The organism is Trichodesmium erythraeum IMS101, from assembly GCF_000014265.1.
In the GTDB taxonomy this organism is placed as follows: domain Bacteria; phylum Cyanobacteriota; class Cyanobacteriia; order Cyanobacteriales; family Microcoleaceae; genus Trichodesmium; species Trichodesmium erythraeum.
Genome location: NC_008312.1, coordinates 4152348 through 4210018 on the forward strand (window position 1 = coordinate 4152348; position 57671 = coordinate 4210018).

Sequence of the window (57671 nt, forward strand, 5' to 3'; positions counted from 1 at the left end):
TAGGTTTGTTTTTTCAAATGCTTACCACATTTGAAGAAAATTTTCAAGTAAATAATCTAGTAAATTATTTGATAATAGGTATTATTGGAGCGGTAGTTGGTCTATGGCTTTTTGACTTAATATCTATATTTGGTTCCATAGCTTTTGGGCAAACAGTTATGGGTGGAGGAGATGCCAAACTAGCAGCGATGATAGGAGCTTGGTTGGGCTGGAAATATTTATTATTAACTTGTTTTCTGGCCTGTGCTATGGGAGCACTTGTTGGTGGAGGAGCGATCGCCTTACGTTTACTAGATCGACGACAACCAATACCTTTTGGACCATTTTTAGCAATGGGGGCTGGTTTAACCGTTATCTGGGGTGATAATATACTATCTACTTACCTTAATCTTTTTTTTCCTGGGTTCTAATTTTTCCCTGAGTTCTAATCTTGATTTTTAGAGATTAGGGAGTTTGGCCACAGTTTTTTATATAAAAATACACCAAAATTATCAAACTAAATTTTACAATATTACATAGATTACTTGAATTTATAGTCCATGAACAGAAATTAGGATATAGAATTTTAATGGCATAACAAAGTATGTCATCAATGTACTCATCCAGAATTTTCTTATATTGCTCTAACCTTAACTTGTAGAACTAAAGATTTTTTGCCTGAAAACTTATTTTAATAAAAGTATAATGGTGAGCTTTAGCAAAAGTATAATCACAAAATAATTAACTCAAAAATATTTTAATGTCTCTATTTGATTGGTTTGCAAATCGACGGAAATCATCTCAGGACCCTCAACAGAGACCTGAGCGAGAAATTGCTGATGGACTTTGGATCAAATGTGAAGCTTGTGGTACTCTGACTTACACAAAAGACCTACAAGCAAATCAAATGGTTTGCCCAGAATGCACACACCATATACGAGTATCTAGTGAACAGCGAATTCAGCAATTAATAGATTTTAACACCTGGGTGCCAATTGACCCAGAACTCAGAGCAACAGACCCTTTAAAATTTAGCGATCGCAAACCATACAGTGATCGACTCCTTGAATATCAAAGAAAAACTGGGCTTCCAGATGCTGTACAGACAGGTATCGGCAATATTGAAACTGAACCTGTGGCCTTGGGAGTTATGGACTTTGGATTTATGGGAGGAAGTATGGGTTCAGTTGTGGGAGAAAAACTGACCAGATTAATCGAAAAGGCCACTCAAGAAAGTTTACCTGTAATAATTATTTGTGCTTCTGGTGGAGCCAGAATGCAAGAAGGTCTTTTAAGTCTGATGCAAATGGCCAAGATCTCTGGTGCTCTAGAACAGCATAGAGAAGCTAAACAGCTATATATTCCAATTTTAACTCATCCGACTACAGGTGGTGTAACTGCAAGTTTTGCCATGCTTGGAGATATTATTATCGCTGAACCAAAAGCCACAATAGGTTTTGCTGGACGGCGGGTGATTGAACAAACAGTTCGTGAAAAGCTACCCGAAAACTTTCAGACTTCTGAGTATCTATTGAAACATGGTTTTATAGATGCCATTGTACCTCGTACCCAGTTAAAGAAAACTCTAGTTAAGTTAATTCGCTTGCATAAACCTCATTCTCTTACCTTAATTTCCGATGAATCATTAGAAACTGGACCACACTGTCATTTACCCTTTCAGGCAGAGTCACATAATTTATCAACAACTGATAATAAAATTCAACCCACACCTCAGGGTTAAATTCTCAGTTTTTGATGGCTGAAGTAAAAAGGGGTGAATTGGCCCGAGAACATGAAAAATGTCCTTATGGTACTGACAAATTTTCTGAGAGAAAAAATGCCTGGAGAAGGCAGCAGAACTCAGCAAATCTTAGTCTGGGCCAAATCATTCTGTCTATTATCTAAAACTATCTAAAACCTTTGCTTTTCCAAGGACTTATGCTTTTGGGAGATATGGTCCTTTGTCTGTCTATAATTAAGTTTATTTTTTACTTGTCAGTCCCAATAACCCCCCTGAGAACTGTTGTCAAAAATTTTTTTATTAGCTTTATCTAAATTAAATTAAAATATAAATTAACAAAATATTATGGGTTTTGCAGATATATCAATCCAAGAAATAGCGGAAGACTTTAATGTCCATGTAAATGAGGTACTTCGTCTGTGTGACCAAATGAGGATTTCTTATAAACATTCTCAAACTCGTTTGGCCTTAGAGGATGCCAAAGCAATTATGTCTCATTTACTAGCTCAACAACAAAAGTCTGATTCCTAATAAAAGTTATTAAGTACTTGACTAATTGACACCTGAAGACCGATAAATAAAAATTAGAGAAAAGTTAAACAAACCTAAAGTTTTGTAACTTTTGGTTCCTGCATAAATATTTCTAGTAATCAACATACTTGTATTGGTTGATTAACTAACTTGCCAGTTTTAAGGAGAAGAAACTTGAAAAAATTTTTCATATCTGTGGTTTTTATAGTATTGCTGACATTTACAACGTTCATCAACAGTGCCACTGCTGCCAAATTAGATGATAATGTTCGTACTTTACCTCTGAATGAGGACAAAGAAGTTGTACTTACTATTAAAGAATACACACAAGGCAAAAGGGAATTTACTAATGTTTGTTCTCAGTGTCATGTAGGAGGAATTACCAAAACAAATCCTGATGTTTCTTTAGACCCAGAAACTTTAGCATTGGCCTATCCAGCACGAGATAACATAGAAGGTCTGATAGACTATATGCAAAACCCTACTACTTATGATGGGTTTATTGAGATATCTGAATTTCACCCAAGTATCAAGAGTGCTGATATTTACCCAGAAATGAGAAATCTCACTGAGGATGATCTATATGCGATCGCCGGTTACATTCTTGTACAACCTAAAGTTCTAGGTAAACAGTGGGGAGGCGGTAAAATCTTCCGCTAATATTCTTTTTGTTGAAAATATTGATTAATGATTTTAGATTATTGTTTTTTTGATGGGAGATAAAGTTTTCTGTTAATTAAACCCTAATCTAAAATCAGTTATTGATGTTTAATATTTATAAATAGGTAGGCATAAAATTTACGTTTTTACAAAAAATTTCAAAAAGAAACTAGAAGCAATTTATAAACTGTTTCTCACTGTTTTGAATTCATCAATTTTTAGAACAATTAAAACTACCTACCTAGTTACCAAAGTAATTAAAGTATCATGTTGAATAAATCATTACTGATTCGTTTTGTACTAACAATATTAATTATTGTTCAGGTAATAATTTTTGATACTCAACCAGTTCAAGCTGCTGTAGATTCATATGTCAAAAGGTATTTAGATGCAGAAATACCAGTAGGAATTAAATTAAATAAGCAAGGTGAGCTAAAGAATTTTTCTGCTGAAGATTTATCTGAGGGTAAACAAACTTTTGCTAAAAATTGTCTAAATTGTCATGTAGGGGGGGCAAATTTAGTTAATCCTTCAGTATCTCTATCCTTGGAAAAACTTAAGGGAGCAACACCTCCAAGAGATGATCTGAATAACTTAGTTGCTTTCTTGAGAGACCCGATGATATATGACGGTAGTAGTTATACACTTTTCTGTCGTCAAATTACTGAAAATTGGATGTCTCAACAGGAAGTAGAAAATATAGCGGCATTTATTTTAAGGGCTGCACAGAAAGCTCCTTATTGGGGAGTAGAAAATGTTCGCTGATATACTCCCTGGCCTTTACAGTGGGAGTGTTGTGACTTCACTGAAATTGCATAGCAGAAACATTAACTCCTGTCCCTATATTTTGATCCTTCCTCAACTTTTTTCTGGTCTGGGGTGAAGGTACATCAGAGCAATTTTCCTGCGCGGTATACTCCAGTAGGAATTTTGCATATAACCTCCCTACTGGTTTTGGCTGATGATGATCTGGTTCATCAATTTTAAAAATGCTGTCGTCTTTTTTCTTTAAACCCTTGAGCTGCTGTCAACTGTAGTCACAATTCAAACAAGAAGAAAATCACTTAGATAAATGCTGTGATGTATAATATTAATATCGGCTCTGAACCTGTGTCACTTCTGTTGCTGTAGATGCTCCGATACGGGGTGCAGGTGGGTCAGAAAGCTGGGAATTAGATATATCCAAATCATCCAGTGGTTTAACTTGAAAACTTGCAGAAATATCTGCTCCGTTAACAATAACTCCTAAAAATTTTGGCCCAGATGTACTTTCTTCATCTTCTTCGTCATTTGTTAGCTGTTCTATAATTTCTGTCAGTATACCTGATGTAGTATAATATGGTCGAGTTATAATAATCATTCCATCAGTATATGGCTCCAGAATAAAAGCGTCATTATTCTGGTTCAGACAAGAAGTATCTAGAATGACAAAATCAAAACGATGTCGGGAGTCTGAAAGTAACTTTTGCATTTCACTAGATTCTATTATTCTTCCTGGTTGTTTGACAACAGCAGGGCTAGGTATAATATAAAGGTTTTCTACCTCTAATACTTGTCTAATACAACTATTAATATCCCCATAATAACGGAGTGGTTCAACACAGCTATCTGGATCAGGAAAAATTTTGAGGGACTCAGCTTTTGATGGTGACCTTAAGTCGGTTTCAATGAGAAGTGTTCGTTTACCTGCTCGTGCCGCAGCGATCGCTAAATTATAAGCACAAAATGTTTTCCCTTCTCCTTTAACTCCACTACTCAAAAGCACAACTTTTGGAGCTTGACTTCCCTGAAGAGACAAGTTTGTCCGCAACTTTTCATAGAATTCTAGTTCTGGTGAATTACGCTCTATTAACAAAGGCATTTTCTCTAACTTCATATCTGGGTCAAAATTTATCACATCAGGCAATACTCCCAATAAGGGCACCTCTTTTTCTTTTAAAACTATTTTAATTTCTTCCCAATAATAGAACTTACCAGAAAGCATTCCCAAGATAAAAATTAAACCTCCACCAAGAACTATACCTGCAATTCCTCCTCCTACCATCATTAAAGGCATTGCTATTTCTCCTGTCTTACCTAGCTTACTAACATAAGCTTCCTCAGAAACCGTTAAACTGCTAGTTATCTCTGCCTCTGCTACCTCAGCATCTTCTAAGGTAGATCGCATCTGATCAAGACGAGACTTTTTCAGAGCAACTTTTTCTTGCAACTGAGTCAGTTCTAATTGCTTATTAGGAATATTTCTATACTCTAATTGTAATTTTTGCTCAGTTTCAATTGTTGTCTGTAATTGTCGTTGTAACTGCTCTTTTTGAGCTTTTAAAGCAATTAGAGTTTCTGCTAACTGTTGTCTTGTAGGGTCTAAAGAAGCATCAACTCTAATTTGCTCTACTTGTCTCAATGGTGCTGCAATACCATTACCTCCTAAAACTTCTGCGGCACGTTGTTGTAGTTGTTGTTCTGCAACTTGTTTTCGCCTACGCAACTCAACTACGGGTGGATACTTTTCTGTAAAATCTAATAATAATTTATCTAACTCATTTTCTACTTGATACAACTCTACTCGGAGATTTGCTATAATTGGATCTGCTGCTAGTGCCCGGGCTACATAAGCTTGATCTGCAGTTAACCCTAACTGTTCTTCTAAACTATTAATTTGAGCTTCCACCCCTTCTAACTGTAATTTCATCTGAGTTTGTTGTTGTCGGTTACCTGCTATCTCTCCTGGTAAAGCACCTGCTCTTGATGTTATCAACAAAGCTTCTTCTTCTCTCTCAAATTTCTGTAGTTCTTGTTGAGTGTTTCTCAATTCTTCAATGGCTGCAGGCAAGCGCTTATTGACTTCTTCAATAATAGCTCTTTGATAAGTAGTATTAATTTTTCGGCTTTGCTTGACTATTTCTGCCATCAGCATATTTACTATTTCTAGGGCTTTTGCCTTGTCTGTATCTTGATAAGATATTGTGTATATACCTTTTTTCTGTCGTAATTTCAGTATTTTTGGGTCTACCAAAAATTTTTCTGCTACTACTTTTCTAACTTCATCATTTAGCAACCTCTCTGTAGTAACTGCGGCAGCTTGTTCTTGAATTTTAGTACCAGTCTCAGAAAATAATACTGCAGGACGAATATTTATCAGTTTACCTGCAATTGTATGTTTTGCTTTAGGAACTGGCCGCATAGCAACTATTCCTGAAACACCTAATGCTAGTGCAAAAGTTGCGACTCCGACCCACTTGTATAGTTCTAAAACAATTAAATAACGTTTAACAATAGGTATAGCCATAATCCAATTTTTATTGATAAATAGAATATATTACAACTGAGTTTTTGGAGACTGTTTGTTATGCTAAAGGTGAAAAAAAGAATGTGTTTACATAATAAACGGAATAAAAGGACTTTACTTGAGGGCTGCTTTATCAAACTTAGACAAAACGCTACATAGCCTGACTAGTTGATGTTGACTTCTTGCTGCTGCTGATGCCGTCGGTGGTTACTCATCCACAGCTATTCACGGGTTTTTCCTGACTCCATTTCTTAAGTTGATACTTACATTCAGATGGCGGTTTATAGATATCCTACTATTAGGTTTGATATCATGGCGACTTTGTTCTGATGGTGTTTTAATGGGGTTTATTTCTCCACTTTTTTCCCATCTAACTAAAGTGCGGACGTTGACTCCTAATATTTCACCAGCTTCTCTAGGTTTGACGAATTTTACTACATTATTATTAAAGACAACTAGTTTATTATATCACTTGATAACGTAAGTTGTCAACTAACTCAATTCTCTATTTTTCATTGTTTAGCTATGGCGATCGCCTAATTTTTATATCATCTCCTGTTGAATAATTCCACTTTGGAGGAGGTAAGGCAGGAGGCTCTGTGGCTATCAGCAAGAGGATAAAATTGGCATTTACACAGAATTTACCGACTGGCACGTCCTGACGGTGAGGATGAATACCAGAAAGCCTATAAATATTCTGTTTTCAAGGTTATTTGTCTAGGTCCTTATTATACTGCAATTTGATTGATATTCTGCCTAGCATTCTTGAGTAATGTATTAAATATGCTACATCAGTTTTAAAAAAAAATTTCGACCCCCTAAAGCGGGACAATAAAGGAAAAAGAAAAACAGGGCAAAGGGCAAAAGGGGAAAAGAGAAAAGGGTTAAAGAGTTCTCCCGCCATCGCAGACAAGACGAAAACCAAAAGTGAGGCTGTGGTCGTCGCGCCTATTATAGTAGAGGCGAACCGCAGAACGGCAAAAAAGAGGATTGTTGCTCCAAGAACCGCCCCGCAGCGGTGATCGAGCTTTATTTCCATTTAGCCAAACACTGCCATCTGTAGGCGCACCATCATAGTTATCATGCCATTCATCAGCACACCATTCCCAAACATTCCCGTGCATATCGTACAAACCAAAACTATTGGGTGGAAAAATTCCCACATCTGTTGTTTCTTTTCTATATATTCCTTTTGGCGCATTACCGTAAGTGTAGTTGCCATCATAGTTAACTAACTCAGGTGTTATAGTCTCTCCAAAATAAAATGGTGTTGTTGTTCCGGCTCGACAAGCATATTCCCATTGACTCTCACTGGGCAAACTATATTTTCTTCCTGTTATTTGTGAGAGTTTCTGACAAAATTTTATCGCGTCATTCCAACTTACTCTTTCCACAGGACGACTTGCACCTTTAAACTTAGCAGGGTTATTTCCCATAACTGCTTGCCATTGTGCTTGAGTAACTACATACTTTCCCATGAAAAATTCCGGCACATCTACATAATGTTGCGGATCTTCGTTATCACGTCTTCCTGCTTCCGTCTCTGGAGACCCCATCAAAAACCTACCTCCGGGAATTTTTACCATTTCTAGAGAAACTCTATTACCCAGGTTTTCTGTCATTACTTCTGCTTTACCTTTAGTGCGGCTTATTATTTTTCCTGTGTTGTTCAGTTTAACAGTGGTAAACTCCTGGGTAACAGTTTTTTGTTGTGGTGGAGTAGAAATATCTGCTGGTTCTAAAAGTGCTTCTTGGTCAGAAGTAGAAATATTTTCTGTAGATGGTTCCTTGAGAAATCTTTGAGTTAAAACCGTCCCCACAAACCCGCTTCCGGCTAAACCTCCTAATATCAAAAATATGCGGCTTATTATTTCTCCTGTGTTGTTCAGTTTAACAGTGGTAAACTCCTGGGTAACAGTTTTTTGTTGTGGTGGAGTAGAAATATCTGCTGGTTCTAAAAGTGCTTCTTGGTCAGAACTAGAAATATTTTCTGTAGATGGTTCCTTGAAAAATATTTGAGTTAAAACCGTCCCCACAAACCCGCTTCCGGCTAGACCTCCTAATATCAATATTTGCCTTCTGGTTTTTTTGCCTGGGAGTTGGGTTTTAGGTATAGATCTAGTTGGAGTTTTTGCTTTTGGCTTTGGTTCCGACTTTGGTTTCGACCTTCCTTGTGGCTTTCCTTGTGGCTTTCCTTGTGGTTTTGATGGAGTTTGAATATTTAAACTTTCTAATAATTCTGTTGACTTTGGTGGTTGAGTTTCTGAAGTAGGTAAATTCTCAAAATTCTCTGGTTTTGGACTAAATGGAAACTGACTAAAATCTCCCAATTTTTCCTGAATAGCTATCTCATTCAGAGCTTCTATTGCATCTTCATCAGGACCTTGAGCCGCATTAAGTACCATTCTCCAAAGAGACTTAGCCTTTCCAAATTCTCTTTTGCTTTGTGCCCTAAATGCATCAAGTTTTAAAGTTGCAATATCAGCTAAAGTTGCATACTTTGGCATCAAAATTAAATGAGATTTTTCCAGAGGATCAATAGTAATACGAGGAGTTTGTTTTCCCTTATCTTGAGATAATTCTTTCACCCTATATTTTAGGTAATCATTCAGTTTTTCTACAGTTGCTTTTTGACCTTTACTACCTAACCCTTCTAATAATGCATAAGTAAAAGCTCCTTGTTGAAATTCTTCTAATTCCCAAGAATATTCATTAGGACTACAAGAAAAAATAGTAATTACTCCCTTTTCAATAGCTTCCAGTTCTGTTTGTTCTCCTATTCCTTTACCTCCCCTTCTTGCATCACCCTCATCTCTACAAGCATCCAATATCAAAACTACATTATCGGCTCCACATTTTTGAAGTTGTTGAATAATATAATTAACAGAAATTCCACTTTTTTGAACATTTTTATAACCATCAACAGGAATGAGATAATCAATACCATTCTCTCTAAGACCATGACCACTAAAAAAAAACCAAAAATTATCACCAATACCCATAAATGGTTCTTTAAACTGATTTTCTAACAAGAATTCTAAATTAGAACGAGTTGGGCGAGTATAATCACCATTAATCTCTGGAGAATAATCTGAGTAGTAAAGAACCTCATCAAAACCTGCTTCTTCCAGCAAAAAATTCCTCATCTTTTCAGCATCATTAGCTGCATATTTCAGAGGAGAAAAAAACTGATATTTCTGAACACCTATAGTAATTGCTTTATTAGTCATCCTTTCTCTGCTGTCGTTTAAACTTCAGCTTAATAGCACCTTTCCCACCAGCTTGGGCCCCATTTCCTAAAATACTAATTTTTCCTTCTCCATTTACTTCAACTGAAAGCTCAATTTCATCCAAAGCAATTTCATTACGAGTTTGTTTTTCAGCCCTAGTTAATAACCGCTCAACAACGTCAATTAAATGACTCATTTCTGATTCTAGAGTATCTACTTTAACTTCAAATTCTCCAACATTTTGAACTTTACTTTTATCTGATAATTTAGAAGAATTGCTATGAGAAAATTTAGGAGTAGGTGGAATAAAAGTATCAAGGCTTTTAGCTCCATCTTTCTGACTATTTTGATTAGTATCAGGAATATTAGCATCACCATAAGTAATAATTCTAATTGTGTCTGACATAAAAGTTATTTCTCCTTAACTACTTTTTATCTATCCGCCTCAAAAGAAGACCGACATTATAAATAATTTTAGCATAGGTTAAGTTTTCATCAATCCCTAAAAAGTAACTTTTCCTCGGAAGAGAGCTTAACCCACCGCAACTATTTTTGGGAGGGGAGCTTGTTGTCGCCGTGAGGGTACCTGATCAACCTGAAATATGCTGTATGTGTTCTGGTACTTATTATTTAGAAAAATTCCTAAAGCCCCTTTCAAATTGATGAACTGCATCGCCATCACCAAAACCTTTTAGGAACCTTGCATATAGGGAACTTACATCAGGTTGTCTCACTGTGTTCTACCGAGATCAAAACTACTGTAACCACAAGCATTACTCCATGGAACCCCATAATTCTAATTTTCAAACTGCAAACACCACAAATAGGTAGCCGCTTATTTTGAGAACAGTTGAATACCTCGCCGTTTTTTCAAGTTAAGTACAAAGTTCCAAAAAAAAAGAGAGCCTTTAAACCAAATTTTTAGGTAAATAATTTTGTGTAAATACTGAAAACATAATTTATTAATTTCCTTCTTTACTTATTGCTAAAAATTAATTCTTAATTAATTCCTTCTACGATTATTATTTCTACGATTATTTCCACCACCACCTAAAAATAAATTAGAGGCATCCTGTTGTAAAGAACGGAAAAACAGCAACAATTCCAGGGAACTTCTGACAGGAAGTGTATATTTTTCAAATAAATAATTAATTTGATTAATCCAAGTACGGTCAATCACAACTATATCCTCATTCTGAAGTAAAATATTTTGAGAACTATCCCCAAATATCGCTTTTTTACCATTCAGTTCTCGCCTAATTATTTTGCTTTTTTCCTTATCAAATCTAATTAAATTAATTGCCTCCAAATGTGCTGAGTCTACCGCTATACCATTGAGAATATCTATTAATTTGCTACCATTTGGAAGATTAGTAGTAGCCAAAGTATCATTAGGATGACTAAAAATACGAACAGTAATTTGTTGTTGACTCAAAGTTGACTTAGCAACTAACTCCCGGTTATAACCAAAATCTGATCCTGGTTCTAGTGGAGGCACAATGATAGCATCCCCATCCTTTAAAGGAATATTAGGCAAGTCAGTAGAATTTTGCAAAGGAGTATATAAATCAATTATTTCCTCGATCACACTACCATCACCTAAAGTCCGCCGAACTAAAATTCTGCGCAGATCCGCAGTTAGAGAAGCGCCACCAGCAGCGAACAAAGCAGAAGATACCTGACTTGCAGGGTAATAACCAGGTCGAGTCACTTCTCCATTTACAGTAATAATACCAGTAGTTAAAGCCCCTGCCTGACTATAGTTAGTGAGTAGTTCTCTGTCTTTCTCTTCAGGTTTAATAGACTTGAGAGAAGGTATAATGACTACATCCCCATCTTCTAAGCGTAAATTAGGAGGAGGACCACCTTCCTGTAGTGGAGTTAAAATATTTACTATCTGACTAACTATAGAGCCATCAGCTAAAGTCCGACGCACCTCTATATTCCGTAGGTCTGCTGTAAAAGTTGTTCCACCTGCTGCCGAGAGAGCATCTGAAATTTGATAATTTCCTCCTACTGGATAATAACCAGGTCTTGTAATTTCTCCAGCTATAGTGACTCGGACCGGACGTTGTACAACCAAAGATATTGATACTTCTGCATCAATGATAAATTGACTGAGGCCAGAAGTAATTTTTGCGATCGCCTCTGATATAGTTAAATTTTGCAATAGCACAGTTCCGATCAGAGGCATTTGAATTGTACCTTCAGGACCTATAGCTATTGTTACATTTAAATCAGGAAATCTTTGAACTTGAATTGAAAGTTGATCTCCAGGTCCGAGCAAATAACGTCTGAGTCGTAAATTTGGATCCGAGTCGAAATTAGGATCTAAAGGCGGAGAGCCTATAGATGGATATTTTATATTATTATTATTTTGTGAAATATTTGGTTGAGAATTATTAGGTAATTGAAGTTGCCCATAAGCAATTTTGGGAAAAATTAATCCAGCTAAAGTAATGGTTATAGTACTAGAATAAAAGTTTGCTAAAAATAAATAAATTAACTTTCGATAATAGTCATTAATCATAATTTTTAACTAGTTTTGTTTGATGCAATTTTCTTATTACAATAAGTAACTATTCATTGATTTTAACTATGTGATATGTGAAAAGTTAGAGTAACTTAATCTAATTGTAATTTTGATATTTAAGGATTATTTGAATGCGTTTTTTATCAGTGACGCTTGAGTTTTTTGCCCAATAGAAATGAGCTCTGGGAGATAGGGATCTATATCTGTTAGAGGTTCGATAGGAAATATAATACTTACTGCTACCCAAGGCATGCGCTTTTTAGAAGCCATAGCGAATCTATCAGCCCAAAACCAATCCCTAGGTTCTGGACTTCCTCCTCCAGGCCAAGCATACCACTGCATAATTGCATAAGTTTGTTCACTTGTCCAACCTCGAAAGAATCTAGCCTTTATATTAGGATATTGTTTTTTTATCTCTGTAGTTCCATTATCATCTTCTACTGTTTTCAAAGTAAATTTAACAGTCTTTTGGGAATCTATTTTCCAACGATTAAGCCCACTTATATCCATCCATTCTACTTGAGGCTTGTCTTCTGGTCCATTAGGAGTTAACAGTAAAAAAACTATTTCTCTAGTATCATTTTTAACTTTTTGCAGTAACCATTTATGATTAGAAATTATCAATTGTTGACGATATATTATTGGCAAACCAGAAATAGTTAATCCGTCTTTTCTTATTTGTCTTAAACTTTTTAAATAAGGTATAGAGGCTGTATTTTCCCATGACCATTTTCCTGCTATATAACCAGGCAAAGTTCCTACTACTAAAATAATTAGCAGAAATAGTACTAAGATCACTTGTGGAAATTGATGTTTTTGTAATTTATTGAAAGGATAAAGCATAATAAAAACCTCTGATATTTGGTGATAATTTTGATATTAAATCTAGTTAAATTAAATCTCATCAAGAAATAAATAAATAAATAAATACTTCTAATTTAATAAATAACCCTATCTATATATCAGATTTATTGGGAAAATCAAGTGAGCTTATGAGATAATTATCTACCCATTTCATAATTATAATTAATAAAACCAAAATACCAGCAGAATACATATCACCACCCCATCCATCATGTAACCAATGAAAAGCTTCATCCTGACCTGTACCATGAAAAATTGTTAGTACAGTATTTCTGAAAATATTTGCACTGACACTAAGTAATACTGCACTAACCAGTAAAAAAGTAGTCTGAATACGACTCCCTATCGCTCCATTCCAATAAAGTAACATTAAAGAAAAATAGAGACTAGTAAATAACATTTTTAAACCTACACAATGGGGTGCAACCTCAACAATTTTACCACCGACATATAAATATATTTGATCAATAGTAACGTTCATCTGCAACTGAATCAAAATAAACCCAGCAATTCCAGCAATAAACTTTTGTAGAGGTAAAGCATAAGGCTCAATTAAATAGGGAATACTATTAGGACTAGCAAGCAAAATAAATAGTAATGGCATACCCATTAATTTCAATCCAGGCATTCCTTTAAACCAAAGGCAAATTCCTACCAACATTATGATCAAAGATAAGTTGATCAAGTCTGGAATAGCACTGATATACCAAACTCCTGCAATTCCTAATAATACTGCTCCCAAGGGATGAAAAACATTAGCTAAATTTTGCCATTTTTGCCTATTAGTCCAAGCAATATAACCAGCAAAAGGTAAGCCTATTATTCCATGACTAAAATATTCATGTTCTACACTAATACTTTTATTTAGCCATCCATCGTACCAATACATGATCAGAGGAGCATACATCAAAAATATTAAGACAGCGATCGCTACTGTCAGTAAGTTTTGTTCAAGAGCAATAATAAATTTTTGACGAGTTGACATATTTTTTAGTTTTATTGTTTACTATTTCAAAAGTTCAAAATCTGTCTTTAGGATTTAATTAGTAATTATTTTGATAGTTATAGATCAGGACTTTATTCTTCTGATATCGAAAAAAGTGCCAGTTAGTCTAAAAGCTCACAAAATGAGAGTATTAGGATTTTTGGCAAAATAATTATAGAGGACAGCAAAGGACAAAGATATCTGATTACTTCCTCTATAATACCAATTATTAAGCGCTTGGCTCGACTTTAGTTTAACATTAATAAATACTATTTATAAATGGCATTCATTAATTATTATTTATGTGTCATCTATCTAGTAATTTGGAATACATTGGTAGAGCTATGTAACTATTTTTTTTAATGGAAATTAAACCATTTTTTTCTGAATCATAATTTTCTACTTATTACTACCTAAAATATTTTTTTCTAGCTATTTTAAAAGAAAATATTAATTTAAAAATAGTTAAATTATTAGACAATAAAAAGTCATATTATATGTTTCTATTTACCCTAGTTGAAAACTTAAATTACTGATTTTAAATGATATTTTTATAATAGTATCATAAATTTAAAATCAATTAAATAATTAATTAGGGAAAAAGAATTTTTATTATGTATTTCATACAAAGCTGATAGCTTTTTACTTAACACTTACTGACTGATAATTTGAATAATTGTCTCAACAACAAGATTAATTTGTTCTTCACTAATTACAGGATACATAGGTAAAGATAAAATCTGTTGACTCAGAGTTTCACTGTTAGGAAAATCTCCTTTTTTATAGCCTAAGTGTTGATAAGCTGGTTGGAGATGACAGGGTATAGGGTAATGGATACCAACAGAAATTCCTGCTACTCCTAATTTATCTTTCAGAGTATCGCGGTCTATTGGAGACTTGTCAGTAATTCGAATCACATATAAATGATAAATATGCCCAGTACCACTCAAATTCTGTATCGGAATAATACCTTTCTCTTTCATCGGACTGAGGAGGGTATCGTATTTTTGAGCTGCTTGGTTGCGATCGCTATTCCAACCTTTCAAGTAAGGAAGCTTAACATTTAGTACTGCTGCTTGTAAAGTATCTAATCTACTATTAGTACCTAATTCCTCATAGACATATTTACGAGGAGCACCATAATTACGAAGCATTCGCATTTTACTTGCTACCTTTTGGTCACTAGTAACGACCATACCTCCATCCCCAAAACAACCTAAATTTTTACTAGGATAAAAGCTAAATGCAGCAGCAGTTCCAATACTTCCAGCACGATATCCTTCTCTTTGAGCCAAATGAGCCTGAGCTGCATCCTCAAATATAATGAGCTTATTAGCTTGAGCAAAGTCTAGTAATTTACTGGGAGCTACCATTTGACCATAAAGATGTACTGGCAATATTACCTTAGTTTTGTTTGTGACAGCTTTTTGAGCAATTTCTAAATCAATTAATGCTGTTTCCTCATCGCAGTCTACTAGCACTGGGGTCGCACCAGTATGAAGTACACCTATTAAAGTAGCAATAAATGTATTAGCTGGTAAAATTACCTCATCTCCTGCACTAACACCACAAGCTTGAAGTCCAAGTGCTATAGCATCTGTGCCACAAGCAACTCCAATAGCATTTTCAACTCCACAAGTTGTAGCAAATGAGGATTCAAACTTTGCCACTGCTTGACCAAGTATAAAGTCTCCTCTTTCTAATACTTCCTGAATTGATTTTTTGAACTCACTTTCTAGTGGTTGATGTTGTAATTTTAGGTCAATGAAAGGAATATTTTTTAGCATTATGTTCAAATAATATTAATAGTTCAAATCAACTATATTAGACGAGTCAACTAAGTATTTTCACTGAAAACCAAAGTTCATAAGCCTCGTCATCAAAGGAAGGCTTTATCAAATCTATTTGATAGTTCCTCCCTTAACCATTATTACAGTTTCTTGGTTTAATCATTATGGGGATAAATAATTTCCACTCGGCCATTAAAAGCGCCCAAAATTACTTAATCTACTACCTACTTCAGCAAGAGTCTTCAACTTGAAAAAAGACACCAAATAGGTTCTATAATTCTATATTTAAGTTGGTTATGGAAGATTAGCCCTCACTCCTGTGGTAAATCAATTATCAGTAAAAGCTAATATCAAAAGAGCTTTTGATCGGTTTCGGGACTTAAACAGAGGCATTAGTATTTTGATCATGAATTGTGAATGACAAGTTTTTCAAAGCAATGAGGAGATAACTCCCTAGCAGGTTAAATTTTGTTATACATTGTTAAACATTTGGAGCGTACCCATAGTATCGGATCAAGATTTTGCCATTGATAAATAGGTAGCCATGAAAAAACTTAGCTATATTAAGACTTATGTACTAACCCCAAGCTCCTCCAAAAAGTTGACTTGAGATGAATTTATATTTTTTTAGATAGCGAAAAACTTTAACACCGACCTACTTATATGGCTGTATATTCGTCCCTTTGTTTATAACTATCCACTTACAGAGAGAAAATACTGGGTTCACTTCCAAAAATGCCGGGTATATCGCTGCTATACCTCGTTTGAGTACATAATTTATTTCACGAGAAAAAAAAATTCCTAATTATGTGAGTCAGTATCAAGCTCTGACTAAGGCCAACAAAGAGAACTAATATCTGAAAATTCTCCTATCTTAAGTGTTTTTAGCAAACACATATATCACTTGACACCCTATTTGTTTATATGTAGTTCACAGGATGTGAGTTTCCTCATTTCAAGAAGCTGATGCAGCCAATAGATAACTACAGAATAAATTAAGAAAGATTCAAGAGGCTAGCTGAAAGTGAAAAAACAAATTGGGTAGCTGTAGGAAAAGATTTACCTAGCAAGAAAAAATTTATAGTTTTTGACAGCATATCAAAAGTGTAAATAAGTGGGAATAATATTTGCAGAAGATTTAAACCTGAAAGCATTAGGGAAGTTTGCTTGAGAAAATATTTGTTTAGACCCTATTCGTGAGTTTATTTTTGACTATTCTGGGTAAACCGATTATACATTTTACCAAACTAGACGCCAATAGTCAAAGTCAAATATGCCCTAATTGTGGTATTAACCATGGTAAGAAGCAGCTATCTGAGGGAGTTAATTCAAGTTGAGCTGTATCACTGATAGAGATGTGACTAATAGAAAGAGAATTAAGTACCATCACCGCAGATGGGAAAAAAGCTCACGGAGTGTAAAGAGGTAGTGGCAGGGGTTGATACTCATGCTAGGCTCTTTGATATAAAGTGAGAATTCCCTACCGTTAATGGTGGGGAGTATGTCAATATTATCCATAGAAAACAACATTTACTCACCCGGGTATCTATTCTATATTAATAAGTTAGGAAAAAATAAATGGCTTCAGCTACAGATAACAAAGAAAAACAAAAAGCTTTAGATTCAGTCCTCAAAACCATAGAAAAAACTTTTGGTAAAGGGTCAATTGTCCGTTTGGGAGATGCTACCCGCATGAAGGTAGAAACAATCTCGAGTGGCGCACTTACCTTAGATTTGGCATTAGGAGGTGGCTTACCCAAGGGCAGAGTTATTGAAATTTACGGACCAGAAAGTTCTGGAAAAACGACTCTAGCATTACATGCGATCGCCGAAACTCAGAAAAGTGGTGGTATAGCAGCTTTTGTAGATGCAGAACACGCTCTAGACCCTACTTATGCTGCTGCATTAGGAGTAGATATTGAAAATTTATTGGTCTCTCAACCTGATACTGGAGAGATGGCCTTAGAAGTAGTGGATCATCTTGTTCGTTCTGTAGCTGTTGATATTGTGGTTGTTGACTCGGTAGCAGCGTTAGTACCTAGAGCTGAAATTGAGGGAGATATGGGAGATTCTCACATGGGTCTCCAAGCTCGTTTAATGAGTCAAGCACTACGGAAAATTACAGGAAATATTGGTAAATCAGGTTGTACAGTAGTTTTCCTCAACCAACTTCGCCAAAAGATAGGTGTTGTTTATGGTAATCCAGAAACTACTACTGGTGGTAATGCTCTTAAATTTTATGCTTCGGTTAGACTTGATATTCGTCGCACACAAACTCTCAAGAAATCTTCAGAGGAATATGGTATTCATGCTAAGGTCAAAGTTGCTAAGAATAAGGTCGCTCCTCCATTCCGCGTAGCTGAATTTGATATTATTTTTGGTAAAGGAATTTCTAATGTCGGCTGTATTATTGACTTAGCCGAAGAGACAGATGTAATTAAACGTAAAGGTGCTTGGTATAGTTACCAAGGAAGTAATTTTGCTCAAGGTCGAGAAAAAGCTATTGCTTATATGGAATCTAATATTGACTTTGCCAAAAAAATTGAAAAGCAAGTTCGAGATCATTTAAGTCAAGGTGCTTTGGTTTCTGCTAATTCTGTGGCACGGGTTGATGAGATAGAAGAGGATGAAGATGAGGATGAAGCTCTAGAAGAAGAGTAAATTTTAGGGCGTTGGTGAATCAAGTCTATGAAAATTAAATTTGGCCAAAGATAAAATTCTTTTGAATTAATAGTTAGGGGATTATTATTAAACCATAATCACCCGCCAAAATCACCAACGCCAATTTTATCTGTGCCTAAGTGTTTCATCATTGCCTTAATTGAACTTCTAATTATAAACAATTTTGCATAGGGTAGAACAATAGGCACAATTAAATAATTTACCTAAATAATGATTATTTTTTTCTCAAAAAATTCAGCAACTCCCTATTTACTGTGTGGGGAACTTCTTGCTGAATCCAATGACCACAGTCAGGAATAACTTTTAACTGGAAAGGAGCAGCAATTAATTTATCTAAACCTTCTGTAAGTTTTTGGCTTAAAAAATAATCTTCTTTACCCCATAAAATTAAAGTAGGTGATGTAACTAGTTGTGGCTTATTAAAGTTTTTTAGCCAGTTTTGAGGCCAAAGAAATTGACGATAGTGATTAATTGCAGCTACTAAAGCTCCTGGTTTCTCTAAAGCTGCCTGATAAATCTGAGTAATTTCAGCAGTAAAAGCACTTTTACGAATTGCCTGTCCTTGGAAAAGTCCTTTGATAAATTCTCCTAAGTTTTGCTGAATTACCCATTCAGGAATTCCAGGAACTTGAAAAGCTAATATATACCAACTTCTGCGTAATTGATCTAAATTTCCTAGCAGTTCTTGAACGAATTTTTGTGGATGAGCTGCATTTAAAATTGCTAGACGGTTTAAATGTTGAGGAAATTTTTGAGCTAGGTGCCATGCGATCGCTCCTCCCCAATCATGGCCAACAATATGCGCCTTAACATAACCGCAACGCTCAATTAGTCCCCGAATATCAGCAGCTAAAGTATCTAAGTCATAACCATTATCTGGTTTATCTGAATCATTGTAGCCACGTAAATCTGGAACTACAACCTTAAAATGACGTGCTAATGCAGGCATTTGATAACGCCAAGAATACCAGAATTCTGGGAAGCCATGAAGGAGTATAACTAATTCTCCCTCACCTTGAGTCACACAATGCAGGCGAATATCATTAGTGTCTATAAAGAAATGTTTCCATTGAGATTCTAGAATATTCATAGTTTGTTATCAACTCTCCTATCTTGCCAAACTTCTTCAAAATCAATTAGTAGTAATTTGTTGTCAGCTAATGCTAAAAATTTAACTTGTTTTTTTGTACCTATAGATTAACATCTGGCTCACGTAAAATTTGTTCCTTAGTAACGAGCCTAACATTTATTGTCTAAGTTAAGGGAATAGAGAATCCGAAATATATACCACCATTAAGTAGTCTCTAACTATCCTCAAAAATGCCATAATATTAGTTACTTTTTAATTTTTATTCCAGACAATATTAATATATAGAGTTTTTGATCCTTTGTCAGATATACTTATTATATCTTTGCTTTTTCTTATTCCCAGTTAGGGTTTTCCCTAAAAACTAGAACTAAGTCTACCTACTTAATTATTATAGAGTGAGTATTTACAGCTAAAACTTAACCTTTAAAAACTATATTCGGATACCGGAGTTATACGCCATCTTATTTATTTGTGTGCAGTCCACTAGAACGAAGCGATTTTAGAGTTATCTAGTCTCTAATTGCATACATTAATATATTTATTGAGCCCTTCAAAAGCTTTGAAACAAAGGGAAGTCAAATAAAAAATAATACTATTAACTTTTGTAACTAAACACTAGGTTTTTAGATGTTAATAAATAAATATAAGTACCTACAAAAAATTATTTGCAAAGCGTGATGTTTATACAATGATTGAATTTCGGCTTTTAAAGTGTGTAGTTCCTAATTATTTACCCACTTATTCATAAGAAATATAAGAAATACAAAAAATTATGCTACTTATGAATCTCCCTATCTATAAATCACCCAATCTTTTGATCAGTCTTTAGTCGCAAAGATTAATGTATTTCATCTTTCAAGTACATTATCTGCGTTATAACCATAAGGTTTAACGCAGGGTAACTTGATGCTAAATGCCCTTATTCAGGCTTAGATATGCTTGCTGGAGTTTATTGGGTTTTTGACAAGGCTGAATCTGATTTTTCAGCAAATTAGCTAGTTCTTGTAGCTGACTAATAGCTTCAGTTCCTTCTAATTTCATTAATTCACGGTCATCTCGCATCTCTGTCCATGTAATACCATAATCTGAGACGAGAAAGCGAATCTGATGGTTTTCTCCCAAGCTGACCATAAATGATGCACTATTCATTTGACCTCCACAAGTGTAACAGGATGCCAAATATCCTCTCCTCTCTAGCACAGTTGCTAGAGCTTGTAAATTCATTACTAGGTCTTGTATAAATTGACGATGTTGTTCTGTAAGTCTCAGAAACACAGTTATCCTCCTATCATCACATCCTTAGATTCTCAGAGCCAACGAATTTTGTCAATAAACCCTGGTCAATTCTCAATAATCTCTAGTTTATTGTGCTTTTTTATACTTTCCCTATAATGTTTTTAAAATTAAATAAACACTATATATAGGAACCAGTCAATTAGATAGTTTTTTTTTCTTAGATTATAGAGTTTGTCAAATAAATTATTATAAAATTTTAATATTTAACCTATAAAATAGTCTAAACTCAATGATCCTTTCTCGGACATCTTTCAACTAGTCTTACACAATATATACTTTATCTTAACTAAGATTATAGTTGATACTAGTATCAACTATAATCTTCAGCTAAACCATTGTATTTTCAGGCATAAAACCATTAACTTTAAATTCAGTGAAATTACTGATTTAAAAACTCAAAAATGTAATTTTGGATACTAGTCTTAAATACAATAATTTAGCTGAATATTGTATTTTTAGGCATAAAACTATTAAATTTAACTTCAGTAAAATCACTGATTTAAAAACTTAAAATCTGAATCATACAAATAATTAATCATTACTATAAGTAAAAAGATATAAAAACTCATTTAATATTTTAATTTTACAAATTTGTCTGAGTTTATCTTAATTTTTTATTTGAAAAACATCAAAGTATGTGTTTATTTTGACTGATTTATGAGTTAATATTCTCTGCATTTAATACAATCAATATCCTTGAGAATGACTAATACGACTAACAAAGAATAAGTCAAGATTTTTTGATTGCGTAATAATTAGTAATAATTAAATTTATTCAATTTGCCACCATCCAAAAGCAGGGCCAATAAATCTAATTATTAACCAGGCAACAACAAGGAGTCCAATACCTATCCATGCACCAGTTGTAGTCAACTGCATAAATTTTTGACTTTGACTTTTAGTAATTGGTAGCCAAGAAATAAACCTTGCTTCTTGAGCATAATTTTCTCCAAGTGCTTCTTTACGACGCTTTGCTTCACCCATAAATGATTTCAACCTTTATTTAGTAATTTATATCCAATCATAACAGTAGTAAGGGTTTACTGAAAACGTCTTTTTCGGGGGTAGGGAGTCAGAAGAAATGGGAATTAATGAGGAGGTAGTCGGATATATTTGTCCCTTGTCTCCCTATGCTATTATTAGCCTAAAATGCTTTTGGGACTACGCAACCCAGGACTTTTTTTTGCCATAAAATACTACAGCCTAACGTAGGTAGCAAAAATTACTAGCTTTTTGGTAGTTCAAGCCCATATATGGAAATAATTTTGGGTATATCTAGGCAAACAAATTAGGGGACAATTCTTACTACACCAAACCTAGTAACCGGGCTATTTATATGCTCTGACCTGCTCACCTGCTGACCTACAGAAACTATCATCCCATTAGATAATAGATATGCTAACCCCAAATATACTTAAAATTGAATTAAAAATCCTAGTTTTTGGGTTATACAGCAATTTGCTTTAATTTAAATCCACATAATCATTAATCCTACTTCCTAATCCCTATTCCCTAGTTCAAATTAACCATGTAGTATCCAAATAATCAATTTTGGCAAAAGGACTAAGAGCTGTTAAAATTTGTTGACCATAACTACGACGAATCACACGACTATCTAACAGCGCAACGATGCCCTGAGATTCTCGCACGGGTGTAATAGCACGTTGCATATCTTGCAGTGCTTTTGGTAAAAGGTATAATCTAAACCAATCTAAACCTTGTTGCTTGTAAAAATTGACTCGCCCAGAGACTAAAGGATGTTCCAAAGATGGAAGGGGCAAAGTAGCAATTATCAATAATTTAGGTGGTTTGAATTCTTTTTGATGTTGTTGCCAAAACTCCCAACCAGTAATTAAAATTCCATTTTCTTCACTAAAAACAGTTTCCACTTGGACTCGGGAGCCAAATTCAGAGGCCAAAGTAGTTCCCACTTGACTTTTAAGTGGTACATCTCCAATGAGAAGCACTATTAATCTATTAATAACACTGGAGCTAATATGCAATAGAGTCCGAATTTCTGAAATTAATGCTGGTTGAAATTGAGGTGTATTCGGCATTGGTAAGCTATTGGGCAAATATAGTTGAATCATCTCATTGTGACGATCAGGAGAAAATTTAACACAAGTTATATTCCCTAGTCCCATGTTCTGTCTATAGGTATCAGCTTTTGCTTCTAGGTCTAATGCTCCTCCAATAATTACTACAGGTTGTTTAGTCCAAATATTCTTTAGAGCTTCAGATAAATCATAAGGAGTAGAGTATAAAGAAAACGATCCTCTCTGGCGATGAATTTCTGCCCACCTGAGTTGTCCATTGCTTTGCCACTGATACCAAAAATTATGATTTAAATTATGACTCTGTAATTCTTGATTTCTTAGAGTTAATGACAAACCTTCGATGAGATTTTGTAAAATCTGTTGCTCATGTTGTTCAATTAAGTAGCAACTGTAGGGATTAGCTGGATGTTGAAAAAGTGATTTTGTTAAGTTTACCCTTGTTTCACGAATCAAGTCAGCTTGATCGGGATAAAATTGCATCAATTGATTCCAATTAGTGGGTAAAAAGCTTGTGGTTAAAAAGCTTTGTACCCAGTTTTCTAAATAGTCTGCCCAATCAATAATTGTCGGAATACCTTTAGAAAAGTGGTCATCTTGGCATTGGCTCACTAACCAAGCTTTGGGCTTCATCAGTAGTAGTCCATTAAAATCAGGCTCTTGTAGCGGATAGATTTGAATTCCTTTTTTACTAATTGATGAACTAATCTGAGAGTTACTTGCCATTAATTTGGGAATTTCGACAGTTATTAAATGTTCTTGGACTGGCTGAGGAGCAACTAATATTGTTTTTCTTGGCCACATTAATACTGGTAACAGATAACTTAATTGATATTGTTGATTACGGCTACCTGGAGGTGAAGCTGTTTGAATTAGAGCACTACGCCCCAGTCGCAAAGCTCTTGCCACTAGCCGTGCCATTGTTAAATTATGAGGCCAGTGAGGTTGATTTTGCGATCGCAGAAAATTTAACAAGGATTGATGGACTTCTACTTCGATCACAGACTTTAAGTAAAGTAATAAAAGCCGTTAATAAAATCAGCTACTTTATTGTCAGAAGGTAAAGAGAGTTTCATTTTTACAGATTTTTTTCCCAAAATTTAGGATTGCTACTTACTACTCAACTCTTGCAAGTTAAATTATTTAACTGAACTTTATATTGATTATTTACTTATAAAAATTCAACCTCATTAGGGTTAATAATTAGAGCTAGAGTAAGCTTCTTTACCTTTTTAGCCATATAGGTGCAAAACATTGATTTAGCGATTTCTATACAATCTCTAAAATAAGAGAGATAATTGAAGCAAATAGCTCAAAATATACTCCACCTAAGGGGGAATTATCATTTATAACCAATATAAGCAATTATAAAAACTACAATTAGTTTAACCTGGTAAAGCTTTTATTATTTTGATAGGGGTGGGGAAGTTTAAATTTAAAATTAACTGATCAGAGATTGAAAAAAAAGTAATTTTCCTTGGAGAATACTTAATAATTTTTTTAACAAATTTTTCCATAGCAATTTCTAATATCAGCTCCAAATTTTATGGACTCAAATCCAGTTCTTGAAGTTATTCAGCAATTTTTTTGACAAACTAATTAACTAATTAGCAAAAATTATCTAAGATGCGAGAAAAAATAATCGCTGAGAAGTTAGTTATTATATTTTTTTTCTCAAAATCAAAATTATTCTATAGAGATTCAATTTATGGTTTATGAAAGCCATCAATAAAATCAATAATTGTATTGATAGAATATGGTACTGTTTGAGGTACTTGAATTCTGACTTCTCCTTCTGTACTTTTACTAACTTTATTTACTATTCGTTTACCAAATCTAGGGTGATGATAGACATGAAAATTTTTACCGCTAGAATTAATTACAGTTATTTTTGTTGGAGTCTGAAAAAACTGAACTCCCCTACAAAATTTCAACAAAACTTTGTCTTTATTAATTTTATTTACTTGTTGAATTGATTTATTTAAAACTGTACTTAACTGCCGAATTATTTTAGCTACTATAGGAGTTAAAGAATTGAAATCATGAGAGTTAAGTATCTTCATGATTTTGATAATATTTTCTTGAGTTTTATAACCATCAAGAAAAGGTAGAACAGTGATATAAGCAACAGCAAATATTTTTTCATCGCTGTTCATTGAAAAAGAAATAATTGTTCTACAAGAGTTAACTTCTATACAAGGAGGTTGATTTATATCTGGTAAATACTTGCTAATTTGATAATATGTAGCAGCTAGAGCATAATGGCTAGAAATATCTAAGCGAGTATCAACAATTATCTTCACTTTAGGAAGAGTCTCGTGAAAGAAACTTTTAATTTTCAGAGTATTGAGAGTATAAACTTGAGGTTGATCTCCATTAGGGCTCAAATCAAGCCAATCACAGGTGACAGCTTCTGTTTTAATCCCTAGACGAGAGGTACCAAAAATTTTTGCCCCGGTTAAATTTGCTCCTGTTAAATCTGCTCCAATCCAATCTACTTCAATTAAACAGGCACTAGATAAATTAACATGAACTAGGCTAGCATTTAAAAGATTAGCTTGGAACAAGTTGGCTCTACTTAAGTCAGCACCACTCAGTTTTGCATCACTAAGATTAACACAGTTCATTTGAGCGCCAGTCAAAACAGCCCAACGTAGATTAGCCCCGCTTAAATTAGCACCATTCAAATTAGCACCAGTCAAATTACTTTTTCTCAATTCAGCCCCACTAAGGTCTGAACCGCTGAGGTCTGCACCACTCAGGTCTGCTCCTTCCAAATTGGCCTCTATTAAATTAGATTCTGTAATAAAAGCAAAACGTAAGTTAGCTCCCTTTAAGTTGGCACCACTAAGATTAGTTTTTCGGAGTGTGGCTTCAACAAGACTTGCCCCACTTAAATCAGCTAAGGAAAAATTTGCCCCACTCAGTTGCGCTCTAATCAATTCTGCCCTAATCAATTTAGCACCAATTAATTGAGCTCTTTTCAAATTAACTAGAACTAAGTTGGCTACATTCAAATCAGCACCATTTAAATTTGTACCACTCAGATGAGCTCCATTAAGTTTAGTAATATTAAGTTTAGCTTTACTCAGATTAGAATTAGTTAAATTTGTACCACTTAGGTTGGCAATACTAAGGTTAACTCCACTAAGATTTACACCACTAAGATTCATTCCAGCGAGATTGGCCTCAAAAAGATTGAGATTAGTAAAGTTTCTTTCACCGGCTGCATATTTTTCTTGAAGTTCTTCGATTATCATTAGGGCGCACCCTGGTATCAAGCCCATTGTATTATGATTAATATAGGTATTGTTGGATTAGGTTTAATTGGTGGCTCAGTTGGACTCGATTTAAGAACCTTAGGTTATCCTGTTTTTGGGGTATCTCGTCGAGAACAAACTTGTCAAAAGGCGATTGCTCTTGGAGCTGTTGATGAAGCTAGCTTAGAACTATCTTTGCTATCTATTGCTGATTTAATATTTATTTGTACTCCCATATCCTATATTATCCCTACTTTAGAAGAGCTTATTCCTTTTCTGTCTCCCTCAGCAATTCTAACTGATGTGGGTTCTGTTAAGGTACCTATTGTTGAAGGTGTTTCTAAAATTTGGCCTAATTTTGTTGGTGGACATCCTATGGCTGGCAAAGCAGAAAGTGGAATTGAGTTTGCTCAATTGGGTTTATTTGAAGATAGACCTTATGTACTGACTCCTAATGAAAATACACCTCTAGAGTCTGTAAAGAAAGTTGAGGCAATAGCTAAGTTGCTCAAAAGTAAAGTTTATTTTTGTGACCCTTATGAACATGATCGAGCTGTTGCTTGGATCTCTCATTTGCCTGTAATGGCCAGTTCCTGTTTGATATCTGCCTGCATGAGTGAGAGTAATCCTACTATTGTTAAGTTAGCACGAGAGTTTGCTAGTTCTGGTTTCCACGATACTAGCCGGGTGGGAGGGGGTAATCCTGAGTTAGGACGAATGATGGCTGAACATAATTGTCTAGAGGTTTTGCGATCGCTAATTTCTTTTCGTGATGAAATTGATGAATTGATTCAGTATATTGAACGAAAAGATTGGCAGATTATTGAAGAAAAGTTAAGGTATACGGAGCAAAACAGAAGACTCTTTTTCGGTAATAAAAATTGAGATTGAAGAACAGGTTAATTGCAGTTATCACCTTATTAGTACTTCGGTTAAGCAGCCTAAAATATATAGGGGGGAACATTTTTTTACCTCCTGTAAAACTTATTCTCAGAACATAATTTATCAAAATCTTGTTGTGGTTACCCAAGGATTAAAGTAGCAATAAACTGCCCCTAATTTCTCTTTGTAAGGATAAAAGGGAGAAAGAGTATATTATTTAACACCATTTAAATCTTGCAAACATTCCCCACAAAAAAAATGTCTTAAAAATATATCTTGATTTTTTTTAGCCAGAAAAAATATTCTTCAATATCTAAATATAACTTTTCTATTTTGTCAAGTTTTATCTAAAAAAAAGATATTTATAAAGCATAGTTTTAAAGGAGAAGTTTAAAACATTATTTTTTTTTCAAGTAAGGCAGGAGTAGGTTTGGCAAGGTATAGGAGACAGGGAGCAGCAGCAACTGGTGTGGAATTCAAATTTGCCTGCTTGACTCCTAAATCCTTAAGTCTGAGGTCTAAAGTCTGAGGCTTAAGGCTTAAAGTCTGAGGCTTAAGGCTTAAAGTCTGAGTTCTGAGGTCTGAGGTCTCTTAACTAAACTAAATAATTAATTAAGGCTTGTTGATTAAACATCAAAGCATTTAGTAATATTGGCTTTTAGCTTTCTTAAGACCTTTAAAAAGTGTCTGGTATCATGTCCAAAAACTAAGTTAGCATTTTGGGCTAACTATAGTAGAAAAGTCAAGAGACAAATATATCAGAGTACCTCTTCTACAAACTCCTATTCTGTAGGCACAGAGCAGGTCATAATTTTTTTATTTGGTTCATTGAGATGAATGGACGTTATAGCACATTTATAAACCCTCAAACTCAGTCAAGGATTATTTCTGACTTCGCTTCTTGTCCATAGGACTTACTGAAGAGATAATTAACAGTATTTTTGACAAATCCTGCCACAGGTACAGCAATTAATAAACCTAACACCCCCCATACTTGCATCCCCACTAATAAACTCAGTACAATCCAGACAGGATTGAGGCCTGTAAAACTTCCTAATATTCTAGGGGCAACAAAATTTTCAATTGCTTGTTCGATTAAAACTATCACAATTAAAACTTTTATTCCCAGCCAAAAATTTTCTAAAGTTATTAATAAACTGACGATAGTTACACCCAAAGCAGTACCAAAAGGAACTAAAGTCATCAAGCCAATTCCTATGCCAAATAATAAGCCAAAAGGAGTTCCTGTAAATAATAAACCTAAGGTCATAGAAACACCCATCAAACATGCTAGCATTGCTTGGCCAAGAAAATAATTTTGAAAGTTTTGTTTTAATGATGTCCGTACATGAATATCCAGGTGATTAGGTAACCAATTAAATATTCCATTCCACAGGCGATCGCCATGTAGCATTAGATAAAAAGTAATAACTATGGTGATTAAAATATCAAAAATTCTACCTACCATATTAAGGACAAAACTAATAATTTCTCCTGTAATATCTTGCAATTGAGAAGATAAACGTTCTGTAAGTTTATTGGTGATAACTGTTAAATTAATTGGCAGTTGATACTTAGATGCCCATTGGTCAAATGATTCTAATTGTTTATTTCCTGATTCAAGCCAACTAGGAAGTTTTTCAATAAATCCGGTCAGTTGTTCTAATAGCAGGGGAATCAGAATAACTCCCAAGACTAACATAATTACTAATGCTACTAAAAATACTAAAATAACTGCTCGGTGTCTTTTACCTCCATGTTTCTGCAAAAAAAGTACTGGGTAATCTAACAAAAATGATAGTAATGTTGCGGAAACAGCTATTGTAATTATCCGACCAAAATACTGAAATATTTGTAGTAAAGCCCAACCATTTATTACAATTATTGGTAATGCTAAGTACCAAAATAATCTTTGATTTAGTAATTTCAGCATTTTTTATATTTATGATATCTGCAAGTTTTAAATTTTAAGGAATAAAGAATATTAAGTAGCGTATAGGAAAGAAAAAATACTATAGATGGTTAATACTATAACTACTGTTAGCTAAATATTTTTTTTCATGAATTTACAATAAGATAGAGATGTTGAATTAAACATCTCTATTGTAATGATGATTTGACAGAAACTGATATTAATTATATCTGCTGTAAATTATCCAAACTTGATAAAACTTCTTGACTATGAATAGTGGGTTTTACTCCTAGAAATATCTCCTGTAAAATCCCACCTAGGTTAATAGTAAAAGTATGTCTCATAGAAAAAAAGTTTAGCCACGAACCGTAAGCTTTACTTATAGTTCCATCCGTATCAGCTAACAGATGATTTGACAGAAACTGATATTAATTAGGTCTGCTGTAAATTATCCAAACTTGATAAAACTTCTTGACTATGAATAGTGGGTTTTACTCCTAGAAATATCTCCTGCAAAATCCCACCTGGGTTAATAATAAAAGTATGTCTCATAGAAAAAAAGTTTAGCCACGAACCGTAAGCTTTACTTACAGTTCCATCCGTATCAGCTAACAACGGAAATTTTAAACCTTCAGAATCACAAAATTCTTGGTGAGAGTTTATATCATCTGCACTAACACCTAAAATTTGAGTGTTTCGCTCTCTGTATTTTGGTAAGTCTTGCTGGAACCTACGGGCTTCAATTGTACAACCAGAAGTGAAATCTTTAGGATAAAAATAAAGTACTACCCACTGACCACGATAATCTGATAAAGAAATTTCTCTATCTCCTATGTTAGTGGGCAGGGTAAATTCTGGTGCTGGTTGATCTAACTCAGGTAGTTTGCCTCCAAGGGCCCAAGCATTGGGAATAAAATTCAACCAAGTTATTAGAGCTAGACAAATAACTAAAAATATGGTCTGAAAATGCCGACGAGATCTCATAATTGCTAATCAAAATTATACTTTATATAAGTTTACATAAATTGTGGAACAAATTTTATGTAGAAAATTATCTATATATTGTCCCATCTAAACGAGCATCTAATTAAATTACATAAAAATGACAGAAAATTTACCACAAATATCGGGTCTAGCAACAGTATTAATGGTCATTGATAATCAAATAGCTACCATCGAAATTAATGGATTCAATGCACCAATAACTGGAGGTAATTTTGTTGATTTAGTAGAAAGAAATTTTTATGATGGTGTGAGATTTCATCGCATCGAAAATGGGCAACAATTTTCATTAGTTCAAGGAGGGGATCCTTTTAGCAGAAATCCAGATATTCCTTTGGAACTTTTAGGAAGTGGTGATTTTGTCGATCCAATAACAAATGAATTTAGATTTATTCCTTTAGAAATTAAGCCTCTAGGTCTAGGACAACCAATTATTTATAATCAAATAGTTTCTACTCCTGTAGAATTGCCAAACGTAGCAGGTGCTATTGGAATGGCTCGTACAGAGATTTTAAATTCGGCATCTTCTCAATTTTATGTTCCCTTGAATGATATACCAGTATTAGATGGTGGTTATGCAGTATTTGGTAATGTAATAGATGGGTTAGAGGTTATTAGAGCACTAGATTTAGGAGATACTATTACTGCTGCTAGAGTTACTCAAGGAATAATTCCTAGTCGAATTTCAAAAATTATTACTGATACATCCCTGCTGAATAATTTTATTAATATTGTTAATCGCGCTAATATTCCATTACCGATTGATTTTTTTGAAGTCTTAACAGAAGGAGATGATATTTTTGAAATTTCTACAGAGTTATCTCAACAGGTATTTGGTGTATTGGGGCTGGAAGGAAATGATGAAATTATAGGTTCAATAATTAATGATGTTATTAATGGTAATCAGGGAGATGATATTTTAAATGGTAGGGATAGTTCCGATTACCTTCGAGGGGGAAAAGGATTAGATTTATTATTTGGTGGTCTTGATAATGATATTTTAAATGGTAATTTAGATAATGATACTTTATTAGGTGAGCAAGGAGATGATTTTTTACGGGGTGGTAAAAATAATGATATATTAACTGGTGGTGAAGGAAATGATATTTTAATTGGTGATGCTGGTACAGATAATTTGCTAGGAGAAGCTGGTGCAGATACTTTTGTTTTGGCAGTAATTAACAATGAAGAAGATAATGCAGATACGATAGAAGATTTTAATTTTTTGGAAGGGGATAAAATTGGTGTTTCGGAGCAAATATCTGCTCTTTCTTTTACTCAAGAAGGTAATAATACAGTAATTGAAATAGCAACTGAGGAAGGGGAAAATAACATTATCCTTGGTACTGTGAATAATTCAGTAGCAGAGGAGGTTAGAAGTGCAACTTTCTTGTTTGATTTTACTACTATTTCTTTGCCTGATTCGCTACCTTTTGGAGATGCAGCTTTGAGAGTTGGATAATTTTTTATAGCGTGTCTCAAGTCTCTGAAGTCAAGTTTTTTTCTTATTTTCTATACCCTGTTTTCCTTGTTTACTAGTCTTTAGGGAAAATTCTATATATCTTCCCCACTAAAACAAATAAATTTTGTAACTCCACAGTGTGGGAATTGCTATGTACTCAATTTGCAAAGTTTGAGAGGATATTTTTTCAAGTTATAGCTGTTACTAAATAATACCATGAAAATCAATTTGTACTCTTTAATGAATGATCATAACTATTAAGGAATGGTTAAGTAATCAGGAGTAAGAATAAATAGTTTAAATATCATTTAATTGCTTTTAATTTTCCTTTTTATTCTCAGAAAAATTAATCAAATTTTTCTAAATTTACCCAGATTATTTTGAAAATTGTTTTTTAACTCTTGGTATAAGAGATTGGGTGATGGAATAAACCTACTTTTATACCCTGATTTGGTGTTGGCTATCAATTGAAAGGTTTAGTAGAAGTAGGATATATTAATAGAACAAATCTGGAATTTAATGCCCCAATTTTTTGATGATTTAGATTTGTGATACCAAGGGAAATAAATATTTGTGACAAATGGTAAGGAGATTCTATTAAATTTTTCTATCTATTCTCTTATTTATTAGATGGAGAAAAATGTAGAAATTTTTTTGAGAAATTAGTCTTACTTTTTCCATATTTAGTAACTTATTAACTTTAATTATATTTGACTATCTAAAACTGAAAAATTCAGGGTGGTAAATAATTATAAAATAGGAGATAAAATATTATTTTAAAATAGTTTTGTTTTTAATATAATCATTAATTTAATGATCTTTGATCCCCTCATCACTTTTTATGGACAGTTAGATTAAAAATTGAGTATAATTAATGAAGTGGTAAATTATGGATAATTAAGGAGTTAATAGACTAATGGACAAGACACAAAAGTTTTTAGAACAATTGGACTTACCGGATCTATCAGACCAAGATGTGGTAGTGGAAATGGTAATACAGAAGGCATCACAACAGGAAGAAACTGAAAGCCAACAGGAAGATATTGAAAGCCAAGAAGAAGATACTGAAAGCCAAGAAGAAGATACTGAAAGCCAACAGGAAGAAGCTGAGGGTCAAGAAGAAGATACTGAAAGCCAAGAAGAAGATACTGAAGGTCAACAGGAAGAAGCTGAAGGTCAAGAAGAAGATACTGAAAGTCAAGAAGAAGAAGCTGGCCAAAGAGAAAAAATTACCATTCAACTTAATACCTCAAGTGCTCCAGTAACAGCAGCTAACTTTGCTGACTTGGTAGAGAAAAATGTATATGACTCTCTAGCGTTCCACCGATTTGTAGAAGGGTTTGTGATTCAAGGTGGGGACCCTCAAGGTCGAGACCCCGATTTTCCCATTGAAGATTTAGGCGGGGGGGGTTATATTGATCTAGAAACAGATGAGAAACGAGAAATACCTCTGGAAATCAAAATCGCAGAGACAGGAGAAATTGTCTATAACGAGGAAACTGATGAAGCAGTTGCTTTATCCCATGAAGCAGGGGTAATAGCTATGGCTCGTACTCAAGAATTAGATACAGCCTCTTCACAGTTTTACTTCGCCTTAGAAGATATCAGCGACCAATTAGATGGTGGTTATGCTGTGTTTGGTAAGGTGAGTGATGGTTTTGATTTTCTGCAAGAGATTCAAGAAGGCGATCGTATTCTCATAGCTAGGGTAGTAGAGGGAAATATTTCTAGTAGAGAATCAGACCTTGTTACTGATTCTGATTTATTCAATGAATTAGCAAATAAAGATGGCACCAATAAGGTCAAATATCTGATCTCAATGGATGAAAATTCTGAGAATAATGCTGATAGTGATGATAGCACTCCAGACATTGGGGATCCTATAGAACCTGAGAGATCCCAATCTCAAATTACACAAGATGAAAATCAAGCTACTAATGGTGACGATGTAATTGTAATAAATCAAGTGGATGAATCCTCAGTAGTGATGGGTTTAAAAGGTAATGATGAGATAACAGGTAGTGATGGTAATGACCTCATCAGTGGAAATCAAGGTAATGATTCTCTTCTCGGTTTAGAGGGTAATGACTGGTTGCGAGGTGGAAAAGGAGATGATGAATTAACAGGTGGAATGGGAGATGATTATCTAATTGGCGATCATGGTACTGATATCCTGACAGGTGGTGCGGGTGCAGATAGTTTTATTCTGCGAAGTAATACTGCAATAGAGGAAATAGAGGAAGCTGACATGATTACTGATTTTAATGTTGGAGATAATGATCGGATTATTGTCATTGCTGAATTTACCTCTTCTGAGGGCTTAAGTTATGAATTCATAGATAATGATACAGTAATTAGACTGCTTGACAATAGTTTTATATTAGGAGTAGTAAAACAAACTTCTATTGAAAATGTTGAAAATAACATTCTTGTAGTAAATTCTGATGATTATGCTTTACGTCTTGGTTAATTAATAGCAAGGGTCACAACTTTGATTAGTTCGTTAGACAATTTATTTATACATATTATGATTATGTTTTAAGTTGTACTAGCGGACTTTTCATTTTATCTATTTTGGATAAAGTTTGCTGACTCAATTCAAAAAAATTAGTTTAAGTTCAATTAAAATAACTTTAGCAATGAAATTTTTAGCAACTGTTACTTTTGTCATTTCTTTCATATACTTGAGTTTATCTGCGCCAATTATGGGAGCTAATTATGAAGATGTTAATCATCTTTTAGAATATAATTGGTGTGTATCATTCTTATGGAAACAATGTGACCTAACCAGAGCAAATTTTCATGACATTAATTTAAAGAATGCTAATATGTCGGGAGCTAATTTAACAGGGGTAAATTTCCAAGGTGCAGATTTAAATGGAGCTAACCTTTCCGGAGCTAATTTAACAGGAGCTAATTTAGAAAAAGCTAACTTATATAGAGCAGATATCAACAGAGCAAATTTAACAAATACTAATTTAACTAGCACTCGTTTATTAGAAGCTGATTTAACTCTAGCAAATTTAAATCATGCTAATTTAACTGATGCTAATTTGTTAGAAGCAAGACTCTGGGGAGCAAGTTTGGCAGGAGCTAATTTAAACAATGCTAGTCTTCATGGTACTAACTTAGAATATGCTAATCTTGCTGATTCTAATTTAAGTGGAGCGGACTTTCATAGTTTCTCTTTCAGAAGTTATAAACAAGAAACTAATTTAAGTAATGCTAATTTGGAAGGTGCAATTATTACTAATACAGATTTAAGTGGAGTAATTATGAGGGGAACTATTATGCCTGATGGTTCAATTAATGAGTAATTAAATGGGATTCGTTTCATTTATCAGTTAGGGTTTTTCGATGGAAGGACAAAAAATATCTTCCTTCTTATACTACTTATTGAACAAGAGGAATAACTTGTATCCATCCTGAAGAAAATAGATTTGTATCACCTAGAGGATGTACCTGTATTGAATCTTTTGCTTATCCCTTTATATTTAAAGGTACTACAATGGAAAACTATGCACAAATTTGTCATACTGTACCACCCCTTATTACCAAAGCATTTGGCTTTTACATAACTAAGATTTTAATAGGATAAGAAGTTAATCCTATTCATTATGGATATTTCGAGTAGTAATAATCATCACTAAGATTTTAATAGGATAAGAAGTTAATCCTATTCATTATGGATATTTCGAGTAGTAATAATCATCAAAACTGCATTAGAAAAGTTGATACTAAAAGTCAGGATAATCATTTTCCAATTCAGTTAAAACTACAGTTTTAAATTGATATTTTTGTTCTCTAGCTTTTTAAGTTATAGCTAACTAAGTAAAGTTTACCTCACCCTTTAAGAATGAGGTAATTTCAACAAATTAAATCAAATTAGGACACTTAAAACTTACCATACCCAGTCGCACATGAGAACCATCTTTGAAAATAGCTTCTAAGGAAATTTTCGACTCTGGTGCAATCTCAATTACTTCTATTTCTCCCCAAAAACCAGAATGTTGAGCATAAGGATACTCAGGATGAATTTTACCTACATCTGGACGATGTAAATTAGCAGGAACTTCCCGCAAAACTTTACCTGATTTAGTTAAAGAAATTAGTTTAACTGTGACTGGAGAAGATTTTTTTCCAACTACCCACCCACCTATACAAATAGAACTAATATTTTGCTTTACTCCTGGTGATGGTACATCTATAGAACATCCAACTATTTCTGGATCTTTATCATACATAGAAAGAGCAACTTCTACATTTGTTTGAACTCTTAAACTAAAGTCTTCTTGTTGTCGAGTTAAATGAGGATGATAACAAGGATCTTCGTCTATTAAATCTTTCCACCTTTGCTTCATATTCTGAATTTCTTGTTGGAAACGTAGTTGTTTTTCTCCGGTATTTTCTACTCCCCGACTTTTTGACTCGTGGTGATATAAAACGGCGTGAGGTAAATAAATATTTCGATAACCTTTATATATTATTTTTAAACATAAATCTACATCATTAAATGCTACAGCTAACTCTTCATCAAATCCTCCCACTTGCTCAAATACTTCTCGCCGACACATTAAACACGCTGCAGTTACGGCAGAATAATTATTCACAGAAATAATTTGACCTTTGTATCCAGCGTCGGTGGGAGAAAAACCTCGGTGACTATGGTCTGCAACACTTCGCATTCCTAGTACAACTCCGGCGTGTTGAATTGTATTGTCTGGATATAATAATAAAGCTCCGACAGCTCCTATTGTTTCTCTTTGTGCTTGCTCAACCATTGCTTCTAACCAGTCGGCTGTTTTGACTTCCGTATCATTATTTAAGAATAGTAAATAATCACCTTCTGCTTTCTCTACGGCATAATTATTGAGTTTGGAGAAATTGAAAGGAATATTCTTTTCATAACATTTGAAACGTTCTGGTTGTTGATTTTTCCACTTCTCAATAATAGATAATGTTTCTGGTTCATCACTACCATTATCTATTACTATTACTTCATAATTTGGATAGGTAGTTTGAGTAAATATTGACTCCAAACATCTATCTAAAATATTTCCTAAATTCCTAGTGGGAATAATTATACTGACTAATTTTTGTTCTGATATTTGATATCGGACTCGATAAAAACCAGGATGGTTGGGCACACTATAAACTGTTCCCATTTCTCCTCTTCTGGCTAATGCTTCAGTTAATGTTTTTTTAGTAGTTTCTTTTGATATTTCCCAATCTATTTCTCCTCCATTTTCCGGAATTCTGCTGTGATAAAGTACCTTAGGAATATGAAATATTTTTTGACTTACTTCGCTTAAACGGAGAATTAAATCATATTCATAACTACTTTCATATCCGACTCGAAAACCATTCAATTTTTCCAATAATTCTCGGCGATATATACACAAATGACCTGTATACATTCGGGATAAAAATGAATCTGGAGACCAATTTGGTTTAAAGTATGGTTCAATTAATTTTCCTTCACTGGTCAGTTTATCTTCATCAGAATAAATCATATCTGAATCTGGATATCTATTCAGAAATAACACCATTTCATAAAGTGCATCTGGTGTTAAAATATCCTCAGGATTTAATAGAGTAACAAAATCTCCTGTTGCTAATGCTAATGCCGCATTTAAGTCTGTAGCAATATCCCTATTTTCACTTTTTATGACTAATTTAATTTTGTTGTTTGCTTCTATATTTTGCGGAAGTTTATCAGAAATATAGCAAAGTTCCCAGTTAGGATAAATTTGATTTATTAATGATTCAATCGTCTTTTGAATGTATGGAGATCCTGATTTTTCTTGCAGTATAATACTAATCAATGGTTGGTATCGGAAAATCTTTAAATTTTCTGACATTTTCTTGAGTTGGTCTGAGTTAGGTAAGTTTTCCTTAAGCCATAATTGATAGGTATCTTCTTTTTCAATAACAGGACTAGAAGGTAATGGAGAAATAGGAACTTTTTTCTCTTCATTTTTTTCAATAACAGGACTAGAAGGTAATGGAAAAATAGGAACTTTATTCTTTTTCCTATTATCTTTTTTCTTTTCCCTTAAAGTATTTTTTTTCGGTAATATTTTTTCTAGTTGCCCTTGAATTTCTGAATCATCTGGATTAATTTGTAAACCTAACTGATAAAAGGCGATCGCTCCATGAGTTTTTCCTTTTTTTACTAATGTATTCCCTAGTTGTAAATAAAGTGTGTGGTCTTCTGGCTTAACCTCTAACGCTTTGTGATAAAGCTTCTCATTATCGGGGTCATTTTCTATAGCTTTACGATACCATTTAATTGATTCTTCTAAATCTAACTCAGCACGTTTTTTCAGAGCATGTCCCAATTTTTGATAAGTTTCTGGCAGATCTGCTTTTAATTCTAAAGCGCGACTATAGGGGTTGATCGCCTCTTGCCAATTTCCTATTTCCCAAAGAGTATTTCCTAAATTAATATAAGACCAAGTAAAGTCAGGTTTTAATTTTATTGCTTGACGATAGGCTACAACAGCTTCTTCCCGTTTCCCTAGTTTTACTAGACAGTCTGCTAAGTTATTATGAGACCAAGAAAAGTCAGGATTTAATTGTATAGCTTTGCGGTAAGCCATAACAGCTTCTTCCCATTTTTCTAACTTCTTTAGAGCTTCTCCTAAGCTGTTATAATACCAAGAATTATCTGGTTTTATTTGACTTGCTTTTTCATATACTTTGACAGCTTCTTCCCATTTTTCCTGTTGGGAAAAAACTTCTCCTAATTTTCCATAAGGTATATCATATTGTGGATAATTTTCTATTGCTTGACGATAAGCTTTTACTGCCTCTTCTACTTTTTCTTTTTTTTGGAAATATTCTCCATATCTGTAATAAATTTCTCCAATTTTTTGCTTAATTTCTGTAGAATATGGTTTTAGTTTTTGAGCATTTTTATAATTCTGTAAACTTAGCTCTAACTGCCCCTGCTTTAGTAAACTATCTCCTAGTTTTTCATAAGCTTCAAAACTATTTGGATCAGCAGATATTAATTGTTGATAACAAGCGATCGCCTGTTCTAATTTACCATTTTCACTCAGAGTATTGCCAGTGAATAAAAAATCTTGTGCAGTAGCTTTTCCTGGTTCTAATCTTATTGCCTGATATAGGTATTCTGCTGCTTCTTGTGACTTATTAACCTGAGTATAAATTTTCGCTAAGTTTCGATATGCTCCCGCAAATTCTGGCTTAATTTCAATTGCTCTTAGATAATTTTGTATAGCCTGTCCCCACTGTTTTTGTTGAGCAAATATAGTTCCTATATTTGCATATACTTCTCCAAAATCAGGCTTAATTTTTAATGCTTTATTGTACCAATCTAATGCTTCTTGTAATTTACCCATAGCTTGTAAAGAATTACCAATTATTTTATAAGCTTTGGGTTCTGTTTTAGTTTGAATAACTTGCTTACTTACAGCAATTGCTTGTTCCCATTTTTTCTGGTTAACGTAAGTCTCTGCCTCTACCATATAAGTTTCTATATCTTCAGCATTAACCGTCGGAGAAGTTGTTGGGATAGTTGCTCTCACAAGAGTGTTATGACCATTAACTTTATTACTACTTAAACTACCAACTAAAGTATCTCCAGAATTTAACTCTTGACTAGAAATTAAATTGTATTTACTCGCTGCTCCTAAAGTATCATCTGAATTTTCTATTTTCTTACCATTTACCTTTAATTCTATCGCTTTCCGACAACAGACTGTCGCTTCATCTAAGTTTCCTTGCTCTTTTAAAGCTTCTCCTAAATTTTGATAAGCTTCTGATGAATTACTATTTAATTTAGTTGCCATTCGATAACAAGATATTGCGTCATTTAAGCTACCTTCCTTTTCCAGAGTTTTCCCTACATTCATAAATTCTTCAAAGGTAGCTTTTTCTGGTTCTATAGACAATACTTTATACTGACAATATGTAGCTAATTTTTGATTGCCTAAACTTAACCATACTTTCCTCATATTGCGATAAGCACCAGCAAAATCTGGTTTGATATCTACAGCTTTTTGATAATAGGATATTGCTTCTTCCCATTTTTGCTGCATGGCATATAAACTGCCTAGATTAGCATATATTTCCGGCCAATTTGATTTGATTTCTAACGCTTTTTTGTACCAATTTTCTGCTTCTGCTAATTTTCCTTGAGCTTGCCAAGTATTCCCTAAAGTTTTGTAGGCAGGAAAATAATTATCTTCTATTTTTATTGCTAATTCGCAGGAGGCGATCGCTTCGTCAAATTTCTTTTCTGCTAAATAAGCTTCTGCTTTTTTGTGGAAATTTTCTGCTGCAGTTTCCTGAGGATTTATTGATGCCATATTCTTTTTTTTTAGCTACTATTAATTAAGTTTATTTATGGGTTTGACGGTCTCAAAAAAAACACTTACAAACAAAACCTTAAGCACTTGTAGCTTGAGGTTAGGCTAGTATAGAAATCCAATTTTTTGTAATGCTATACAGACCTTAACTTAACAAGTAACAGTTTTTTTCCTTAAGATTTACTTGATCAGTATTTTCTAACTTAACAAAGAAGATGATAAAAACACAAAGAGTAAACTAAATGTTTGCCAGAAAATTCAGTATCAAATATTCTGCTATTTTTGTTGAGGAAAAAATAAAATTCAGTATTTTAACTCTCCTAACTCAGCCTTAGACACTGTTAACTTATCACTCATAATTAAAAACTGAAATAACTTACTTTCTTATTCTATTTCATTCACCTCCCCCCTTTTTTTTTCAAATAAGGATAATCTTAAAAAATATCTACAACTTTTAGCATCTGATTTAATGAATCTAAATTCACTAAAATATCTTCCACTAAAGAACTTTCATACATTATATTTCTCATTGGATAACAACTAAATGTTTCACCAATTAAGTAGTAATGCTCAAGTCCTAATAATTGGCTAATATGCCAATAATAGTATCTGAGATAGTGGGGTGAGAAAAGTTCGATAACTTTTGTCCCTGGGTTACAGAATACTATATTTGTTAAACCACTTCCATGAGGGGCCACTATGATTTTGGCATGGGCAAAAGTGCTAATCTGATTTTCTAGGGATATTGACTCTGGAGTAACATAAGTAAAACCAAACTGGCGTAATATATCTACTACTTCTGCTTCATTCATTACTCGACGATACTTAGCATTACCTCTACCTATATATATTTTTTCCGGAAAGTATGACTTATTATTAGTTATACCTCTAAGAAATACTTCTCTTAAAAATTTTAATCCCCAGGGTTGTAACCATCCCAGATAACTAGGATATGAAGGGACGACTAATTCTGTTGCTTGAACATGAGGATGGCGATCGCTTGCCAAAATTTTCTCTTGTTTGACACCAAGAGTTTTTAATGTCTCTCGTTGAAAAGGTTGTTGATAGTCATTAACTATAAACCAATCTATTTCTTCTAAATTAATACCCTGACGCAATATCTCTATTCTTGGCAGTAGGTCTACCATCCAATGAAAATAGACATTTCCTGATAACACCGATAATACTGCTACCTTACCATTAATTTTCTCTAGGGGGGGCAGTTCTTCAAAACCAAAAATCCGATGTTGACTTGGGTCATGCTTTGTACATCCTGGCAATGGAGATGGATATTCTCTGGACAAGTCTGACAATAAATAGTTATCTGGAGTCATAATAGCAATGCCGTAACATAGTCTCCAGTAATTTTTCTTGGGCATTATCCAAGCTCTTCCCTCCGGTACTGTAGTCACGAAGGTAGGACTCCGGGAAAGTTTCTGAAAGTAAGAAAGCCCTTCTTTATCATTTTTTGTATCTTTTGTCAAACTAAGTATACTTTCCTCCTTACTTACAGATGTTAGGGAAGAAGGACTCATCCTCTCATTTTTCCCAGGAGTTAGAGATTTTTTCCCCTCTTTTTCAAGGGGGTTTAAAAGTGATATTTCCTGACTCAGCAAATCAATATCTTGACTAAACTCACCCTGATCCCTAAGACTATATATCCCTTGAGCAGGAGACTTTGGGTCAAACCACTGATAAATTTGCTTTAAACATGCACTACAATTTAACCCAAGACATTCTAAATCTTTCTTCTTATTTTCAACACTTACTTTAATAGGAGATTTTATAGATTCTTCTCTATATTCTGTTGCTAATTTTTCTAATCTTACTTCTTTATATCGTTTCTGATAATTATTACCATCTAATTTCTGCAACCAATCTTTTGTAGATAAATATAATCCCTCTAACTTTGGATAAGGCAAAAAATCATTATTAAAATCATTATTTAATATATCTTCTACTTTTCCGGATAATACTTTACTATAATAATCTCTTGCTGCCTGCCATCTTTGCTGTTTTTCCATAATCTTACCCAACTCAAAATAAATCTTTGTCGTCTGATTAATTCTATTTTCATTAAGTAAAATTTGCAGAGCTATTTGGTAACTAATAATTGCTGAATTTAACCGTTTTTGTTTAGCCAAATTATTCCCTAATAACCAATAAATATCTGCCGAATTTGGTTTAATTTTTAACGCCTTATGATAAATATTTTCAGCACTTTTATAAAACTCATTTTCCATCAATACATTGCCAAAATTAATATAATAACTCAGCAAATACCGAGATATTTTTTGAGAAGATTGCTGATAATTTTCTGAATTAATATCTAACTTTTTTAGCTCTTTAATAAAATTCAACACAGCTACTTTTGTTAAATACATTTTATCATATTCTATATGCTCCAAATTACCTAACTTCGACTCTAATACCTGCCAACAACCATCAACAAACTTATTATTAGTAATTACATTTTTTAAGTAAACAAAAGCAGTTTGAAACTTTCCTATAGTCATTAGAGAAAAAGCACAATCACTATAAACCAATAAATTATCTTTTTTTCCCTTCAATCTAATAACTTCTTGAAAAGATTTTACTGCCAATTCATGCTCCCCAATTATTTGTAATGCTTTACCCAAATTATAATGGGCTTTGATCAATAATGGGTCTAATTCTATAGCACGATAATAAGCAGCGATCGCCTCTATAGGATTTTCATTTAATAAAGTAAAACCAAGATTATTATATAAACTTGCTGAATCAGGCTTTAAAACTAAAGCTTGTTGATAAACCTCAATAGCTTCTGACCTTCGATTCCAATTAGCTAAAATACGACCTAAATTATTATATCCTTCTACAAAATCTGGGTTTAATTCTATGACTTTTCTATAAATATCAACTGCCGCTTGATAATTTCTTTCCCTTTCAAAAATAATGCCTAAACCCAAATAAGCATTAATGTAATTCGGTTTGATAACAATTGCATTTTCATAGCATTGAATTGCTGATTCAAAATATCGAACTTGATAGAATATATTACCTAAATTATAATATAATTCTGGCCATTTTAGTCCTAAATTAATCGCTTTTTGATATTGATTAGCTGCTTCACTCAGCCATTTTTTCTGACTGTATAACCAAGCGAGAAAAGCATGAACTTCTGCATATTTTGGTTGAATCTCCACAGCTTTTGTATAAGCATACATAGCTTTTTCAAAATTCTCTTCTGCTTGGTAAATTTCCCCTAATATTCTGTAAGCATGAGCGGAGTTTGGTTGTATTTCTAATATTTGTTCACATATTTCTATTGCCTGACTTAAATTGCCTTTAGTCAAATATGATTTTGCTAATCTGAGATATTTTTCTATTTTCATCGTCAAATATCAATATAGGATATTAAAGCATTCCTAAATTAGGTTGTAGCATTTTATTGTAAGTGTTTGGAGACCAAACCCCTTCTGCTAGAGTTTGTAGACCAAACCTCCACAGTTTTTTTCACAAATCATTTAGGATTACTATAGATTAATTTATCTTTTTAGAAACAAAGACTGATGTCAGCCAAAAACTTTTATCACAATACAGTAAAAAATGCTTTAATCAAAGATAGCTGGAATATTAAAGACGACCCTTTAATTTTATCTATTAGCAAAAAAAAATTTATTTGTAGATTTGGGATCTAAAAAATTAATTATCACAGATAAAAGTAACCCAAAAATTGCTGTAGAAATTAAAAACTTTATTAATGCATTTCTAATTAATGATTTAGAAAAAGCTCTAGGTTAATATATTTTATATAGGGAAATTTTAAGAGATAAGCAAGAATCCAGAATATTATATTTAGCAATTAAACAATCAGCTTATGAAGATATTTTTGAAGAACCTATTGGTAAGCTACTTTGAAAACGAAGTATTGTAAATTTGTTAGTTTTTGACCAAGTAGAGTAAGTAATTTTACTATGGATTCAATCACAAACTATGATGAAATTATTTATCCTATTTTAAAAGAATATGCAAACCTTCCTTATCCCTATGGAAAAGTCAAACGTCATTTGATTTTCAGTGAGGATAAGTCGTATTATTTGTTTCTGACTTGGGGCTGGGAAAATAGGCGAAGGTTACATCGTTGTATTGTACATTTAGAAATTATTGGTAATAAAATCTGGACTCATGAAAATAAATGGTTTAGAAGATGGTATTGCAAAATTTTTAGTGAATGCAGGTATTCCTAAAAGTCAAATTGTTTTGGGTTTTCATCCAGTAGAGGTAAGTTCCCATAGTGAATTTGCGGTTAATTAGTTTCTACAAAATGCTGCGCAGAACCAACATATTTAGTAGGTGCATTTTTGTTGGGGCAAAGATTCACTAACGGCTTTCCCCAACATCGAAAGCCGAGCATTCCGTCAGAAAAAAGGCGAAGCCCATGGCGCCAAGCTATATGCCATTACCCCCTACTGTGGTGTACTGAAATGAAAACCGCTGTAAATATTTGACTCAAAACAATTAAAGCAGACTTCTCAACTTAGCTAAAACAAAATTCCCCCCTAAAGTTAGGAGGGACTCAGTATCTTCATTTTTGGGTTATACCCACATTTAAAATCATATTTATTAATTAATAACTAGACTTAGAAGATTTCAAAGTCAGTACCTTGTAATGGGTTATTACTATCAAAAACAGTATTATCAACCCGAGCAATTGGAGTTTCATTACCTGCAACTGCTGATCCGTCTGGGTTGTAGTATACTAAACCAGTATCAGGGTCATAGATGATTGCTGCTGAATTAGCTCCATCCTCATTAGGACTAAAGTTCTCAACAACCGCAAACTGTGCTCCTGATAATGAATCGCCAGGACGTGCTCCTGTCAAAGCCTCAAAGTTGCCGCCACCGAAGTTATTAACAACTATACCTATCTTATCTCCTTGATCCCTATTAAAGTCTGTTAAGGAGTCAAGTCCGTAACTACCATCCTCATTATAATAGAAGAGGAATTTATCAGCTCCAGTGCCACCTGTTAAAGTATCACTACCCTTTCCACCGAATAGGAAGTCATCCCCTACACCTCCAGATAGAATGTCATCCCCTTTACCTCCATCTAGAGTGTCATTACCTTCATCACCCGTTACAGTATCAGAATCTCTCCCTCCCAGTGCGACGTCATCTCCGGCCCCACCTTGTACTAGGTCACTTCCGCGATCGCCGAAGACAAAGTCTGCTCCTTCACCACCTTCTACACTATCATCACCTTTACCACCATAGAGAAGATCATCTCCTGCACCTCCAGCTACGGAGTCATTTCCTTGGTTACCTGAGATGGTGTCAACGCCAGTACCAGCCAATACAGTATCATCACCAGTACCTAATAAAACATCATCATCGCCATCACCTGCTGCCACTAGATCGTCGCCAGCCCCTGTTGAAACAACATCCGATGCAGTAGATCCCTCAATAGCGTCTGCTGTTGGGCCTCCTTGTATGTCTCTGCCTCCATCTCCTCCTTCTATAGGTCTGTCTACAGTTGGGAGTGTATCAAATCCACCATCAGGTTGTTCTTCTTCGGGGATATTATTAATTAGGTCGTTAATGTTGCCGTCAATTAAGCTAGTCACTTGCTTACCTCGTTTTTTAGAGTTTACTATTGCTAATTTATGTGTTATTCGCTCAAAGAGCTAATTTTTAGATTCTGTATAGATGACCTTTTTCGTTCATTTATATCTTTGTTTATATTTGTAGGAAAAATTTAACCCTTGTCAATCAGACATTCCAAGGATTTTTATTGTTCCCATTTACTAACTCTCATCTGATTAGATAATTCCGGTTTCAGAAGGTTAGGGCAGGAAAATTTCTGGGACAACAGATACAATTTTTAGATATTGATAATTATGCACCGTTGGGAATACTTTTACATCTTGAAGAATATATATTATTTTGTCTCTGAATAGATAATTTTCTCAATTAATAAAAATGAACATTTAGTAGTTTAACATAGTTCTGTCTATTGTCAATTGTCTAATTTAACGACTAATCTCAAATTTTATAATCATAAACTTAGCTATTGCTTTCTGCAAAAATATTTAGGTAGTCGCTGGGTCATTTGCCTACTTTTAACTCCTTGACTAAAGTTATGCTTTTGTGATAGGTAATTAATCTATCTCTTCACGGAACAAGTTTAAATTTTATTCGTCTTCTAACTCTTAATGCTTAATTTTGGATAGGCATTTAGTAAGTCAGATAACACTACTGTCAAACCTCAAATAAATTAATTAATATTTTTTTCAGTTATATTATTTTGAGTGATATTATTGGTAGATAACTTATTAACAAAATATTAAGACTCGAATAGTTATGACCACATTCATAACAAATAAAAAAATTAGGAGTTTGGTCTTGCCATAATCAAAAACATTTGTTATAGTAGAAAATCGTAACCCCAGGAGAGGTGGCTGAGTGGTCGAAAGCGGCTCACTGCTAATGAGTTGTACGGGAGAACCCCGTACCGAGGGTTCGAATCCCTCCCTCTCCGTTGTTTTATTTTTCACATTATCACTGCATATCTCTGAGGCCTAAGGTTTAAGGTTTGAATTCTTATGAGGCTGATGTTGAATATTTTTTTCTTACCTTAAAAGGCTATTCCTATCCCTTATCACAAGTAAACTTCTGACAACATTGCGGATATTAGGAGAGAATGGATGAATAATATAGTAACTAAGTGAAAATATTTAAGTACTCAAAAATAAAGTATTTTTCAAGAAACTTTTTTCCAGGTAAAAGGCTCTTGAAGACTTAACAGATGAATTTTGTATAATGCTCAGGTTTTATATCAGTAAAGATACTTATAAAGCATGGCTTTAGAAGGATAAAATTAAGACTAATTTTTTTTGTTAAATTGAATAGTGAAGGCTTTTTTTAAAAGTTTAAGAGTCGATCAAAAGAATAGAAATAGAAGAACTTTTGCAACAATTCGGCTTGTTAATTTATATACATTTTTCCGGCTTCGGTTGAAGGCAAATATCAAGATTAAAGGTTAATAGTATGGTGAAATGTAGATAATAACTTTTTTCCATATCTAGGAATACTTAAACTAATGATATATCAGGATTCTATATTTATTCAGCAAGCTGTAGTTAAATCAAATTATTCTACACAAAACAACTAAACAATTTCGGTAGGTCTTACTGGATAGATAAATATTTGCCAGTTGTATTACAAGAGTTTCCTAATAAGATTTCCATAGCTTAAATGTTAGCCCTAAATACGTAAATGAAATTTCCTAGAACCGTAGCTTAATTTTTTAGTCATTTTAGCGACAATTTTTTCATTGCCTCTACAAACTTTTGAGAAATATAAGGTAATATCCTCTCATTCTTGCTAATCTCTTTGCCTTCTGTAAATATAACTAAAAGATATGGCAGAAGATTTGGTAACTCTATATAAGCAAAATTGTGATGTACATGAGTATCCACAATTTCTCTAGACCATATCTTAGCATTTTGAGGAAGACTTTCTTTTAAAAACCCTATAGTTTGACTTTTGGTTACATATTTTGCATCTTGTTGGCTAAGATTTTTCTGTAACAAATCCATTATTTTTCCTGATGCTTGACGGGATACTGCAATGCCACCCACAATACTATGTAATAGACGAGCTGTTGCATTAGTTGTAAGTATATTTCGATTTTCCATCAATAGTCCTTGGAAAATCCGTTCTCGGCCATAAGGCCCATAAAACCATGTTTTTTGATTAACATTAATAGATTTTAATTCAGGCCACTTGAGAGATTGAAAATAACGGTTGATAAAATTACGTTGATATTTCCAAGTTTGAAAAGGTCCCGGTGATAATTCAGGTCCACTGGTAGTTCCAGTTAAAACATCTACAACTAGACTGGTCCCATCATGATTTGCAGAAAGAATCATATCTCGAATTGCTCTTTCTAGCTCTGGTGAAGTTTTGACCATTCCTTTCTCTAACCATTCATAAATAGCCACAAGGTAAAATAAATGGACCATTCCTCCTGCATACATCTTCTCATCACCGCGATCGCTCCAACCCCGCACTTGCTTTTGCCAAAACTCTGTGGCATTCTGAATATTTCTGGTTATTGGTGAATTGTAGACTAACCAAGTTATAGCTATTGCCTCGGAAGTTAATTCTGAAAATTCTAACTGGGTTGCTTCTATAATATCTTTACCCAGAATATTGAGTTGCTCATCTTTATTAAAGAATGTCATTTCAGTTATCAGTTACAGGAGATTTCATCTAAGTTTATCTTAGAATGTTGAATATAAATGTAATAGTAAATATCAATAATTTATAGCTCTTGAGAATGCAATTATTTGGGAACTAAAGCAGCAAATAGAATGCATTTACCAATTATTCATTAAACTTGTAGTTTAATCACCAAAAAAAACTGACTGCTTTTAACTCTAGTATCAGAATTTATAGTTGTAGATTTGCTCACTTTACTACTATCTCACTACAATACTAATATTCTAATTTTATATGAAAAAAATTTTGTTCCAATGGATGGTTCTACTCGGAACAGTATTTTTATGACTAAAACTCTGAATTAAAAAATTAGTAGCTCTATAGATATAGTGATATTTATAACTAAACTCCTTTGACTCTCAGAAGTCTAATGCCATTTTCAAAAAATTTTGTAGAAATATGGAGATTAACAATGTAAGAACTTTTTTGATTTGGTATAACTGTAAAAATGACTAGCTGTAAACAAAATTGCAAAAATTGTATAAGCCAATTTTTTTATCTCAGTTAATATGTAATTATTCAGCTATTGAATGCTTACGGTGATATAGTTGATATTCAATATTTTTAATAGGTTTATCTCACCTATAATAAAAAAGGAATAGTTTCCTATTTTATTGAGTCTTAATTTTATCCTATTGTTTGTACTTTTACAGAATAAATTTTGGAGGTATATGAATATATTAATTTTTCGTTATTAGGGATAGAAAGCAGATAGCTTTAAATAAAGGAATATTATTATACTATGCTTTTTAAAATCTATGGATTAACGTTTATGATCATCAAGTATGATTGAGAATTATAGATATTATTCTCGCAGTATTATCTGTATATCTAATCTATAGATTAGGTAATTAATTTTTTTACAAAAAAGTTGGTGTTTTTTCCACATTTTCCCTAACTCTTTCTCGATTATTTATCAATCATGCTTAATAAAATAGAGTCTTACTAGTTTTCATATATATGTTAGGCGTTAGTTTGGGTTTAGTAACTTATTATATAACTTCCCAAGGATACATGAAAGGATTATATCACTACATATCAATAGTTCAATTGATTGAAATTCAAGATAGAGGTGAAGTAATTATTTACTCTACATTTCATGGTAATTTTTTTTCTATCAATGGTGATTATTTTCCTCTAGCTTACTATTATTGAGGTTATGATTATGTATATGTTAATAAGATGGAAAAAAAGATAAATTAAATATTCGAGTGGATTTAAAAAATTGGATTGAAACTTTACCCTCTACAAGCTCACGTATATATTTGATATATTATGGAGAATATATGAATCTTTTTAAGTCTTTATCTGCACAGCAATTGATAATTGAATCACAGGAAATTATTGGTAATGCGAATATACTATGGCTGATTCCTAAGCTTAATAAAAAATGACGAATAACTAGATTATTAATATCTCGAAAAAAAATTAATAAACTTGATTAGTGTATAGCTATAGTTGAAAAAAATGATGATTAACTAACATATTAATAGCTCAAAAAAAATCAATAAAATTGATCATAATTTGCCTATAAACACTTATCATCTTTAAGTATAAACTTTTAATTTTCCCTCGATTTATAAATTACTTTTATTTCCTCCAAAAGCAATATTTGTTAGCTGAAAACTTACAGATTTTAGAGGGCAAAGACAAATATTCAGCAGTTATAAACAGAGTTAACAGAGTTATTTGTGTACTTTATGAAAAAAGTTTTGTCGGATATTAAACCTTATCTGCGATGGATTATTTTAGGAGCTACCCTATTTTTTCTAGTTAAAACTCTGAAAGACAACTGGGAACAAGTTCTGCAAATTAGGATTAGTGATTCTGGGTGGATAAGTTTAGGAACTGCTTTTCTGATCACAATAATGGCTCATGTCTGGTCTGGATGGGTATGGTTTTGGATTATTAAAGAATTTAATCAATTAGTTAATTTTCCTTGGGCTATTAGAGTATATCTGCTGACGAATATTGCTAAGTATTTACCAGGAAATATATGGCATTTTTATGGGCGTATTACTGAAGTAAAAAAAGTAGGAGTACCTATTGAAATTGCTATTTTAAGTGTATTAATAGAACCACTGTTAATGGCAGCAGCAGCTTTAATAGTTGCTTTAGTTGGCTCTACTCAAGAAAGTTTTTTTTTACAATTATTCTGTTTTTTTTCAGTTATTTGTATTATTCATCCACGAATTTTAAACCCAATCATTAAGTGTTTAGTTAAAATTAAATTAAAGTTTAAAAAAATTGATTTAGAGCCAGACAATGAATTAGTATTAGAACGTTATCCTATCAAGCCCTTTGTGGGAGAAGTTTGTTTTGTTCTGCTTCGAGGTTCTGGATTTTTGTTGACAATTTTGGCATTTAATTCTATTGAATTTAATCAAATTTTATTGATATTTAGTGCTTTTAGTTTCGCCTGGTTATTAGGTTTAGTTGTTCCAGGAGCTCCTGGAGGTGTTGGGGTATTTGAAGCAACTGCTTTAGCTTTATTGGAGCAAAAATTTGCTCCTGGAATTGTTTTGAGTGCTGTTGCATTTTATCGCTTGATTAGTGTTTTAGCTGAAACTTTTGCTGCTGGTTTAGCTTGGTTAAAACAAAAAATTTAAAACTAAAAATTTAAAAGTTAAAGCTATAAAATTTAGGAATAATTTATGAGATATTTAAGAAGAATTAAGAGAAATAAAATTCCTTTTATATTTTAACTCCTAAGGTCTAACATCACTAATATCTCATAACTGAAATATGATTCCAAAAGAAGTAACAAGTCAAGTTATTGTGGTCAGTTATGGAAAAAAACCATGGAGGATAAAGATATCGGGACAGCGGTTGATATCATGCTAGACTTTTCATATATTGTAATAATCTCTGACTGTTCGCGGTTGGGAGTATATCAACAAAGGTTACAAAATTTGTGAAAGTATTTAAAACACTTGACCCTAAACAACAGCGCAGTCTAATGATTTTATTTTTAGCTGGTTTATTATTTTGGTCAAGTATAACTACTTTATTGCCAACTTTGCCTCTATATCTAAATTATATCGGAGGCACAAAACAACAAATTGGTTTTGTTTTGGGTTGCTTTTCTATGGGACTATTATTATCACGATTTATTTTAGCGCCCATAGCAGATACAAAAAGTCGAAAGTTGGTTCTAATAGTTGGCACAAGTGTAGCAGCGATCGCCCCACTCGGTTATCTACTATTCAAGTCTTTTCTTTTTTTAATGTTAGTTCGTGCTTTTCATGGCATTAGCATTGCTGGAGTTACCATTGGTTATACTGCTTTAGTAGCTGACTTGTCTCCTCCTGGTCGTCGGGGAGAATTAATTGGTTATATGAGTTTATGTACTCCAATAGGTATGGCTATTGGACCTACAGTAGGTGGTTTTTTAGTAGAAGCTAATGAGTATGTGCCTTTATTTATAGTTTGCTCTACTTTAGGAATTGCTAGCTTATTATTTAGTATTCTTGTTTCAGAATCATCTGCAATAGCACAAAAAAATCTCCATTCCCATCAGTTTGAGCAACAAAAGTTATGGCAAATATTGGGGAGTCGTAGGGTTTTGGTTCCTGTTTTTGTGATGTTGATAGTAGGTTTAATATTTGGCACAACTACTACTTTTCTACCACTGTATATTCAGGAAAATAGCATAGCTCTGAATGCTGGAATTTTTTATACTGTAAGGGGCATCACTAATTTGCTCATTCGCATTTTTACTGGGCGAGCTTCTGATAAATTTGGTCGTGGCGTTTTTATTAGTAGCGGTCTAGTATTTAGCTTATTGGGTATGTTGACTTTGTGGACAGCAAATAGTAGGAATATGATTTTACTGGCAGCTATTTTGGGGGGGTCTTCTAGTGGTTTAATCTTACCAATGATGATTACTTTGATGACTGACCGATGCCCTCCAGATCAAAGAGGCAAGTTTTTCTCTCTTTGTATTGGTGGCTTTGATGTAGGAATAGCTATAGCTGGACCTACTTTCGGTCTTGTTGCCGAACAAATAGGTTATAGAAGTATGTTTGCTATTGATGCTATTCTTGCTTCCATAGCGATCGCTACATTTATTACTTTGTCAAACAGTAACTTGCCCCATTCCATCAGATTTGCTTTTGGTCGGGGGCAAGATACTTATGCTATTAATCATTAAAACGGGCCTGGAGGGATTCGAACCCCCGACCTCATGGTCCGTAGCCACGCACTCTATCCACTAAGCTACAGGCCCTTTTGCATATTTTTAGCATCAGATTAAATGAAACTTTTTGGGAATCAGTTTTTCTTTTGCACTTAATAATATAAGTATAGCATAAATAAATAGAATGACAAGGGATTTTTCTAAATTTGAGCAAAATTTAACTCATTTGGACTCTGAGGGTGCAGTTAAAATGGTTGATGTCTCTACTAAAGTGCAGACTATACGTCAAGCTGAAGCAGCGGGACAAGTGCGGATGTTACCTGAAACTTTTGAGGCTATTCAAAGAGGTAATAGTCCAAAGGGTGATGTTTTGGGTACTGCTAAATTAGCAGGAATTATGGCTGCCAAGCAAACTGCTCAACTTATTCCTTTATGTCATCCGTTGCCTTTACAAAAGATAGACATAGAGTTAATTCCTGATCCTCATTTACCTGGATATCAGATTCGGGCAATGGTGAAGACTAAGGCGGAAACTGGGGTGGAAATGGAGGCTTTGACAGCGGTTTCTGTGGCTGCTTTGACTTTGTATGATATGGCTAAGGCTTTGGAAAAGTCTATTTCTATTGAGTTAATTCGTCTTTTGAGTAAGAGTGGCGGGAAGTCTGGGGATTATATGGTGAAATGAAAACTCAAAAGTCAAAAGTTCAGTCAAAACTAAAATTGAAGTACGCAAAATCAATTTTTAATTTGCTGTTTAATTTATGGCCAGGTAATTTCATCTGATTCAGGTATACTACTGCTGGGCTTTGTTAAATACTTTGGGAAGGTTTGAATGTTAATACTTTGATTTCATATATTTGTAATTTACTGATTCTGTTAATTAACTCTAATCTCTAATCCTATAAGGGTCAAAAATGGACTGGTTATTTTTACTGATAGTTATAGCAGTTTTGGTTATGAGGGATTCTATATTTTTTTAGATAAAGAATATTTTCAAATAATCTCCAAATTACTGAGTTGCCTTTACAATGTTTGAATAAATTGAACAGTAATAAATTTTTTAAGAGTATTTTATGCCTCCTCGTTGGCCTCGCAAACCTGACCGTAATGATCCAGAGTTCCGGAAGTTGGATGATCGAATGAATTTTGCTATTCATGTAGCTACCTTTGCTGCTAGTAATTCTGGTTTATGGTTCTTCCGTAATGTCACAGCAGCAAGTTGGCCTTGGGCTATCTGGGTAACAGGTGGTTGGGTATTTTTATTGTTAATTCATGGATTATATATTTTTGTACTTGCAGATTATACCACCACTTCTAAGGATTCTGGATAAGAAAATTAGAGTGATTATGTAGCTTACGAAATTTAGGTTGAATTATTATTATGGCTAATGGTAGTACAACACAAATAATTGAAAGTTTGGCAGCAGAAATAGGGGATAAAGTTTATATGGATATTACTGGTTGGCATCTCTATTTATCTGATGCGAAACTACATTTAAATTTGGCAGAAAAGTTTTATCCTATTCTGACTGAAGAAGTACCTTCAGAGGCTCAGGTTATGGAAATATTACAGGGTGTTCCTGTTAAGTTAGGTGCTGGTAGAAAGCAGGTTCCTTTGATAGATTTATTGCCAATACATTGTCAGAGTGATCTGATGGAGGTTTTGGCAGAGTTTCGAGAAAATATTTAATTTTAACCAATATTCTTAGTAAGCATTCAGCTATTAGCGCTTGCTACTTAAGTTTTTTTGTGAAGTCATTGAAAATCTTTGCTATTAACACCTAAGGTTTATGGATTCACTTTAATTTATATTTGATAATGAGAGCTTGAAATCTCTCAATACTTTTTACAAATTTATTTTAGATAAAGTCAACTGCTGAATGTTTAAAAAGAGGAGCTGAGTGATAAATAATGTCAATTTTAAGAAAGAATAATTGTGACTTTTTTATCATAAAAAATTATCTGAAAAATTAGTTTGGTTGAAGTTATCTATTAATTCCTTAAGCTTTCAATAACTTTCTGGGTAATCTCAGGATTAATTATTAATTAACTTTAACTCTATAATCTTTTATTTTGTTAGTTTACTCTCAGTAAAAATCAATAAAAAATTAAGGTCTCAAGCTTCCTCGTTGAGCTAATAAATAATCTGCTGGTTTCTCAGAAATTACGGATATTTTATTGGAAAAGTTTAAGTTGAGCTAATAAATAATCTGCTGATTTTTCAGAAATTACGGATATTTTATTGGAAAAGTTTCAGGGGAAATTTATAAGTAAAAGGTGGTAGCTATAGTTTAGCGATCGCTATTTTTATCTGAGTTATATTTGAGTTAATATTTTTGATAAAACTTGGGATAAGATAGCCTTAAATATCTATTTATAAATTTAGGTAACTCCAAGTTGAGCTAATAAATAATCTGCTGGTTTTTCAGAAATTACGGATATTTTATTGGAAAAGTTTCAGGGGAAATTTATAAGTAAAAGGTGGTAGCTATAGTTTAGCGATCGCTATTTTTATCTGAGTTATATTTGAGTTAATATTTTTGATAAAACTTGGGATAAGACAGCCTTAAATATCTATTTATAAATTTAGGTAACTCCAAGTTGAGCTAATAAATAATCTGCTGGTTTTTCAGAAATTACGGATATTTTATTGGAAAAGTTTAAGGGGAAATTTATAAGTAAAAGGTGGTAACTATAGTTTGGCGATCGCTATTTTTATCTGAGTTATATTTGAGTTAATATTTTTGATAAAACTTGGGATAAGATAGCCTTAAATATCTATTTATAAATTTAGGTAACTCCAAGTTGAGCTAATAAATAATCTGCTGGTTTTTCAGAAATTACGGATATTTTATTGGAAAAGTTTCAGGGGAAATTTATAAGTAAAAGGTGGTAGCTATAGTTTAGCGATCGCTGTTTTTATCTAACTTATATTTGAGTTAATATTTTTGATAAAACTTGGGATAAGACAGTCTTAAATATCTATTTATAAATTTAGGTAACTCCAAGTTGAGCTAATAAATAATCTGCTGGTTTCTCAGATAAATAATCTGCTGGTTTTTCAGAAATTACGGATATTTTATTTGAAAGGTTTAAGGGGAAATTTATAATTAAAAGGTGGTAACTATAGTTTGGCGATCGCTATTTTTATCTGAGTTATATTTGAGTTAATATTTTTGATAAAACTTGGGATAAGACAGTCTTAAATATCTATTTATAAATTTAGTTAACTCTAAGTTGAGCTGATAAATAATCTGCTGGTTTCTCAGATAAATAATCTGCTGGTTTTTCAGAAATTACGGATATTTTATTTGAAAGGTTTAAGGGGAAATTTATAATTAAAAGGTGGTAACTATAGTTTGGCGATCGCTATTTTTATCTGAGTTATATTTGAGTTAATATTTTTGATAAAACTTGGGATAAGACAGTCTTAAATATCTATTTATAAATTTAGGTAACTCCAAGTTGAGCTAATAAATAATCTGCTGGTTTTTCAGAAATTACGGATATTTTATTGGAAAAGTTTCAGGGGAAATTTATAACTAAAAGGTGGTAGCTATAGTTTAGCGATCGCTATTTTTATCTGAGTTATATTTGAGTTAATATTTTTGATAAAACTTGGGAGAAGACATTCTTAAATATCTATTTATAAATTTAGGTAACTCCAAGTTGAGCTAATAAATAATCTGCTGGTTTTTCAGAAATTACGGATATTTTATTGGAAAAGTTTCAGGGGAAATTTATAAGTAAAAGGTGGTAACTATAGTTTGGCGATCGCTATTTTTATCTGAGTTATATTTGAGTTAATATTTTTGATAAAACTTGGGATAAGATAGCCTTAAATATCTATTTATAAATTTAGGTAACTCCAAGTTGAGCTAATAAATAATCTGCTGGTTTTTCAGAAATTACGGATATTTTATTGGAAAAGTTTCAGGGGAAATTTATAAGTAAAAGGTGGTAGCTATAGTTTAGCGATCGCTATTTTTATCTGAGTTATATTTGAGTTAATATTTTTGATAAAACTTGGGATAAGACAGTCTTAAATATCTATTTATAAATTTAGGTAACTCCAAGTTGAGCTAATAAATAATCTGCTGGTTTCTCAGAAATTACGGATATTTTATTGGAAAAGTTTCAGGGGAAATTTATAAGTAAAAGGTGGTAGCTATAGTTTAGCGATCGCTATTTTTATCTGAGTTATATTTGAGTTAATATTTTTGATAAAACTTGGGATAAGACAGCCTTAAATATCTATTTATAAATTTAGGTAACTCCAAGTTGAGCTAATAAATAATCTGCTGGTTTTTCAGAAATTACGGATATTTTATTGGAAAAGTTTCAGGGGAAATTTATAAGTAAAAGGTGGTAGCTATAGTTTAGCGATCGCTATTTTTATCTGAGTTATATTTGAGTTAATATTTTTGATAAAACTTGGGATAAGACAGTCTTAAATATCTATTTATAAATTTAGGTAACTCCAAGTTGAGCTAATAAATAATCTGCTGATTTTTCAGAAATTACGGATATTTTATTGGAAAAGTTTAAGGGGAAATTTATAAGTAAAAGGTGGTAGCTATAGTTTGGCGATCGCTATTTTTATCTGAGTTATATTTGAGTTAATATTTTTGATAAAACTTGGGATAAGATAGCCTTAAATATCTATTTATAAATTTAGGTAACTCCAAGTTGAGCTAATAAATAATCTGCTGGTTTTTCAGAAATTACGGATATTTTATTGGAAAAGTTTCAGGGGAAATTTATAAGTAAAAGGTGGTAGCTATAGTTTAGCGATCGCTGTTTCTATCCGACTAATACCTTCGCGAATATTTTCAATAGAATTAGCATAAGACAACCTTAAATATCCATCTCCAAATTTTCCATAAGCAGTTCCGGGTAATAAAGCAACTCCAGCTTCAGCTAATAAATAATCTGCCAATTTATTGGAACTTATTGGTAATTGTTTCACATTTGGAAAAGCATAAAAAGCACCTGCTGGTTTTCGACAATTAATACCTGAAATAGAATTTAAACCATCCACAATAACATCACGTCTTTGTTTAAATTCTGCGAATATTTTTTTGACAAACTCCTGAGAATTTTTGATGGCTTCTATGCCAGCTATTTGAGTAAATGAACAAGCACAGGAATTAGAATTTAACATCAATTTATCTAACTTTTCTGCTATTGCTTTGGGAGAAATAGAATAACCTAAACGCCATCCAGTCATAGCATAAGTTTTTGAGTGCCCATCTAATAAAATTGTACGTTCTTTCATACTAGGAAAACTGATGATACTGGTAAATTTTGAGTCGTAGTTTAAGTGGGAGTAAATTTCATCAGAGAGAACATAAAAATTATGTTTAACTGCTAATTTAGCTATGGCTTCTAAATACTCAGGAGTTAACACACTACCAGTAGGGTTATGGGGAGAATTAATAATTAATAATTTTGTTTTTTCTGAAATAGAATTAACTAGATTATCTATACTAAATTGAAAATCTAATTCCTCTAACAAAGGTAATGGAATAGGTTTCCCTCCCACTAAATTAATTACTGATTCATAAACAGGAAATCCAGGGTTTGGATAAATCACTTCATCTCCTGAATTTATTAATGCTAAAAGAGTAAAAAATATGACTGGTTTTGCTCCTGGCATTACTACTACTTCATCAGAATTAACTGATATATTT

General features: G+C 33.2%; 37 protein-coding genes, 2 tRNA genes and 3 pseudogenes (2 of these 42 cut by a window edge). 20 read left to right on the forward strand and 22 right to left on the reverse strand.

Features of this window, described 5'->3' with window-relative positions:
* The 5 genes from TERY_RS12825 to psbV2 all read left to right on the forward strand — a co-directional run.
* Positions 1–410, forward strand: the end of a protein-coding gene (locus tag TERY_RS12825) for a prepilin peptidase (protein ID WP_011612234.1). Its footprint begins 412 nt before the window's first position; only the last 410 of its 822 coding nucleotides appear in the window; its start codon lies off the left edge, out of view; the stop codon is at positions 408–410.
* A gap of 329 nt (positions 411–739) precedes the next feature.
* The gene (accD, locus tag TERY_RS12830; protein WP_011612235.1) at positions 740–1720 is read left to right on the forward strand and encodes an acetyl-CoA carboxylase, carboxyltransferase subunit beta; all 981 of its coding nucleotides are present in this window, start codon (positions 740–742) and stop codon (positions 1718–1720) included.
* A gap of 345 nt (positions 1721–2065) precedes the next feature.
* Positions 2066–2251 carry a hypothetical protein gene (locus tag TERY_RS12835; protein WP_011612236.1) on the forward strand — a complete coding sequence of 62 codons (186 nt, stop codon included), beginning with the start codon at positions 2066–2068 and terminating at the stop codon, positions 2249–2251.
* A 174-nt stretch (positions 2252–2425) separates the two neighbouring features.
* Positions 2426–2911 carry a photosystem II cytochrome c-550 gene (gene psbV / locus TERY_RS12840; RefSeq protein WP_011612237.1) on the forward strand — a complete coding sequence of 162 codons (486 nt, stop codon included), beginning with the start codon at positions 2426–2428 and terminating at the stop codon, positions 2909–2911.
* A gap of 267 nt (positions 2912–3178) precedes the next feature.
* Complete coding sequence (gene psbV2, locus TERY_RS12845) at positions 3179–3676, forward strand: photosystem II cytochrome PsbV2 (RefSeq protein ID WP_011612238.1); 498 nt, start codon at positions 3179–3181, stop codon at positions 3674–3676.
* A 325-nt stretch (positions 3677–4001) separates the two neighbouring features.
* On the opposite strand, the gene TERY_RS12850 is transcribed toward psbV2, so the two are convergent.
* The 8 genes and pseudogenes from TERY_RS12850 to TERY_RS12880 form a co-directional block, all read right to left on the reverse strand.
* A complete protein-coding gene (locus TERY_RS12850; protein ID WP_011612239.1) occupies positions 4002–6197 on the reverse strand; it encodes an AAA family ATPase in 2196 nt (731 codons plus the stop codon).
* Between the two features lie 225 nt (positions 6198–6422).
* Positions 6423–6602, reverse strand: a pseudogene (locus TERY_RS33055) (hypothetical protein); the annotation flags it as partial.
* 479 nt (positions 6603–7081) lie between these two features.
* Positions 7082–9427: an SUMF1/EgtB/PvdO family nonheme iron enzyme gene (locus tag TERY_RS36915; RefSeq protein WP_011612240.1), complete on the reverse strand. Its 2346-nt coding sequence runs from the start codon at positions 9425–9427 to the stop codon at positions 7082–7084.
* Positions 9420–9833, reverse strand: coding sequence for a Pepco domain-containing protein (locus tag TERY_RS12860; protein ID WP_011612241.1), 414 nt, complete (start codon positions 9831–9833; stop codon positions 9420–9422). Before TERY_RS12860 ends, TERY_RS36915 begins: the two co-directional genes overlap by 8 nt.
* 597 nt (positions 9834–10430) lie before the next feature.
* Complete coding sequence (locus TERY_RS12865) at positions 10431–11957, reverse strand: SLBB domain-containing protein (RefSeq protein WP_011612242.1); 1527 nt, start codon at positions 11955–11957, stop codon at positions 10431–10433.
* A gap of 126 nt (positions 11958–12083) precedes the next feature.
* Complete coding sequence (locus TERY_RS12870; RefSeq protein WP_011612243.1) at positions 12084–12803, reverse strand: cyanoexosortase B system-associated protein; 720 nt, start codon at positions 12801–12803, stop codon at positions 12084–12086.
* A 112-nt stretch (positions 12804–12915) separates the two neighbouring features.
* Positions 12916–13809: a cyanoexosortase B gene (crtB, locus tag TERY_RS12875; protein ID WP_011612244.1), complete on the reverse strand. Its 894-nt coding sequence runs from the start codon at positions 13807–13809 to the stop codon at positions 12916–12918.
* A gap of 653 nt (positions 13810–14462) precedes the next feature.
* Positions 14463–15596, reverse strand: coding sequence for a DegT/DnrJ/EryC1/StrS family aminotransferase (locus tag TERY_RS12880; RefSeq protein WP_011612245.1), 1134 nt, complete (start codon positions 15594–15596; stop codon positions 14463–14465).
* Between the two features lie 1581 nt (positions 15597–17177).
* On the opposite strand from TERY_RS12880, the gene recA reads away from it, so the two are divergent.
* Positions 17178–18260 carry a recombinase RecA gene (gene recA, locus TERY_RS12885; protein WP_011612246.1) on the forward strand — a complete coding sequence of 361 codons (1083 nt, stop codon included), beginning with the start codon at positions 17178–17180 and terminating at the stop codon, positions 18258–18260.
* A gap of 235 nt (positions 18261–18495) precedes the next feature.
* On the opposite strand, the gene TERY_RS12890 is transcribed toward recA, so the two are convergent.
* The 5 genes from TERY_RS12890 to TERY_RS12910 all read right to left on the reverse strand — a co-directional run bounded on the left by TERY_RS12890 (position 18496) and on the right by TERY_RS12910 (position 25981).
* The gene (locus TERY_RS12890) at positions 18496–19371 is read right to left on the reverse strand and encodes an alpha/beta fold hydrolase (protein WP_011612247.1); all 876 of its coding nucleotides are present in this window, start codon (positions 19369–19371) and stop codon (positions 18496–18498) included.
* A gap of 909 nt (positions 19372–20280) precedes the next feature.
* Positions 20281–20646, reverse strand: coding sequence for a DUF1815 family protein (locus TERY_RS12895; RefSeq protein WP_011612248.1), 366 nt, complete (start codon positions 20644–20646; stop codon positions 20281–20283).
* 792 nt (positions 20647–21438) lie between these two features.
* Entirely contained in the window at positions 21439–21651 is a 213-nt protein-coding gene (locus tag TERY_RS12900) for a DUF2839 family protein (protein WP_011612249.1), read from the reverse strand.
* Positions 21652–22184: 533 nt separating this feature from the next.
* A complete protein-coding gene (locus TERY_RS12905) occupies positions 22185–23723 on the reverse strand; it encodes a helicase C-terminal domain-containing protein (RefSeq protein WP_011612250.1) in 1539 nt (512 codons plus the stop codon).
* 704 nt (positions 23724–24427) lie between these two features.
* Positions 24428–25981: a pentapeptide repeat-containing protein gene (locus TERY_RS12910; RefSeq protein ID WP_011612251.1), complete on the reverse strand. Its 1554-nt coding sequence runs from the start codon at positions 25979–25981 to the stop codon at positions 24428–24430.
* A 36-nt stretch (positions 25982–26017) separates the two neighbouring features.
* Here TERY_RS12910 and TERY_RS12915 point away from each other — a divergent pair, with 36 nt between their 5' ends.
* On the forward strand, positions 26018–26866 hold the full coding sequence (locus tag TERY_RS12915) for a prephenate/arogenate dehydrogenase (protein ID WP_044137508.1): 849 nt from the start codon (positions 26018–26020) through the stop codon (positions 26864–26866).
* Positions 26867–27734: 868 nt separating this feature from the next.
* On the opposite strand, the gene TERY_RS12920 is transcribed toward TERY_RS12915, so the two are convergent.
* The 3 genes and pseudogenes from TERY_RS12920 to TERY_RS12925 form a co-directional block, all read right to left on the reverse strand.
* Positions 27735–28796 carry an AI-2E family transporter gene (locus tag TERY_RS12920; protein ID WP_011612253.1) on the reverse strand — a complete coding sequence of 354 codons (1062 nt, stop codon included), beginning with the start codon at positions 28794–28796 and terminating at the stop codon, positions 27735–27737.
* A gap of 203 nt (positions 28797–28999) precedes the next feature.
* Positions 29000–29182: pseudogene (locus tag TERY_RS36920) on the reverse strand (peroxiredoxin); the annotation flags it as partial.
* A 25-nt stretch (positions 29183–29207) separates the two neighbouring features.
* On the reverse strand, positions 29208–29759 hold the full coding sequence (locus TERY_RS12925) for a redoxin domain-containing protein (RefSeq protein ID WP_011612254.1): 552 nt from the start codon (positions 29757–29759) through the stop codon (positions 29208–29210).
* Between the two features lie 118 nt (positions 29760–29877).
* On the opposite strand from TERY_RS12925, the gene TERY_RS12930 reads away from it, so the two are divergent.
* The 3 genes from TERY_RS12930 to TERY_RS12940 all read left to right on the forward strand — a co-directional run bounded on the left by TERY_RS12930 (position 29878) and on the right by TERY_RS12940 (position 34556).
* Positions 29878–31239, forward strand: a complete 1362-nt coding sequence (locus TERY_RS12930; RefSeq protein ID WP_011612255.1) for a peptidylprolyl isomerase — start codon at positions 29878–29880, stop codon at positions 31237–31239.
* A 916-nt stretch (positions 31240–32155) separates the two neighbouring features.
* Positions 32156–33709, forward strand: coding sequence for a peptidylprolyl isomerase (locus TERY_RS12935; protein WP_011612256.1), 1554 nt, complete (start codon positions 32156–32158; stop codon positions 33707–33709).
* 169 nt (positions 33710–33878) lie between these two features.
* Positions 33879–34556 (forward strand): pentapeptide repeat-containing protein, encoded by a 678-nt coding sequence (locus tag TERY_RS12940; protein WP_011612257.1) that lies wholly within the window; start codon positions 33879–33881, stop codon positions 34554–34556.
* Between the two features lie 558 nt (positions 34557–35114).
* Here TERY_RS12940 and TERY_RS26315 read toward each other — a convergent pair.
* Both TERY_RS26315 and TERY_RS12950 read right to left on the reverse strand, forming a co-directional pair.
* The gene (locus TERY_RS26315) at positions 35115–39575 is read right to left on the reverse strand and encodes a tetratricopeptide repeat protein (RefSeq protein WP_011612258.1); all 4461 of its coding nucleotides are present in this window, start codon (positions 39573–39575) and stop codon (positions 35115–35117) included.
* A gap of 434 nt (positions 39576–40009) precedes the next feature.
* Positions 40010–42949 carry a tetratricopeptide repeat protein gene (locus tag TERY_RS12950; protein ID WP_011612259.1) on the reverse strand — a complete coding sequence of 980 codons (2940 nt, stop codon included), beginning with the start codon at positions 42947–42949 and terminating at the stop codon, positions 40010–40012.
* A 177-nt stretch (positions 42950–43126) separates the two neighbouring features.
* On the opposite strand from TERY_RS12950, the gene TERY_RS35075 reads away from it, so the two are divergent.
* The 4 genes and pseudogenes from TERY_RS35075 (at position 43127) to TERY_RS36930 (ending at position 43871) form a co-directional block, all read left to right on the forward strand.
* A complete protein-coding gene (locus TERY_RS35075; RefSeq protein WP_196797020.1) occupies positions 43127–43255 on the forward strand; it encodes an element excision factor XisH family protein in 129 nt (42 codons plus the stop codon).
* Positions 43233–43475, forward strand: a pseudogene (locus TERY_RS36925) (element excision factor XisH family protein); the annotation flags it as partial. The gene TERY_RS35075 and the pseudogene TERY_RS36925, both read left to right, overlap by 23 nt.
* Positions 43476–43531: 56 nt before the next feature.
* A complete protein-coding gene (locus tag TERY_RS12960) occupies positions 43532–43804 on the forward strand; it encodes an element excision factor XisI family protein (RefSeq protein WP_370495412.1) in 273 nt (90 codons plus the stop codon).
* The gene (locus TERY_RS36930; protein ID WP_370495414.1) at positions 43743–43871 is read left to right on the forward strand and encodes an element excision factor XisI family protein; all 129 of its coding nucleotides are present in this window, start codon (positions 43743–43745) and stop codon (positions 43869–43871) included. Before TERY_RS12960 ends, TERY_RS36930 begins: the two co-directional genes overlap by 62 nt.
* A gap of 326 nt (positions 43872–44197) precedes the next feature.
* On the opposite strand, the gene TERY_RS12965 is transcribed toward TERY_RS36930, so the two are convergent.
* Positions 44198–45181, reverse strand: coding sequence for a calcium-binding protein (locus tag TERY_RS12965; RefSeq protein WP_011612260.1), 984 nt, complete (start codon positions 45179–45181; stop codon positions 44198–44200).
* Between the two features lie 824 nt (positions 45182–46005).
* Here TERY_RS12965 and TERY_RS12970 point away from each other — a divergent pair.
* Positions 46006–46095 (forward strand) — tRNA-Ser (locus tag TERY_RS12970).
* 772 nt (positions 46096–46867) lie between these two features.
* Here the strand turns inward: TERY_RS12970 and TERY_RS12975 are convergent.
* The gene (locus TERY_RS12975; RefSeq protein WP_011612261.1) at positions 46868–47803 is read right to left on the reverse strand and encodes a serine hydrolase; all 936 of its coding nucleotides are present in this window, start codon (positions 47801–47803) and stop codon (positions 46868–46870) included.
* Positions 47804–49540: 1737 nt separating this feature from the next.
* Between TERY_RS12975 and TERY_RS12985 the strand changes: the two genes are divergently transcribed.
* Both TERY_RS12985 and TERY_RS12990 read left to right on the forward strand, forming a co-directional pair.
* Complete coding sequence (locus TERY_RS12985; protein WP_011612262.1) at positions 49541–50449, forward strand: hypothetical protein; 909 nt, start codon at positions 49541–49543, stop codon at positions 50447–50449.
* A gap of 305 nt (positions 50450–50754) precedes the next feature.
* Complete coding sequence (locus TERY_RS12990) at positions 50755–51993, forward strand: MFS transporter (protein ID WP_011612263.1); 1239 nt, start codon at positions 50755–50757, stop codon at positions 51991–51993.
* A gap of 2 nt (positions 51994–51995) precedes the next feature.
* Here the strand turns inward: TERY_RS12990 and TERY_RS12995 are convergent.
* Positions 51996–52068 (reverse strand) — tRNA-Arg (locus TERY_RS12995).
* A gap of 94 nt (positions 52069–52162) precedes the next feature.
* On the opposite strand from TERY_RS12995, the gene moaC reads away from it, so the two are divergent.
* The 3 genes from moaC (at position 52163) to TERY_RS13010 (ending at position 53668) form a co-directional block, all read left to right on the forward strand.
* Positions 52163–52663, forward strand: a complete 501-nt coding sequence (gene moaC / locus TERY_RS13000; protein WP_011612264.1) for a cyclic pyranopterin monophosphate synthase MoaC — start codon at positions 52163–52165, stop codon at positions 52661–52663.
* A 388-nt stretch (positions 52664–53051) separates the two neighbouring features.
* Positions 53052–53309, forward strand: coding sequence for a 2TM domain-containing protein (locus TERY_RS13005; RefSeq protein ID WP_011612265.1), 258 nt, complete (start codon positions 53052–53054; stop codon positions 53307–53309).
* Between the two features lie 50 nt (positions 53310–53359).
* Positions 53360–53668, forward strand: a complete 309-nt coding sequence (locus tag TERY_RS13010; RefSeq protein WP_011612266.1) for a DUF3181 family protein — start codon at positions 53360–53362, stop codon at positions 53666–53668.
* Positions 53669–56758: 3090 nt separating this feature from the next.
* Here the strand turns inward: TERY_RS13010 and TERY_RS13015 are convergent.
* A protein-coding gene (locus TERY_RS13015) for an aminotransferase class I/II-fold pyridoxal phosphate-dependent enzyme (protein ID WP_011612267.1) crosses the window boundary here: on the reverse strand, positions 56759–57671 show its 3' portion. The gene runs 251 nt beyond the window's last position; only the last 913 of its 1164 coding nucleotides appear in the window; the start codon falls outside the window, past its right edge; its stop codon occupies positions 56759–56761.

Bases quoted from the DNA above. Each gene is read 5' to 3' on its own strand.
- accD (WP_011612235.1), top strand. From the start codon at position 740: ATGTCTCTATTTGATTGGTTTGCAAATCGACGGAAATCATCTCAGGAC.
- TERY_RS12835 (WP_011612236.1), top strand. From the start codon at position 2,066: ATGGGTTTTGCAGATATATCAATCCAAGAAATAGCGGAAGACTTTAAT.
- psbV2 (WP_011612238.1), top strand. From the start codon at position 3,179: ATGTTGAATAAATCATTACTGATTCGTTTTGTACTAACAATATTAATT.
- TERY_RS12850 (WP_011612239.1), bottom strand. From the start codon at position 6,197: ATGGCTATACCTATTGTTAAACGTTATTTAATTGTTTTAGAACTATAC.
- TERY_RS36915 (WP_011612240.1), bottom strand. From the start codon at position 9,427: ATGACTAATAAAGCAATTACTATAGGTGTTCAGAAATATCAGTTTTTT.
- TERY_RS12860 (WP_011612241.1), bottom strand. From the start codon at position 9,833: ATGTCAGACACAATTAGAATTATTACTTATGGTGATGCTAATATTCCT.
- TERY_RS12865 (WP_011612242.1), bottom strand. From the start codon at position 11,957: ATGATTAATGACTATTATCGAAAGTTAATTTATTTATTTTTAGCAAAC.
- TERY_RS12870 (WP_011612243.1), bottom strand. From the start codon at position 12,803: ATGCTTTATCCTTTCAATAAATTACAAAAACATCAATTTCCACAAGTG.
- crtB (WP_011612244.1), bottom strand. From the start codon at position 13,809: ATGTCAACTCGTCAAAAATTTATTATTGCTCTTGAACAAAACTTACTG.
- TERY_RS12880 (WP_011612245.1), bottom strand. From the start codon at position 15,596: ATGCTAAAAAATATTCCTTTCATTGACCTAAAATTACAACATCAACCA.
- recA (WP_011612246.1), top strand. From the start codon at position 17,178: ATGGCTTCAGCTACAGATAACAAAGAAAAACAAAAAGCTTTAGATTCA.
- TERY_RS12890 (WP_011612247.1), bottom strand. From the start codon at position 19,371: ATGAATATTCTAGAATCTCAATGGAAACATTTCTTTATAGACACTAAT.
- TERY_RS12900 (WP_011612249.1), bottom strand. From the start codon at position 21,651: ATGGGTGAAGCAAAGCGTCGTAAAGAAGCACTTGGAGAAAATTATGCT.
- TERY_RS12910 (WP_011612251.1), bottom strand. From the start codon at position 25,981: ATGATAATCGAAGAACTTCAAGAAAAATATGCAGCCGGTGAAAGAAAC.
- TERY_RS12920 (WP_011612253.1), bottom strand. From the start codon at position 28,796: ATGCTGAAATTACTAAATCAAAGATTATTTTGGTACTTAGCATTACCA.
- TERY_RS12925 (WP_011612254.1), bottom strand. From the start codon at position 29,759: ATGAGATCTCGTCGGCATTTTCAGACCATATTTTTAGTTATTTGTCTA.
- TERY_RS12930 (WP_011612255.1), top strand. From the start codon at position 29,878: ATGACAGAAAATTTACCACAAATATCGGGTCTAGCAACAGTATTAATG.
- TERY_RS12935 (WP_011612256.1), top strand. From the start codon at position 32,156: ATGGACAAGACACAAAAGTTTTTAGAACAATTGGACTTACCGGATCTA.
- TERY_RS12940 (WP_011612257.1), top strand. From the start codon at position 33,879: ATGAAATTTTTAGCAACTGTTACTTTTGTCATTTCTTTCATATACTTG.
- TERY_RS26315 (WP_011612258.1), bottom strand. From the start codon at position 39,575: ATGGCATCAATAAATCCTCAGGAAACTGCAGCAGAAAATTTCCACAAA.
- TERY_RS12950 (WP_011612259.1), bottom strand. From the start codon at position 42,949: ATGAAAATAGAAAAATATCTCAGATTAGCAAAATCATATTTGACTAAA.
- TERY_RS35075 (WP_196797020.1), top strand. From the start codon at position 43,127: ATGTCAGCCAAAAACTTTTATCACAATACAGTAAAAAATGCTTTAATC.
- TERY_RS12960 (WP_370495412.1), top strand. From the start codon at position 43,532: ATGGATTCAATCACAAACTATGATGAAATTATTTATCCTATTTTAAAA.
- TERY_RS36930 (WP_370495414.1), top strand. From the start codon at position 43,743: ATGAAAATAAATGGTTTAGAAGATGGTATTGCAAAATTTTTAGTGAAT.
- TERY_RS12975 (WP_011612261.1), bottom strand. From the start codon at position 47,803: ATGACATTCTTTAATAAAGATGAGCAACTCAATATTCTGGGTAAAGAT.
- TERY_RS12985 (WP_011612262.1), top strand. From the start codon at position 49,541: ATGAAAAAAGTTTTGTCGGATATTAAACCTTATCTGCGATGGATTATT.
- moaC (WP_011612264.1), top strand. From the start codon at position 52,163: ATGACAAGGGATTTTTCTAAATTTGAGCAAAATTTAACTCATTTGGAC.
- TERY_RS13005 (WP_011612265.1), top strand. From the start codon at position 53,052: ATGCCTCCTCGTTGGCCTCGCAAACCTGACCGTAATGATCCAGAGTTC.
- TERY_RS13010 (WP_011612266.1), top strand. From the start codon at position 53,360: ATGGCTAATGGTAGTACAACACAAATAATTGAAAGTTTGGCAGCAGAA.